General features: G+C 36.0%; 52 protein-coding genes, 1 other RNA gene, 1 pseudogene and 1 CRISPR repeat array (1 of these 55 running past the window's edge). Of the genes and pseudogenes, 23 read left to right on the top strand and 31 right to left on the bottom strand.

The window, feature by feature from the left end:
* Positions 1-143: 143 nt before the first annotated feature.
* Positions 144-2,213, bottom strand: a complete 2,070-nt coding sequence (locus tag H6F47_RS07215; RefSeq protein ID WP_137666946.1) for a WYL domain-containing protein — start codon at positions 2,211-2,213, stop codon at positions 144-146.
* Positions 2,214-2,555: 342 nt separating this feature from the next.
* On the opposite strand from H6F47_RS07215, the gene H6F47_RS07220 reads away from it, so the two are divergent.
* The 8 genes from H6F47_RS07220 to H6F47_RS07255 all read left to right on the top strand — a co-directional run bounded on the left by H6F47_RS07220 (position 2,556) and on the right by H6F47_RS07255 (position 10,944).
* Entirely contained in the window at positions 2,556-4,190 is a 1,635-nt protein-coding gene (locus H6F47_RS07220) for a type III-B CRISPR-associated protein Cas10/Cmr2 (protein ID WP_190648249.1), read from the top strand.
* A complete protein-coding gene (locus H6F47_RS07225; RefSeq protein WP_190648250.1) occupies positions 4,175-5,179 on the top strand; it encodes a CRISPR-associated protein in 1,005 nt (334 codons plus the stop codon). The genes H6F47_RS07220 and H6F47_RS07225 overlap by 16 nt, the downstream gene beginning before the upstream one ends.
* Before the next feature lies 1 nt (position 5,180).
* A complete protein-coding gene (cmr4, locus tag H6F47_RS07230; protein WP_190648252.1) occupies positions 5,181-6,020 on the top strand; it encodes a type III-B CRISPR module RAMP protein Cmr4 in 840 nt (279 codons plus the stop codon).
* 3 nt (positions 6,021-6,023) lie between these two features.
* Positions 6,024-6,440 carry a hypothetical protein gene (locus H6F47_RS07235; RefSeq protein ID WP_096569820.1) on the top strand — a complete coding sequence of 139 codons (417 nt, stop codon included), beginning with the start codon at positions 6,024-6,026 and terminating at the stop codon, positions 6,438-6,440.
* Positions 6,427-8,040 (top strand): hypothetical protein, encoded by a 1,614-nt coding sequence (locus H6F47_RS07240; RefSeq protein ID WP_190648254.1) that lies wholly within the window; start codon positions 6,427-6,429, stop codon positions 8,038-8,040. The genes H6F47_RS07235 and H6F47_RS07240 overlap by 14 nt, the downstream gene beginning before the upstream one ends.
* A gap of 105 nt (positions 8,041-8,145) precedes the next feature.
* The gene (locus tag H6F47_RS07245; RefSeq protein WP_190648256.1) at positions 8,146-9,576 is read left to right on the top strand and encodes a hypothetical protein; all 1,431 of its coding nucleotides are present in this window, start codon (positions 8,146-8,148) and stop codon (positions 9,574-9,576) included.
* A 313-nt stretch (positions 9,577-9,889) separates the two neighbouring features.
* Complete coding sequence (locus tag H6F47_RS07250) at positions 9,890-10,306, top strand: thermonuclease family protein (RefSeq protein WP_137666937.1); 417 nt, start codon at positions 9,890-9,892, stop codon at positions 10,304-10,306.
* Positions 10,307-10,512: 206 nt separating this feature from the next.
* Positions 10,513-10,944: a nucleoside deaminase gene (locus tag H6F47_RS07255; RefSeq protein ID WP_190346994.1), complete on the top strand. Its 432-nt coding sequence runs from the start codon at positions 10,513-10,515 to the stop codon at positions 10,942-10,944.
* A 204-nt stretch (positions 10,945-11,148) separates the two neighbouring features.
* On the opposite strand, the gene rbsK is transcribed toward H6F47_RS07255, so the two are convergent.
* From rbsK to H6F47_RS07270, 3 genes are all read right to left on the bottom strand, one after another.
* Positions 11,149-12,069: a ribokinase gene (rbsK, locus tag H6F47_RS07260; RefSeq protein ID WP_190648259.1), complete on the bottom strand. Its 921-nt coding sequence runs from the start codon at positions 12,067-12,069 to the stop codon at positions 11,149-11,151.
* Between the two features lie 122 nt (positions 12,070-12,191).
* The gene (locus H6F47_RS07265; protein ID WP_190648262.1) at positions 12,192-13,256 is read right to left on the bottom strand and encodes an aromatic ring-hydroxylating dioxygenase subunit alpha; all 1,065 of its coding nucleotides are present in this window, start codon (positions 13,254-13,256) and stop codon (positions 12,192-12,194) included.
* A 325-nt stretch (positions 13,257-13,581) separates the two neighbouring features.
* A complete protein-coding gene (locus H6F47_RS07270; RefSeq protein WP_190648266.1) occupies positions 13,582-14,493 on the bottom strand; it encodes a hypothetical protein in 912 nt (303 codons plus the stop codon).
* A gap of 1,950 nt (positions 14,494-16,443) precedes the next feature.
* On the opposite strand from H6F47_RS07270, the gene H6F47_RS07275 reads away from it, so the two are divergent.
* Positions 16,444-17,487, top strand: coding sequence for an agmatinase family protein (locus H6F47_RS07275; protein WP_190648270.1), 1,044 nt, complete (start codon positions 16,444-16,446; stop codon positions 17,485-17,487).
* Positions 17,488-17,596: 109 nt separating this feature from the next.
* On the opposite strand, the gene H6F47_RS07280 is transcribed toward H6F47_RS07275, so the two are convergent.
* From H6F47_RS07280 to H6F47_RS07290, 3 genes are all read right to left on the bottom strand, one after another.
* Positions 17,597-18,559, bottom strand: coding sequence for a hypothetical protein (locus H6F47_RS07280; RefSeq protein WP_190648273.1), 963 nt, complete (start codon positions 18,557-18,559; stop codon positions 17,597-17,599).
* Positions 18,559-19,632: an AAA family ATPase gene (locus H6F47_RS07285; RefSeq protein ID WP_190648275.1), complete on the bottom strand. Its 1,074-nt coding sequence runs from the start codon at positions 19,630-19,632 to the stop codon at positions 18,559-18,561. Before H6F47_RS07285 ends, H6F47_RS07280 begins: the two co-directional genes overlap by 1 nt.
* Before the next feature lie 99 nt (positions 19,633-19,731).
* Positions 19,732-20,274, bottom strand: a complete 543-nt coding sequence (locus H6F47_RS07290) for a hypothetical protein (RefSeq protein WP_190648277.1) — start codon at positions 20,272-20,274, stop codon at positions 19,732-19,734.
* A 230-nt stretch (positions 20,275-20,504) separates the two neighbouring features.
* Here H6F47_RS07290 and ilvA point away from each other — a divergent pair, with 230 nt between their 5' ends.
* The gene (gene ilvA, locus H6F47_RS07295) at positions 20,505-22,016 is read left to right on the top strand and encodes a threonine ammonia-lyase, biosynthetic (protein ID WP_190648280.1); all 1,512 of its coding nucleotides are present in this window, start codon (positions 20,505-20,507) and stop codon (positions 22,014-22,016) included.
* Between the two features lie 820 nt (positions 22,017-22,836).
* Here ilvA and murD read toward each other — a convergent pair.
* The 4 genes and pseudogenes from murD to H6F47_RS07315 all read right to left on the bottom strand — a co-directional run bounded on the left by murD (position 22,837) and on the right by H6F47_RS07315 (position 28,153).
* Positions 22,837-24,291 (bottom strand): UDP-N-acetylmuramoyl-L-alanine--D-glutamate ligase, encoded by a 1,455-nt coding sequence (gene murD / locus H6F47_RS07300; RefSeq protein ID WP_096569795.1) that lies wholly within the window; start codon positions 24,289-24,291, stop codon positions 22,837-22,839.
* An 83-nt stretch (positions 24,292-24,374) separates the two neighbouring features.
* Entirely contained in the window at positions 24,375-26,522 is a 2,148-nt protein-coding gene (gene glyS, locus H6F47_RS07305; RefSeq protein WP_190648283.1) for a glycine--tRNA ligase subunit beta, read from the bottom strand.
* A 216-nt stretch (positions 26,523-26,738) separates the two neighbouring features.
* On the bottom strand, positions 26,739-27,491 hold the full coding sequence (locus H6F47_RS07310; RefSeq protein WP_190648298.1) for a peptidoglycan-binding protein: 753 nt from the start codon (positions 27,489-27,491) through the stop codon (positions 26,739-26,741).
* A 122-nt stretch (positions 27,492-27,613) separates the two neighbouring features.
* A pseudogene (locus H6F47_RS07315) lies at positions 27,614-28,153 on the bottom strand (2'-5' RNA ligase family protein).
* Between the two features lie 135 nt (positions 28,154-28,288).
* Between H6F47_RS07315 and H6F47_RS07320 the strand changes: the two are divergent.
* From H6F47_RS07320 to queF, 5 genes are all read left to right on the top strand, one after another.
* Positions 28,289-28,555 carry a YciI family protein gene (locus tag H6F47_RS07320; RefSeq protein ID WP_096569787.1) on the top strand — a complete coding sequence of 89 codons (267 nt, stop codon included), beginning with the start codon at positions 28,289-28,291 and terminating at the stop codon, positions 28,553-28,555.
* Between the two features lie 37 nt (positions 28,556-28,592).
* Positions 28,593-28,689, top strand: an RNA gene (gene ffs, locus H6F47_RS07325) — signal recognition particle sRNA small type.
* Between the two features lie 25 nt (positions 28,690-28,714).
* Complete coding sequence (locus H6F47_RS07330; protein WP_137667370.1) at positions 28,715-29,098, top strand: phasin family protein; 384 nt, start codon at positions 28,715-28,717, stop codon at positions 29,096-29,098.
* 165 nt (positions 29,099-29,263) lie between these two features.
* Entirely contained in the window at positions 29,264-29,671 is a 408-nt protein-coding gene (locus H6F47_RS07335; protein WP_096569783.1) for a hypothetical protein, read from the top strand.
* Between the two features lie 86 nt (positions 29,672-29,757).
* Positions 29,758-30,174: a preQ(1) synthase gene (gene queF, locus H6F47_RS07340; protein ID WP_096569781.1), complete on the top strand. Its 417-nt coding sequence runs from the start codon at positions 29,758-29,760 to the stop codon at positions 30,172-30,174.
* A gap of 299 nt (positions 30,175-30,473) precedes the next feature.
* Here queF and H6F47_RS07345 read toward each other — a convergent pair whose 3' ends face one another.
* From H6F47_RS07345 to H6F47_RS07375, 7 genes are all read right to left on the bottom strand, one after another.
* A complete protein-coding gene (locus H6F47_RS07345) occupies positions 30,474-30,695 on the bottom strand; it encodes a type II toxin-antitoxin system HicB family antitoxin (RefSeq protein WP_096572740.1) in 222 nt (73 codons plus the stop codon).
* 124 nt (positions 30,696-30,819) lie between these two features.
* A complete protein-coding gene (locus tag H6F47_RS28795) occupies positions 30,820-30,918 on the bottom strand; it encodes a type II toxin-antitoxin system HicA family toxin (protein WP_137667369.1) in 99 nt (32 codons plus the stop codon).
* 11 nt (positions 30,919-30,929) lie between these two features.
* Entirely contained in the window at positions 30,930-31,631 is a 702-nt protein-coding gene (locus tag H6F47_RS07355; RefSeq protein WP_137667368.1) for a serine/threonine protein kinase, read from the bottom strand.
* Positions 31,632-31,711: 80 nt separating this feature from the next.
* A complete protein-coding gene (locus tag H6F47_RS07360; protein WP_096569775.1) occupies positions 31,712-33,085 on the bottom strand; it encodes a cytochrome c biogenesis protein in 1,374 nt (457 codons plus the stop codon).
* A 67-nt stretch (positions 33,086-33,152) separates the two neighbouring features.
* Positions 33,153-33,893, bottom strand: coding sequence for a cytochrome c biogenesis protein CcdA (locus H6F47_RS07365; protein ID WP_137667366.1), 741 nt, complete (start codon positions 33,891-33,893; stop codon positions 33,153-33,155).
* A 525-nt stretch (positions 33,894-34,418) separates the two neighbouring features.
* A complete protein-coding gene (locus H6F47_RS07370; protein ID WP_096569771.1) occupies positions 34,419-34,817 on the bottom strand; it encodes a type II toxin-antitoxin system VapC family toxin in 399 nt (132 codons plus the stop codon).
* 11 nt (positions 34,818-34,828) lie between these two features.
* Positions 34,829-35,125, bottom strand: coding sequence for a hypothetical protein (locus tag H6F47_RS07375; protein WP_096569769.1), 297 nt, complete (start codon positions 35,123-35,125; stop codon positions 34,829-34,831).
* Positions 35,126-35,642: 517 nt separating this feature from the next.
* Here H6F47_RS07375 and nifJ point away from each other — a divergent pair.
* Positions 35,643-39,209, top strand: coding sequence for a pyruvate:ferredoxin (flavodoxin) oxidoreductase (gene nifJ, locus H6F47_RS07380; RefSeq protein ID WP_190648301.1), 3,567 nt, complete (start codon positions 35,643-35,645; stop codon positions 39,207-39,209).
* A 67-nt stretch (positions 39,210-39,276) separates the two neighbouring features.
* Here nifJ and H6F47_RS07385 read toward each other — a convergent pair whose 3' ends face one another.
* The 9 genes from H6F47_RS07385 to H6F47_RS07420 all read right to left on the bottom strand — a co-directional run bounded on the left by H6F47_RS07385 (position 39,277) and on the right by H6F47_RS07420 (position 45,100).
* Positions 39,277-39,696, bottom strand: coding sequence for a PIN domain-containing protein (locus H6F47_RS07385; RefSeq protein ID WP_190648315.1), 420 nt, complete (start codon positions 39,694-39,696; stop codon positions 39,277-39,279).
* A 17-nt stretch (positions 39,697-39,713) separates the two neighbouring features.
* Positions 39,714-39,932, bottom strand: a complete 219-nt coding sequence (locus H6F47_RS07390) for a hypothetical protein (protein ID WP_190648318.1) — start codon at positions 39,930-39,932, stop codon at positions 39,714-39,716.
* Between the two features lie 93 nt (positions 39,933-40,025).
* Positions 40,026-40,154, bottom strand: a complete 129-nt coding sequence (locus H6F47_RS28800) for a hypothetical protein (protein ID WP_347239069.1) — start codon at positions 40,152-40,154, stop codon at positions 40,026-40,028.
* Positions 40,151-40,387, bottom strand: a complete 237-nt coding sequence (locus tag H6F47_RS07395) for a hypothetical protein (RefSeq protein ID WP_347239070.1) — start codon at positions 40,385-40,387, stop codon at positions 40,151-40,153. Before H6F47_RS07395 ends, H6F47_RS28800 begins: the two co-directional genes overlap by 4 nt.
* A gap of 332 nt (positions 40,388-40,719) precedes the next feature.
* A complete protein-coding gene (locus tag H6F47_RS07400) occupies positions 40,720-42,732 on the bottom strand; it encodes a hypothetical protein (protein ID WP_190648321.1) in 2,013 nt (670 codons plus the stop codon).
* A gap of 280 nt (positions 42,733-43,012) precedes the next feature.
* Positions 43,013-43,276, bottom strand: coding sequence for a hypothetical protein (locus H6F47_RS07405; protein WP_242027350.1), 264 nt, complete (start codon positions 43,274-43,276; stop codon positions 43,013-43,015).
* A 447-nt stretch (positions 43,277-43,723) separates the two neighbouring features.
* Positions 43,724-44,374, bottom strand: a complete 651-nt coding sequence (locus H6F47_RS07410) for a DUF1295 domain-containing protein (RefSeq protein ID WP_190648324.1) — start codon at positions 44,372-44,374, stop codon at positions 43,724-43,726.
* Between the two features lie 80 nt (positions 44,375-44,454).
* Positions 44,455-44,619 (bottom strand): YqaE/Pmp3 family membrane protein, encoded by a 165-nt coding sequence (locus H6F47_RS07415; protein ID WP_190347009.1) that lies wholly within the window; start codon positions 44,617-44,619, stop codon positions 44,455-44,457.
* 136 nt (positions 44,620-44,755) lie between these two features.
* Positions 44,756-45,100, bottom strand: coding sequence for a translation initiation factor (locus H6F47_RS07420; protein ID WP_187039285.1), 345 nt, complete (start codon positions 45,098-45,100; stop codon positions 44,756-44,758).
* A 618-nt stretch (positions 45,101-45,718) separates the two neighbouring features.
* On the opposite strand from H6F47_RS07420, the gene H6F47_RS27820 reads away from it, so the two are divergent.
* Both H6F47_RS27820 and H6F47_RS07430 read left to right on the top strand, forming a co-directional pair.
* Positions 45,719-45,913 (top strand): HupE/UreJ family protein, encoded by a 195-nt coding sequence (locus H6F47_RS27820; RefSeq protein ID WP_272111033.1) that lies wholly within the window; start codon positions 45,719-45,721, stop codon positions 45,911-45,913.
* Between the two features lie 32 nt (positions 45,914-45,945).
* Positions 45,946-46,260 carry a hypothetical protein gene (locus H6F47_RS07430; RefSeq protein WP_096572738.1) on the top strand — a complete coding sequence of 105 codons (315 nt, stop codon included), beginning with the start codon at positions 45,946-45,948 and terminating at the stop codon, positions 46,258-46,260.
* A gap of 45 nt (positions 46,261-46,305) precedes the next feature.
* Here H6F47_RS07430 and surE read toward each other — a convergent pair whose 3' ends face one another.
* Complete coding sequence (surE, locus tag H6F47_RS07435) at positions 46,306-46,986, bottom strand: 5'/3'-nucleotidase SurE (protein WP_096569753.1); 681 nt, start codon at positions 46,984-46,986, stop codon at positions 46,306-46,308.
* Between the two features lie 184 nt (positions 46,987-47,170).
* On the opposite strand from surE, the gene H6F47_RS07440 reads away from it, so the two are divergent.
* From H6F47_RS07440 to H6F47_RS28440, 3 genes are all read left to right on the top strand, one after another.
* Complete coding sequence (locus H6F47_RS07440; RefSeq protein ID WP_096569750.1) at positions 47,171-47,908, top strand: TPM domain-containing protein; 738 nt, start codon at positions 47,171-47,173, stop codon at positions 47,906-47,908.
* Between the two features lie 155 nt (positions 47,909-48,063).
* Entirely contained in the window at positions 48,064-49,308 is a 1,245-nt protein-coding gene (locus tag H6F47_RS07445) for a glycosyltransferase family 4 protein (RefSeq protein ID WP_242027351.1), read from the top strand.
* 24 nt (positions 49,309-49,332) lie between these two features.
* Positions 49,333-49,467: a hypothetical protein gene (locus tag H6F47_RS28440; protein WP_277877136.1), complete on the top strand. Its 135-nt coding sequence runs from the start codon at positions 49,333-49,335 to the stop codon at positions 49,465-49,467.
* Here H6F47_RS28440 and H6F47_RS07450 read toward each other — a convergent pair.
* From H6F47_RS07450 to cas1, 3 genes are all read right to left on the bottom strand, one after another.
* Complete coding sequence (locus tag H6F47_RS07450; protein ID WP_199291093.1) at positions 49,457-50,896, bottom strand: TIGR03985 family CRISPR-associated protein; 1,440 nt, start codon at positions 50,894-50,896, stop codon at positions 49,457-49,459. The two genes, H6F47_RS28440 and H6F47_RS07450, sit on opposite strands and share 11 nt — an antisense overlap.
* A gap of 566 nt (positions 50,897-51,462) precedes the next feature.
* Positions 51,463-52,547: direct repeats of the CRISPR family, unit length 37 nt; unit sequence GTTTCCATCCCCTTGCGGGGAATTGGTTATGAAAAAC.
* Between the two features lie 334 nt (positions 52,548-52,881).
* A complete protein-coding gene (cas2, locus tag H6F47_RS07455) occupies positions 52,882-53,166 on the bottom strand; it encodes a CRISPR-associated endonuclease Cas2 (protein ID WP_190648342.1) in 285 nt (94 codons plus the stop codon).
* On the bottom strand, positions 53,163-54,173 hold the full coding sequence (gene cas1, locus H6F47_RS07460; protein WP_190648345.1) for a CRISPR-associated endonuclease Cas1: 1,011 nt from the start codon (positions 54,171-54,173) through the stop codon (positions 53,163-53,165). The genes cas2 and cas1 overlap by 4 nt, the downstream gene beginning before the upstream one ends.
* 657 nt (positions 54,174-54,830) lie before the next feature.
* On the opposite strand from cas1, the gene crn3 reads away from it, so the two are divergent.
* Complete coding sequence (crn3, locus tag H6F47_RS07470) at positions 54,831-55,844, top strand: CRISPR-associated ring nuclease Crn3/Csx3 (protein WP_190347012.1); 1,014 nt, start codon at positions 54,831-54,833, stop codon at positions 55,842-55,844.
* A 441-nt stretch (positions 55,845-56,285) separates the two neighbouring features.
* On the top strand, positions 56,286-57,671 hold the 5' portion of the coding sequence (cas10, locus tag H6F47_RS07475) for a type III-B CRISPR-associated protein Cas10/Cmr2 (RefSeq protein WP_199291094.1). 963 nt of this gene lie beyond the right edge of the window; 1,386 of the gene's 2,349 nt are visible here — the first part of the coding sequence; the start codon lies at positions 56,286-56,288; the stop codon falls past the right edge of the window.

Raw genomic sequence — 57,671 nt, forward strand, 5'->3', positions numbered from 1 at the left:
TCCTGACTCCTGACTCCTGACTCCTGACTCCTGACTCCTGACTCCTGACTCCTGACTCCTGACTCCTGACTCCTGACTCCTGACTCCTTGATCTCCTGACTCCTGACTCCTATGCCCTCACGGAAAGACTTTCTCAGCAACTCCTATTTATAGATATTAACAATATCTTCGCCAATTTGTTTGATTTTATTGACTAATAATTCTGGTTTTACTACTTTTACCCCACCTTTAAAACCGAGAATCCAGCGTAGTAATTCTATATCATCTACACACCATTTAGGTAACATAACTTGAAAGCGATGGGGAAATTTAGGATCTCTTGTCTGTTTAAGACAAAAAATAGATTTCGGTAGATTCAATTTTTTAGCTGTAGTGGGTAATGACATTTTCATTTGTGAGGAAGGAAAACGTTTAGTTCCTTCAGCGACAAAGTTAAACATACTATCATTAAACCAAAGTTCAATGGTGATCAAAACCTGAGAACGTTCTTTTTTAGTTCCTTCTAAAAGTGTTTTTTGATCTTGATGATCATATCCTAAAAAAATGCTGGCACACATTTGAGAAAGTTTTTGTAATTTGTTTAATGCTGTTTTCTGTTCTGTTTGGGAACGGTTGATGATTTGATGTTTACCGATAAATAATCTATCTAGTCTTTCAAATCGTAATAAACCTTTTTTGTCTCCACTCATTAATTCATAACCTAAGTACCAAGCAGAATTAAAAAATACAATTTGTAAAGGAAATGCTAAAAAGAATCCTTCTTGATCATGGGCAAATTTACCACTTCCAGGAAAACGGTTTAATTCTAATAGTTTTCCTTGGGCGATCGCTTCTTCTAATTCTTGGATATTTCTGGCTAAAGATTCTTGGGGTAAATAATCTGCATCTATCATACTACGATTGGCGATCGCCCGCACGGGATAAACTTGATTTACACCTAATTTACTTTTTTCCATACGACTAGTAAACTTTTGGTAAATCTCTAAAGCAATAGGATCATTTAAACTTTTAGCTTGAGATTGTAACATATTAAAAATTTGTGTTAACTCTAAACTTGATAAAATTCCAGTTCCTGCAAAATAACCGTCACGCATAGAAAAATCCGGGAGAATTTTATAGGGTTTGAGGACTTTTTCAATATCTTTACGAACTGAATCTATACTATTACCAAAAATTCCTTCATATTTTGGCAATGCTAACAGCAAAGTTTTTAAACTACCTGATCCTGAAGAAAATAAAAATGGATGATGGAGAATTAACCGGATAATAGATAACAATCTTTGAAAAGCTGTTAAATCTGAATAAGGATGAGTTATTAAAACAGTGGCAGATTTAGGAACATAATCACCTACATCAATAGTACCGGGAAGAACTTGAGAAATACTATTGACACCAATAAAACTATTTTTCTGTAACCAAATTAAATCTTGAGCAATAGATTGTTTATCTGCATATACTTTACCATATAACCGACTTACAAAACCAGCTACTTCTGCCAAAGAATTAGCAAATTCAGGAAGATAACCAAAAACATTCAATAATAAATGAGGATGTGTAGATTGTAAATTACCAACTCCTGGATAATTAATAATTACAGAAATCAAATACATCAACCTTTCAAAATCTAAGAATCTACTATAAGCGTGAAAAGTTATGTGACTATTGCGATTACTACGATTAACAAGAGTTCTATCAAGTTGTTGAATCGTATTTACAACTTCTTGAAAATTGAACTTTGGGGAAATGACATCAACTTCCTTAATAATTACCAAACCTTCCCCAGAAACCGGGGGAAAATCTAACAAAGATTGATACATACTATCAATAACCATATCGGGAACTTGACGGTGACGCTGTTGATTCCATTGTTTACAAACTTCCAAAGGAGTTGTTAAATACCAACCGATCCACAACACGGGAAAATCAACCGCCACATTCAACTTTTCTAATAAATCTAATCTCCATATCCGCCTGGCGTTAGTAGCATCATAAATGACACCAACACCTTCAGTAATAGCATTAACTACAGCAGAAATCACCTTTGCTTCAATTTCCTCCCATACACCTTGAATAGAAGCATCACCATATAACTGATGACGAATAGCATCAGTAGAAACAACGCGATAATTACCCAACTTAGCGAGACTAGCAGCAAAGGTTGATTTTCCGCTACCAGGAACACCGATGAGGAAATGACAGATAGGAGTGGACATAATTATTCATATTCAAAACTTATCTTGCATTTTCCCCCCTACCTTGGGGTAAAAGTCTAGTGTTTTCAAGCGAATGAGGAATTTATTACCCTAGTTCCCCCAGTAAATTTCGTCATTCGCATGAGTAGCAGTTTACAACCAAAATTTTACCGCTAAGATAAAGCACAAGGGAGTCAATGTTCACAGATTGCAAAAAACAGCCAAATTTGTTGACACATCTTTACAGATATTGACAATACCTGTTTCATTTTCTTACCAATTATGAAAAACTCTTTTTTTTTCACACAGTATAACTTTTAGCGTGTATTGTGAAAACTAAGCAAACAAGGAGATACAGAACCCGTGACTAAATATACTGCTATCACCTTTGCACCCGTCCAAGGGTTCATAGAAAAATCCCGCAAACTGCGAGACTTATACGGTGGTTCATTAATTCTGTCCTACTTGAGTCAACAAATAGTTAACTCTGTTAATACGCACAATTTAACATTAATTTCTCCTGCACTTCCTACAGTTCAAAAAGGAATGCCAAACCGCATTTTAATTAAAGGAGAAATGACCAGAGAACAAGCAGAACAAGTCATCCTTTCCCGATGGAAAGAGATGTTAAAAGTTTGCCGAGAATGGATAGAAAAACAATTACCAGAATTTGATTATCAATGGGAAAGAGAATGGAGTTTATGGGGTTCTCACACTTGGGAGATATTTCAAGGATGTGGTAATAGTATCATTGAGGCAATGAATGATTTAGAAACTAAAAAATTATCCCGTGATTGGACAGCGGTAAACTGGATTGGTGAAAGTTCTAGTTTAACAGGTACTGATGGAATTGCGTTTCCTGGGATGGGTGGAAAATCTCGTAATCCTCAAACCATGAACTATAAATTAGAAGATGAGAAAATCAAGGATTTTTATAGTAAATTAGCAGAAATTACCGAAGACCAAAAAGAAGGAAATCCAGAAAATCCAGAAAATCCAGAAAATCCAGAAGGTAAATTTATTGCCATTAACGAAAAATTGAGTATTCCCGAATTAGTAAAACGTCTCGTTACATGGAAGAAAATTCAACAACAAATAGGTATAGATCCACTGGATAAAGGTTTTACAGAAATTCAACGTAAACCACAACCAGCACAACCAGAAAAAAATCAAGAAAGTGTTCCTGGACAATGGACAGGATGGTTTATGGGAGATGGTGACGAAGTTGGCAAACATTTACAAGAATTAGCGAAAAAAGAAAATGGTGATGAACAAATAAAAAACTTTAGTGATGCTATGCGAACTTGGGGTAAACAATTTGATGAAAGATTTAATTTAAAACAAAAAATAGGTAGAATTGTTTACGCTGGTGGTGATGATTTTTTAGGAATTATTTATAGTAATAATCCTCAAAAACCCATTTCCCCATTAACAGCCTATGAATGGTTATTAACGTTAAATGAGACATGGCAAAAACACCAACAGAAAATAACTGTCAGTGTCGGTTTTGTCTGGGTTGCAGGTAGCGTACCTCAGCGAGATGTTTTACAACATTGTCGGGAAGCGGAAAAAGTAGCCAAATCTCTAGGAAGAGATAGAGTAACTATTCGGGTGGTTTTTAATAGTGGTCAATATATCCAGTGGACTTGTCCCTGGTGTTATTTGGGGATTTTAAAGAAGTATCAAGATAGGGATAGTAAAACATTTGAACAATGGGAAGCTAAAGGAAGAAATAAGGAAGATTTTCCTAACTGGGGTCATGTTTATAGTGATTTAGCTACGTTAAAATCTCGTCATGCAATAAATTTGAAAGAGAAAAACAAGGAAAGTGTGAATGAAATAATAGCATTAGAACTGTTTAATATTTACTTTGACAAACAAAAAGAATATTTAGAAAATCATCAAGAAAAACTTGTTGGCAATTCAGATAATTTAGAACTAATGAAATGGATTGATAGTTTAATTAATGTAGGATGGTATTTATGTTCAACTATCTAATTTGTATCAGTCCGTTAGGATTTATGTATGGTAGTGCTGGTGCATTTTTATCACCAGAAAATTTAGTTGGTCGTTCTGGTGCTAAATTTCCTCCTGAAGCAGCAACATTATCAGGATTGTTTTTTAGTGTTAACCAAGTTCAGAAAATATGGAATCAAGAAAAATTAAGTCATGATTTATATATTGCCGGACCATTTTGGGGAAAAACAGATAATCCAGAATATTTTTATGTACCAATTCCCTGGACTAAAATTATAGCTGAAAACGAGTCTAGCGAATGGGAATTTAAAAATGATAAATGGCATTGTGACAACTCACAACTAACACCTGATTATCAATGGCAAAGAATCAATTCTTGGAACTATGCAGCAGAACACATCCGCGGTAATAGCTATGCTGAAAAAGTCCCGTGGAAGTTTGTTCCTGTCTTACATCCTCATTTAAAAAATGATGAAAGATGTACTTTCAAGATCGATGATAATACTAAAGGTGGATTATTTCTAGAACATTCTGTACATCTAGACTCAGAATATTGCTTAGTTTATTTATCTACTAAAGCTTTACCTGATGGTTGGTATAAATTTGGTGGTGAAAATCATGTTGTAGAAATCAATAGTTTTAAACTACCTAATGATAGTCCCATTTTAGAGCTTTTACGTCAACCAATAGAAGATAAATTTGCATTAATAACACCGGGAGTCTGGGGTTCTAACCGAATCTCTCACCGTCAACCCCAACCAGAGGATCATAGTTTTCCTGAAACTGTGCAGATGCTAACAGATAAACCTGTTCCCTATCGTTTCCGTTCCCAAGGAACATTAGGAAGAGGACGTTATGCTGTTCCTGCGGGTAGTGTTTACGTACTCAAAGAACCTATTAATAAACCTTGGTGGGAATGGAACGAGAAATGGTTTCCTAATGAAGGTTACAGTCTTAAAAAACTCGGTTGTGGTTTGTGTTTACCAGTAGAAATTGAAGGAGTTAACTAAAATGTATACCAAAACCTATGGAATTATCGAAACCTTAGCACCCCTCCATGTTGGTGCAACCGCAGGAGAAGAAAGCGGAAATTTAAACTTGATTTTCCGTGATCAATTTACCCAAACTGGTATCATTCCCGGTAGTTCTATTCGTGGTCGTTTACGTTCAGAAATGCGTAATGATCAAAGTGAAAATGAAGCCAATTATTGGTATGGTAACGGTGCAGACGATGACAAAAATAACGAATCTATCGTTAAATTTGAATATGCTTCTATAGTTTGGATTCCCGTTTTTTGTCCAGGTCAACCTATTGTATGGGTAACTTGTCAGCGATTATTAAAACGTTATCAAAGAATAGCAGGTGATAGCATTGTTAAGGTAAATGGACAAGATCAACACCTCAAAGACATCAAAATTCCTGATGCTTATACAGGTTCAACCAACTTAGTCGCAAAACAAGCAACAGGAGGTAAAAGAACGATTTTCTTTAATTTAGGTTTCTTAGAAATTAACAAAACACAAGACTTATCACCTTGGTTTCCTGACCAGCAACAACAACCATCAGTCGTAGTTGCTGATAGTGATATTGGTATGATTCATGATATGGCATTATATCGCCAAAGTCGTGTCCGTCTCAAACCAGATCAAAAAGTAGTCGAAGGTGGGGGGTTTTTCAACACCGAAGCATTGCCCGAAGGAACTATTTTAGTATTTCCTATTGCTATTAGAGATGATAAATCAGGTAAAAAATGGCAACCTTTCACTATTGGCAAAACCGCAGATATTTATTTAGGTGGTTTAGAATCAATTGGTTTAGGTCATTGTGAATTAACTATCAAAGGAGAATAAAAAATGACTTGGCAATCTTATAACTTAGACCAAAAAGCACAAAAATTAGTCCTCATCTACCGGGATAAAAAAGGTGTCATCGGTCAATCTCATAAAATGAGAAGTACCGTAGCTTATGGTTTAGAAAGATTTTGGGGTGAACATTTACGACTCTTACCTAAAGAACCAGACAAAGGTAAATATTGGCGTGACACTTGGACAACTTTTGTGGGAATTATGAAACAAGCAGGAATTAAATTACCTGAAGATCAAGTTGATGGTAGTAATACCCGACAAGTACAAGATTATGCTTCTAGATTATGGAGTTTAGATATTGAAGATCAACGCATTTGTTTAGCAGTATTGACTCAATTTTGTGACAGTTTAGTTTGGTGGACTCAACGTTATAAAAAACCAGGTGATAGTGATGCCGAACAGTAATGAAGTACCCTTAATGTTTCAAGCACAAATTAGCGGTAGGGGACAAATTCAATATATTCAACAACCTGAACAGTCTGAAAGATGGGTTGATGAATGGCTAGAAGCTACCGCTATCAAGCCTCCTAATTTTAGTCATCATGTCAGAACAAAGGAATATAAAATTAGTTGGCGGTTGCTTTCTAATAGTGGTCAAGATGATGATTTTATCCGTCCTGTAATTGCGGCTAATGGGTTTCCCTATTATCCTGGTGCGAGTATGAAAGGTGCATTTTTAAGACATTGTACCCCTGCACAAGCTATTAGATATTGTGGTTATCAAAATAGTAGTGAAACTAAACCGGGAATATTACGTTTTCATGGTGCATTTCCCCAAGATGCAACTTGGAAAGAAGAACCTTTAATTGATGTAGTTCACCCCCAAGAAAATTGGCAAGTAAAAAACAGTGATTCCCATGCTGCATTTTTGCAAATTTCCCTTTATGCACCAACCTTAGTTTTTGGTATTTCTAGCACTATTGAATTAGAGGATAGTGAATGGGAAACTATTTGGAGTATTTGGGATCAAGCCATAGAAAGGGGTATTGGTTCTAGGGTAAGTGCGGGTTATGGTCAACCTATTAATCACCCAGAAACTAAGTTATTTACTGTGAATTTAAAAGGACAAGGTTTAGCCTCACAATTAATAGATAAAACTGGTGAATTTCGCCCCAATATGTTTAAAGCTGCTTTACGGGGTCATACTTTACGGTTATTTAGTGGGGTGACAGATGAAAATACAGCACAAGAATTAACTAAGGAACTGTGGGGAGGTTTTGCAGGTGCTAAAGGTGCAGTAGTGGGAGATTTAGGTATTGCTTTTCATGCTGAAAGTTTAGTCATGGGTGAGTTTACCTATAATCACAATAGAATATCTATGCCTACCTATGATTTAAAAAAAGGTACTTTAACTATTCTCTGTATGAAAAATCATGCAGATGAATATAGAAAGCAATTGAGAATTTTAGCTAAAGCAATTTTGCGATTTTCTCTATTAATAGGTGGTTTTGGTAAATCATCCCGCAGGGTAGATCATAGAATCTTTTTCCCTAAATATTTCGACTATGAAGATAAACCTATGATTGGTTGTCAATGGGGATTTACTCAAGAATCAGAACCATATTATTTTCCTGTGAATAATATTAACCACATCAAAAATATTATTGAGAATGTTCGCAAAGCTGTCAATAATTGGTTGGTTTTTAAAGGTAAATCTCAAAATTATCAACGAAATGCTTGGCGGGAATGTTTTCATCCTGAAAATGTACAAATTTGGGGACGTTTAGCGGTAGATAAAGAAGATAGTTTAGCAGTGGGCTGGTTTCATGGAAATTATAGAGGTAGTCAATCAATTAAACGTTCTAAATTGACTGGGGAAATGGGAAAAATTGGCAGAATTTACCATCGAATGTATCCCCATTATAAAATCAGGGAAGATCAGATGGTTCGCCAACGAGGATATGTAGAGTTATTAACCATCTTTCCTGATAAAAGAGATGAAACTACTAAACAGTTTTTAGCTTTTTTACCAACAAGTGGGTTTGAAAAATTGTGGGGTGTGTAATCAAGATCCCGGACTTCTATGATTAATTCAAATAGAAGTCCGACATCTATCTGCAAATTTGATTAAGTAAAAATTTGATTAAATAAATTTTCAGGAGTTGAAAAAATGAGTATTTGGATTGTAACTACTGGCAATAGTGATGTCAAATTAAATCCTAATTATAATGCTAATAAATGGCAGAAATTTTATAGAATGGTTAGAAGTGAATTATCTAATCATTTGTTTGAACCATCTCGATTAAAAAACGCTCCTGCTAATGAACCTTATACCGTTCCTGCAAGGGTTATGGGTATGGTTTATAGTCCTCAATTAAATGACGAAAGTTTCAATATTTTTGATGATTTATACTTTCCATTGTTAGATACTTTCACTGATTTTTTGAATAAATTAGACAAAAAAGAAAAAACTAAGAAAGTAATAGTAATTACAACAAATCAGGAAAATGCTTTTGACGATCATGATAAGAAAAATAATAAATGTCCTTATTGGCAAGATACTTGTCAACTTATACCTATCTTGAAGAAGTATTTTCAGCAAAAATTTCCTCAGTTACAAACAGATAAAGATATTCACTTTTTAGAATTAAAAGCTAATTCTAAAACAGAAGGTCTTGATAATTGGGATCAGTGTTTAATTTTAGTTAACAAGTTATTTCAAGAAAATATTACTAACTTGGGAATCAAAGAATATACAAAAATTTTTGTTAGTCATCAAGCAGGTACTCCAGCTATTTCTTCCGCAGTTCAGTTTACAAGTTTAGCCAATTTTGAAAAGCAAGTACAATTTTTAGTTAGCAATGAATATGACCAAGGAAATGCAATTCCTATTCCTAGTTCTAGTTACTTGCAAGGTATGAAATTACAGGAGGCTAAGGAATTATTAGATAGATATGATTACTCAGGAGTTGATAAAATTTTTACAGAGATTTGGAAAAATAAGAAAGAATTTTTAACCGAAAAGGAAAAGAAAATTAAAGATTTACTAGCAATGGCTATCCAGTGGAATAATGCTAATTTTGATGATTTTGCAAAATCCAGAAGTACCATAAATGAAGATGCTAAAAAACGCACTCAACAAAGATGGTGGACTAGTTATGAAGCTGCTTATTTAGCAGTTATAAGGTTTATACAAGGTAACTATGTGGAAGCATTATTTCATAGTTTCCGTGCTGTTGAAGGTTTGCTTAGAGATAAGTATAACAATAAAGATGCACACAAAGGTATCCCTGATTTAGTTGAAATAGTTGTACAGAATTGGCAATTAAGTGATGATATCAAAGTGTTTAAAAACTACACATCCATAGAAAGAAACAATTTATTTCATAATTTGCGGGGATTAGAAAAAGAAGAAGTATTTAAAGCATGGAATACTAAAGATTATAATGGATGGCAAAAAAGAGTTTTGGGCTGTCTTAATTTTATATCTGGGCAAAACTTTACTAAATTAAAAGATGCCAGTCTTATGTCCTCTGTACATGAGGAACTAAAAACAGCAATCAATAATTATCAATTGCCAGCAATAGTAATTATCAGTTAGGTCAAACAATATAAATACTGTAAGGTAAATAGACATCTGGTGGTAATTAATTGTCTAACCTGAAACTATTGTATGAAACTATTGTCAGGACAATTTATGAATTGTCCCTAGATCATTTTCACCAGATATCTGTTATGTCAGTTTTCTCGGTTTTGTCATTAACATTCACAAAATACCTCTAGACACCACAGGGGAAAAGAGACTAAAATAGAGCGATCGCTTCCTCCATAGGGAATAAAAATAGAGTAGATTCCAGATCAATAAGATACAGAATCTAAATTGAAACCTCAACCGACTTAGGATTACCTTAGCAATGACAGACAGAGATCCATACATTTATAGAATCAAATCAGTTCAAAAAATCGTAGATGGCGACACTATTGATGCTGATATTGACCTTGGTTTTGATATCTCCCTGACTAAGCGCATTCGTCTTGATGGTATTGATACCCCAGAAACGAGAACAACGAATACTGATGAAAAAAAACTTGGTCTTGAAGCTAAAGAATGGCTAAAAAAACAACTAGACAGTAAACATCAAATTCTGGTTAAAACAAAACTTCCAGACAGCACAGAAAAATATGGGAGAATACTGGGCAGGTTATACGTTGACGATGTATGTCTTAATGATCTGATGATTGCCGAAGGATATGCTTGGAAATATGATGGTGGCACAAAAAACAAAGACTTTGAACAACTGAAAGAAATTCGTAGATTAAAAGGAAATTAACAAAGTAATCAATAACCCGATCCCCGACTTCTATTTTTAATTATCCCTTGCATGATAAAACTTATATCAGAAATCGGGGATATTTCTGCAATGATATCGCGGACTTTTACACCAGTTTCCGAAGATATCGAGTACCCATTTAGCAGGCAAGACTTGTACTGATCTTGTCGAAGTATGCCTGTTTTTTCATATCAGGAGTTTATCAAATGGATGAGTTTATGCAAGCTGCAATTAGCGAAGCCAAACAAGGCAGAAATGAGGGCGGAATCCCTATTGGGTCTGTTTTGGTCAAAGATGGGAAAATCCTTGGTAGAGGTCATAATAAACGGGTTCAAGATGGTGATCCTGTCACCCATGCGGAAATTGATTGTTTAAGAAATGCAGGGAGAATTGGTAATTATAAAGGTACAACTTTATATTCTACATTAATGCCATGTTATTTGTGTGCCGGTGCTGTGGTGCAGTTTGGGATTAAAAAAGTAATTGCAGGAGAGTCCAGAACTTTTCCTGGTGCAAAAGAATTTATGGTTTATCATGGTGTGGAAGTTATAGATTTAAACCTGGATGAATGTGAAAAAATGATGAGTCAATTTATAGCAGAAAAACCTGAATTATGGAATGAAGATATAGGAGTTTAAAGGAGTCAGGAGTCAGGAGTCAGGAGTCAGGAGTCAAAATTTAATTTTGGATTTCCCTCGTTTCCAGTCTCTGACTGGGAATGCTATCATAGAGTCTCTGACTCTAATTTAACTAAAGGTAAAGCCTTTAATAATTCATTCCCATACAGAGTATGGGAACGAGTAAAACGAGTAAATTACGAATTACAAATTACGAATTACAAATTACGAATTACAAATTACGAATTTCTCCAAAGTAATTCTATCAGGTAAAGAACTCTGCGCCCCTAATTTTGTAGTTGCTAAAGCCCCTGCTGCTGCACCCCAAACTACTGCTTCTTTTAAAGGCTTTTCCTGAAAAAGTGCTGCTGCTAAACCACCATTAAAAGCATCACCAGCAGCAACGGTATCTACTGCATTAACTGAAAATGCAGGAATATAAAAACTCTCTTCTTTAGTTGCACAATAAACACCTTTTGCACCTAGTTTAATAATTGCACATTTCACGCCTTTTTGTAATAAAGTATCTGCTGCTTTTGCTGCTGTTTCTTGTTCATTAACTGCAAAACCTACTAATTGACTAGCTTCGGTTTCGTTGGGTGTAATAATATCAATTAATGGGTAAATTTCATCTGGTAAATTATTTGGTGCTGGTGCAGGATCGAGAATAACTTTTATATTTGCTTCTTTGGCTTTTTGGGCTGCTAAAATTCCTATTTCTAAAGGAATTTCTAGTTGTAAAAGTAGGAATTTTGCATCTATGAATAAATTAGATAATCTATTGATATCATCTTGATTAACTTTACCATTTGCACCGGGAATAACTATGATATTATTTTCCCCTTGCTGATCTACAGTAATAACTGCAACCCCAGAACTGACGGTTTCATCAATTAAGATATTTTCAGTTTTAACACCACAATTTTGCAAATTTTTAATGAGTTCTGCACCAAAATTATCAGCACCTACACGCCCGATCATTTGCGTAGGTATTCTTAATTTTGCTAATGCAACTGCTTGGTTTGCACCTTTACCCCCAGGGGTGGTAAAAAAGCTTTCGCCTAGCAATGTTTCCCCAGGAATAGGTAAGCGGGGTGTGGTTGCTACTAGGTCTATATTTATGCTGCCAAAAACGATAATTTTCATATTCAGGAGTTATTAAATACAGCAAATTTAAGATTTTAAGGGCGGGCAGGATGCCCACCCCAAAAGATTTAAAATGTTTGAATGTGTAATCTTTTCATGTGTAATTAATGATGACTAAAATATTAAGCACGCCATCGCAATAATACACTTTTTACAGGATTGATAAATTCTCGTTTTTCAGATGTAGCACGGGCAAATTCACGTTTTAATTGATAATACCATTGTGCTTGCATATCTGAATCTTTAATCAGTCGCAATACAGGATTGTATTTGAGTCCAATTTGCTGTTTTTCTACTACTGTGCGGTCTTGATCTAAAAATTTTCTGGCTAAGATATGAATTAAAGGTGTGAATATTCTTAACCAACTTGGTATACCATAAAGGACAAAATTTACTTCTGTTGCGGTTTCAGAAATTGGTGTGACTGCGGTTAAATTACAAACTCGATGTTTGCCAAATGTAATTTCTTCTATTCTCACTCCTGGTAAACGAAAAGAAATTTCTACTTCGGGTATTCCTCCACCGACTAACCAATATAATCGGCTCATATTTTCCATATTATCTGACAATTGATGTCGTCTGACTGTAAACCCATAATGTGAAGGATCAAATTGTTTGACTTCTTCATGTATTTCTCCACTTCTCCACCACCAAACTCTATGTACATAGGGAGAATGTGCAGGGTCCATTAAACCTGTCACCGCATGATCTACAAAGCAAGGAAACCGCATTACTTCTACTAAATGAGGTTGTTGTTCAGGAAAACCAGGAACTATGGGAACATCTTTTTGATCAGCGTTGACTTGAGATTTTTCGCTATCGGCCATGTAGATCCAAATGTTGCCTTGAGTCTCATAAATAGGATATGATTGCACATCAAAACGATTCAAATCTATGTTTTGTTCTGGTAATAATGATGGAATTTCTACACATTTTCCCCCAGGGTTGAAGCGCCAACCATGATAACAACATTCTACTTCTTGACCATTGAATCTACCACAACTTAAAGGTACTGCACGATGAGGACAAATATCACGCACTGCAAAAACTTGACCTTCTTTATTTCTCATCAGCAGTACAGGTTCTCCCAAAAAAATCCGGGATACCATCTTACCTGGTTTGAGAAGATGACTAGGTAGTGCGTAGTACCAAAGATTACGTAATAAGATGTGATTGTTATCTATCATGTATGGCTAAGATATGACTAGGAAAAATATACAAAAATAATCATAGACAACAAGTGTCATTTTAAACAGCTTTATTTTTGTTGATTGCTATTAGTAGGTTGGGATTCGCGTTAGTGCTACAAAGCAAGGGAACTTAGATGCAAAGCAGCTTACCGCAGGGTCAACTAACATTAGACCTCTCCAGAAAAGAAATTATGGAACTTATTTATGGGGGCAGGGCGAAGCTTATGGGATATCTAGATATCTGATTTTTCCGTTAAATTATCGCCTAAATGCTTCGCCCCTACAACTTATGACAAATTAATACATTCTATTGTGGAGATGTCTATTCTACATTTACCCAAAAGTCTGCGGTTTTGATTTTACCATTGCGGTCAAATTGCATCCACATTTTATAAGTTCCTGACTGGGGAAATTTGGTATGAAATTTCACTTGTCCATCAGGAGTATTTTTCATTGCATGGGCGTGAAGATAGTCAGATTTTGAAAGAGTTGATGAACTTTTAATAATTACTAAATGTCCTTTTTCTCCTAAGTATGGTTTCAGGTCTTTTACTGGTTGATTGTTGTTATCTTTGATATCAAATGTTAAACTTACTTCTTCACCTACTTTGATTTTTTCTTGAGAAATATTCAGGTTTACTTTTGTATCGGATATAGTTTTAGTTTTTTCATATTTAGCTAAACTTTTGGGTAGGGGAACTGTACCGGGAATAGTGAGATTTGTGGATGATATATACTCTGCTTGTCCTGCTGGTTTATAATCACTAAAAAGTGTGTATTCTCCTGGGTTGGGAAAATTGACGCTGACTTGAAAACTACCATTTTCTTTATATTCAGGGTGCAAATGATCAAAATGTTCTAAGTCATTGCTGACAACTATTAAGTGCATAATTTTTTCTTGGAAAACATCAAATTTATTGACTGGTTTTCCTGTTTCATCCTGAATATCAATAGCTAGGTTAATCGGTTGGTTAGTTGTTAAATTTTTGGGTGTTGTTAATTTCGCTTGGGTTGTGATAGCTGTTTTGGGTTTTTCTTCATGCTGTGAGTGATCCATTTTTTGCTTTTCTGAATGTGCTTGATGTTCACTCATGGGTTTTGATTTTTGTTTTTCGGTTTGAGGAGTAGTTTCACTATTATAAATCTTTGCTTCACCAGATTTAATTATTGATGAACAACCAGACGATAATAATAATGTTGTAGCTACAAAAAAACCTACTAAAATACGTTGCATCTTGATATATTTCCTGAATGAGAATCTAGGGTTTAAATGAAAATCTACTTTTGACTTTTTCACCTTTAATATCAGAGAAGATAACTACCTGATATTTACCTGCGGCTGTTTGAAGTAACTTAGGCTAATCTAATTGACTTCTCCAGAAAAGAAATTATGGAACTTATTTATGCGGTCAGGTCGAAGCTTATGGGATATCTAGATGTCTGATTTTTCCGTCAAATTATCGCCCATAAGCTTCGCCCCTACAACTTAGACAAATTAATACATTCTATTTTGGAGAGGTCTAATTGACTTGATGAATTTAACTTCTTTACTCACTGTAACATCAACCATTAACTATTTTTACACACAAAAATGAAATCAGAATGAAATTAATAGAAAATAATAGAAAATAATAGAAAAATATTTTCTCTCAACAGAAAGTTATAAAGTTATAAGCTGTTGTGCATTTAATTTGTATAAGTGGAACAGGCATCTTGCCTGTTCTGCAAGAGTTGAGAATATTAGGATTATACAATTTAGCTGTGTAACAGCTTAATTAATACACTATTAGTCAGAAGTGAACGCCATTGTTATGCTAATTGATGTGTAACATTTTTGCCAATTTCTTTAGTAGAGACACCTTTTACCTAGCTTACCTAGCGTCTCCATGATCATCATTTTTTTAGTAATTAATCAGTGATGAAATTGTTGAAAAAGCTAAAAATTTTGATTTTAATCTATCTTTTGATAGTAGATTAATCAACTTTTTTAAACATTGTAATTCCATATCATATATCTAATTATTTGGACACATCCTATAGGAAGATGACTATAAATAGGAGTAGAATTAAATTAATCTTGGTGTGTCGAATAACTGCTTTCTATGGAGGTTTAGCCGAGCTAAACCTTTTTTTATGATGAAACAAATTAGCAAAGAATATTAATTTTCTCAAAAATCATCTTTCCTAGAGACTGATTAATTTACCCCATAAAGTATCTATAGAAATATAATCTACTTCTACCCAAGGCTTGTTCTGTGATCAAGCCTTTCTTTTTTAATCATCATTCTTGACATTGACACTTTCGATTATTCTCAATTATTGTCGGTTGAATAATGTCAACTCTAGGAAGAAAGAATAATTTTTTGACAGGTATATTAAATTCAGTTATTAACAGGTAAACTCATATTTGTACACATCCTCTAGGTAGATGATATAAAATCTAAGTAAGCTTAAATTAACTAGATATGGTAAACACTTGGTATATATCTGGGCTTGGCGAAAAACCAAGCCTTTTTTGTGGTAGATAAATAGCAACGCTTGGATTTTCCCACAACTATTCCCACAAGTAAATTATTACTCACACACAATATAAAAATCTATTTTAATTACTCTTTAGGTAGTAGAAATAGCGATTTACAGAGAGTATTATTTAGTGTATTAATGCCTGAAAAACGTGTATTAACCCTGGTCAATATTCCAGGGTCTTTTTTTATGCAAATTGATGTTTGATTTTCAGTGGTATCTATTAGCAGGTTTTATGAATTTTGTACTCACCTGATAGAGAGATGAATTAGCAGAAAACAGAGTTTAAATTAACTATATATGGTAAACACCTGGTATATACAAAGGCTTGGCTTGAGTCCAAGCCTTTTTCATACTTTAGATAGATACTTAAAGAATTTAATACTGCTAAATAGAACCATATTTAAAATTTTAACCAAGTAATGCTTTATCAGTTTTTGGAATATTTTGACACATCCTCTAGGAAGATGATCTGTAAGCAGACAAGAACTAAATTAATTTAGTACGTTGTTAAGCACAGCAATTTTTGAGGTTTGGTTCACAGCCAAACCTTTTTCTTTAAATGTTGTAATTTTATTTTTCTGTGATTTTCATGGTCTATTCTGCTACAATAACAATGTCCTCTCAACAGTGTTTTATCTGCATATCCAAAGAATAAACTATGAGTAATTACATCCCAGACTACGATCCTAGCGGTATAGCAGAAATTAATGGTAATCTCTTAGGCTTACCTTATGATTATAACACTGCTAATTTAATTATCTTTGCTGTTCCTTGGGAAGTTACTGTTTCTTATGGTGCGGGAACAGCGAATGCACCACAGCGAATTTTAGATGCTTCCTATCAAATAGATTTGTTTGATTTTGATCATCCTGATGGTTGGAAACAAGGAATTTATTTAGTTGAAATTTCTCAAGATATCTTAGATAAAAATAATTATTATCGTCAACAAGCTGCTAAAATAATTGCTAGACAAGCTGAAGGTAAAGCATTAACAAACACACCGGATTTAACACCTATCCTCACAGAAATTAATCAAGCGGGTGCACAGGTAAATCAATGGTTATTTAGCCAATGTCAGCAAGCAATGAATTTAGGTAAAAAAGTTGCTGTAATTGGTGGTGATCACAGTTCACCTTTGGGTTATTTCCAAGCTTTGGCAAATCAATATCCTGATTTTGGAATTTTACATATTGATGCACACGCAGATTTAAGAGATGCTTACGAAGGGTTTGAATTTTCCCATGCGTCAATTATGTTTAATGCGTTGAAAATTCCGCAAATTTCTAAATTAGTGCAGGTGGGTTTGCGGGATATTTGTATTGATGAAGTGGAAATAATTAATAATTCAAATAATCGGGTTGTTGCTTATTATGATTCAGCGATCAAACAACAACAATATGCTGGTAAAACTTGGATTGATTTATGTCAGGAAATAGTAGGGAATTTACCTGAGAATGTCCATATTAGTTTTGATGTTGATGGTTTAGATCCTAAACTTTGTCCTAATACGGGAACTCCCGTTCCTGGGGGTTTGGAATTAGAGCAAGTTTATTGTTTATTTAGGGAAGTTGTCAAGAGTGGAAGAAAGATTATTGGGTTTGATGTGAATGAAGTTGGTGATGCGGAATGGGATGGAAATGTAGGTGCGCGAATAGTTTATAAGTTGGCGAATTTGTTGGATTTGTCGCATAAAGGTGTCTAAATCAGGATTTAGAGGATTGATTTTTTGCCTGAATCAGGATGTCCAGGATTTTAGGATTTACAGGATGGTTTTTATTCAATAAACTAGCAATTAATATATCTCACTTTTATTATATTTCTGTGAGATTAGCAGCTTGTTCAAAATAAGATTGTAACATTAAACGTAACTCTTGAACAATCAGAGAATTTGTATTTTTCTCTGAAGCTTGTAAAACTGCTTGTTTAAAAATTTCTTCCTGTAAATTTTCTATGGCAAGAAATTTAATAGCTTCTTTGCGTAAATGCTCCAGTGCTTCCTTACCTCTAAAAAATATTTTAGCTTGTTGAACGTCCAACTGACTGGGATCATGAATACAGGATTGCCAGAAATTTTCTTGCACAATATCTTGAAACATAGATTTTAAACTAAATATATTGATTCTAGATTCTTTAGCTTTACTACCTATCTGATTTTTAAACCAAATTTCTATATCTACTAAAGATAATAACTTGCACTTGGGTTTATCTAAATTTAATCTTTGTAGATTTGCTGTTTCTCGAAAACGAAATTTTAAACATTCAAATAATTCTTCAAAAATTGATTTTTGAAAATATTGTATTAGCCATTCATCTAGTTGTATTTTAGTTAAACTATTTGTAGTGTTTCGTCTAAATGGCTTAGATATTAATGATTTACTAGGTATCTGATTTAATAGATTAGCTATTATTTCGGTTTCTTCCAGTAAAAAATTTTCCCATTCATGTCTTCCCCAACAAATTATTTTAGCAGATTCGTATTTTATCAACTGATGATCTTGTTTAGCAAGTCCTCGATCAATCCTATCTTGGGTTCTAAAATCTCTATCAGAAATCCCAATCACGGGTATACTTTGGTGTAACTTACTTTTTTGGTAGATTAATTTAGCTATAGAATTAAAATTGCCACTACCACCTATCTCAACTACTCTATAGTTTATATTAGATAACAATCCTTGATTTATTAGGTTGCCAATAACTCTATCAATAAATGCCACTTCAGGACTTTCTGGCTCACCTTCTATTAAAATATATAAAAAGTTATCGAGTATTTGCATTATTTGTCTCCCAAATCACCCAATTTAATAATTTCTGAATCATAAAACATTTCTGCTACAGTTGGGGAATGGGTTGTAAAAATATATTGATTATTTGCATCATCTTCCCGTAAAACTTGGATTAATCTTTTTTGCCAAGCTGGATGTAAATGTAGTTCTACTTCATCAATGAGAACAATAGAGTTTTTCGCGGTATCTGCGGCTAAACCAATTAAAATTCTTAAAATTTGATGTTCTCCTGAACTCATTTGTAATAAATCATATTCCATCCCCTTTCTTTTGAGAATTAGGGTATCAGAAGCGGGACCAGATTCTAAACCAATTAATTCTGAAGGATAACAAATTTTATTAAATAATCTTTGTACTCTCTTCCAATAGGATTCACCATATTTTTCTTCATTCCATGTTAAATCTTTACGGTAATATTCATTTAACCAGGATAAAACATCACTGTGTGCATTTCTATCTTCTATATTTTGTTGATTAAAACTTTTAAATAATCTAACCGTGCGTCTTTGATCTAAATAACAAACTCCACCTATTTTATCAAATATTTGTGATGTTTGACGATTTGAAGCTACGGCTTTGGCTGCTTTACCTCTAGCACCTAAAACTTTAATTGAATTTTTGGGTTCATAGTCATAGTAATATACACTGTCAATATTTGGTTGAATATTTGGAAAAGACCAAACTACTTTAGCCGGACTTTCTAAAGGTGGAACTGGGTTGGATAAATTAAAATGTTGTGGTAATACAAGGGAAGAATAAACATGATTAATAGCTTCAGCTTCATCTTTTTCAATGGAATACTCAAATATGATTTGAGCTATATTACCTCTACCTCTAACTACTTGTTGCACATTGTATTCTAATCCTTCTCTTAAAGATGGATTTTGGGGATTTTCAAATACTTTTACTACAACATGAATGGCATCTAATATGGAAGTTTTGCCGGAACTATTTGGACCAACAATTAAATTAATAGGTCGAGGACGACCAAGTAAGTCTGTAAAATCTAAGGATATTTCTTTAATGGCGCGAAAGTTTTTTATTTCTAAGGTGTGTAGTTTCATATAAATGTGTTGTTGATAATTAAGTATAGGATATTTGATAGTAATATGATTTAATTATTAATCCTAATTTATGATTAATTAGTGATTATAATTTGCAGCTTAATTGACTTGAATTGTAGACATTATTAAATCTACTAAAGATTTATGTCTATCATCTACTTCTGTTAATGGAGTACCATCATTATTGGAGTACATCGGAATTTCAATGACAACTAATTTATCTTTCTTAATAAAGATTATTCTTGCTTCTGGTGAACCTGGTGTATTATAAACATACATTTTAGCTGAAGTTCCTGGATAATAAGTTTCTATAGTCTCATCATCTTCAAAATTTAAGTTTTCAGTAATTTTATTTGCTTGATTAAATGGTAAAGTGTACACTAAAGCCATATATTCAATTTCTCCAGAAGGATATTTTGACTGAATTTGACACATATATACTTCATAACTCCAAGGACTATGAATCATTAAACCTCGTTGAGTAGATATAATTCTGAAGTTAGCGGGAATAGAAAAGCTGACTTTATTACCTTGATATTTTCTTATTTCTGAGGAAGGCTTATCAGTTTCAATTGATGAGCAAGGATTAGCTAATGCAGAATTTTCTAATAAAACAAAAGTGGATAAATATAGAAAACTCATGGTTAATAAGATTTTTTTACAAAGCAACTTGCTGTTAATTTTTTGATCGAATGAAATATAACTAATCATAGTTTTTTATATATAGATACTTAAAATCTTGATACCAAATACCATTGTAACAGGTAATTATTATAGCTTGCACCCATACAATAATAAATCTGACAACTTCCTCCCAACTACCCAACAAGCGGTAAAATTAACAATCCAACCCAACATTGCATCTATAGCCCATGTATTGCGACTACCTGGTACAAATCCTTACTGCCCGCGTTTACGATGTAGCCCAAGAAACACCACTGGAATATGCCCCCAACCTCTCCCACCGCATTAACAACAAACTGCTACTCAAGCGGGAAGATATGCAGTCAGTCTTCTCCTTTAAACTGCGGGGTGCCTATAACAAAATGGCTAACCTGCCCCCAGACTTACTGAAACAAGGTGTAATTGCTGCATCTGCGGGAAACCACGCCCAAGGTGTAGCCTTATCTGCTAGTCGCTTGGGAACAAAAGCTATTATTGTTATGCCCGTAACCACTCCCCAAGTAAAAATTAACGCCGTCAAAGCACGGGGGGGAGAGGTGGTTTTATATGGAAATACCTATGATGACGCTTACGCCTACGCCCGTCAATTAGAAGCGGAAAAAGGGTTAACCTTTATACATCCCTTTGATGATCCTGATGTCATCGCAGGACAGGGGACTATCGGTATGGAAATTTTACGCCAATATCAACAACCTATTCACGCCATTTTCGTGGCTATCGGTGGTGGTGGTTTAATTGCGGGTATTGCTGCTTACGTCAAACGCCTGCGCCCGGAAATCAAAATTATCGGTGTCGAACCGGTAGACGCTGATGCTATGTCTCAATCTCTCACAGCCGGTCATCGGGTACGCTTATCTCAGGTGGGTTTGTTTGCTGATGGGGTAGCAGTGCGGGAAGTGGGAGAGGAAACCTTCCGCTTGTGTCAGGAATATGTAGATGAAATTATTTTGGTGGATACCGATGCTACCTGTGCAGCGATAAAAGATGTTTTTGAAGATACCCGTTCTATTTTAGAACCTGCGGGAGCATTAGCTGTAGCTGCTGCTAAAGTCTATGCAGAACGAGAACAAATACAAGGAAAAAACTTAGTTGCCGTCGCTTGCGGTGCTAACATGAACTTTGACCGCTTGCGGTTTGTGGCAGAAAGGGCAGAATTTGGAGAACGTCGAGAAGCGATTTTTGCGGTGAATATTCCTGAAAAACCGGGAAGTCTGCGTCAGTTTTGTGAATGTTTAGGCGATCGCAATTTAACAGAATTTAATTATCGCATTGCCGATACCAAAGAAGCGCATATTTTTGTCGGTGTGCAAATTGAAAACCGCGCCGATGCTGCGAAAATTGTAGAAAAGTTTGAAAATAACGGTTTAAAAACAATTGATTTAACCGATGATGAATTAACAAAATTGCATTTACGGCACATGGTAGGGGGACATTCTCAACTTGCTGATCATGAATTATTATATCGGTTTGAATTTCCTGAACGTCCTGGGGCGTTAATGAAATTTGTGGGTTCTATGTCTCCTGATTGGAATATTAGCTTATTTCATTATCGCAATAATGGGGCAGATTATGGACGAATTGTGGTAGGAATGCAAGTTCCACCCCATGAAATGAATCAATGGCAGGAGTTTCTTGATTCTTTGGGTTATCGTTATTGGGATGAAAGTCAAAATCCTGCTTATCAGTTGTTTTTGGGTTAGTTTATTTTATATCTCACGCAAAGACGCAAAGGAAGAAAGGAAGTAATAAGAAAAGTCTTGTGGGGTGGGCATCTTGCCCGCCATTTTTTACTTTTTATTTACCTGAATTAACAATTTTAATTTTAACCATCCTACAGCAGTTTTCATGTCTTTAGACCACAGTAAGGGCGAAGCATTCGGATGATAGTCTTAGGTAAAAACCGATAATTAATTGTCCGAATGCTGATGCTTCCAGCACGCTTCGCGAACGCCCCTACATTGTTGACGCGAAACCTCAATCAAAATGTGGTTTATTTAGGGTTTGCTGAATAAACCTAAAACCTTGATATATCAAAGGTTAGAGGCTGATAAACACAGAAATTAGTGCAAGGGTTTTGAAGGGTATACCGGAAAAAGTGTGCATTTTTTGGGATTTCAAGAGATGGCAAAGAAATTTTCAAATCTCCTCCTGACTCCTGACTCCTGACTCCTGACTCCTATGCCCTCACGGAAAGACTTTCTCAGCAACCCCTATTTACCTGAAAATAGCTGTAAAACAATAAAAGTGAGTAAACGAATAGTTTTCAGATTTTGCACAAATACTTAAAATTTTAATGAAACAATTGTCAATTATCAATTATCAATTATCAATTGATAAAAAAGGCTTGGTTTTTCCTACCAAACCTTGTTTTACAGAAGTGAAAGACTCTATTGAATTTAATCATTTATGAACTTGATAATTTATCTATCTTCAGAGTTAACTTATTATTAACACAGATAAACACAGATATCTTAATTCATACCTCATCATCTGCGTCTATCTGCGTCTATCTGCGCTAAATTATCCCTGCATTTTATCCACCCAATTTAAACACAACTCCCGAAAATGTTCACCCCTAACTTCAAAATTAGGATATTGATCAAAACTGGCACAGGCTGGAGATAATAACACTACTGACGCTTGGTATTTTTTCGCTAATTCTGCGGATCTGGGAATAGCTTTATCCATTGTTTCCACAATTTCAAAGTTATTATATCCCACTTCTTGTAATCTTTGAGCAAAGGCATTTGCAGCACTACCAATGAGTAAAACAGCAGCAGCTTTATCTTGTATTTTCTTTAACCAAGCTGTATCATCTCCGTCTTTTGCTTCACCACCAGCTATTAAAATCACTGGACTTTTTACCGATGCTAAACCTACTTCTGCTGCATCATAATTTGTAGCTTTACTATCATTAATAAATTCAATTCCTGACCATGTACAAATATGTTCTAAACGATGGGGAACACCAGGAAATTCACTCACAGCGCGACAAATTGCTGCAATTTCTATTCCTGCTAATCTCGCTGCACCAACGGACATTAATAGATTTTGTTGGTTGTGTTCTCCTACCATTCGCAAAGCAGAAACTTCAACAATTTTCTGAGGTTCAGAAGTTGCAGATAATTTTTCTATTACCCAGCCATTTTCTATATAAAAACCTTTTTCACCTATTAAAAATTCTGCCCCTTTAACACTTGTCCAATAAGCATCAGACCACTGATTTAAACTTGCTTTGTTTAAATAAACATCGTCTCCGTTAAATATTTGTAACTGGGAATTATTTAACAGTTTGGCTTTAATATTGTAGTAATTTTCTAAGGTTTTATGACGGGCTAAATGATCCGGTGTGAAGGTTGTCCAAATACCAATTTTCGGTGCAAGCGTCACAGAAGATTCTATTTGATAACTACTTAATTCACCTATAATCCAATCTACAGAATTTTGGATTTTACTTTCTGTTCCCTGTTCCCTGCGATGCACTGAGCTTGTCGAAGTGTTCCCTGTTCCCTTTAAAGCTACTTCACAAGCAGCATAACCGATGTTACCACAAGCAGGGGCGTTAAAACCGGCAGCTTGAAAAATGGCAGCAGTTAACGCGGTGGTTGTGGTTTTCCCATTTGTACCAGTTATTGCTACCCAGGGAATATTTTGCAAATGTCTCCATGCGAGTTCCATTTCCCCAATGGTTTCTATTCCTAACTCTCGCGCTTTTAACAAGATCGGAATATCCCAAGGTACACCAGGACTCACTACTATTAATTTAGGCGATGTGTTGGCTAAATTTAAACTTTCAAAATCTGGGGTGTGTCCTAATTTGACGGTAATTTGTTCTTGAGCAAGTTGTTGTTGTTGTTCCAGGAGGTTTGGGGAGGTATTGCGATCGCAAAGTTCCACCTCCCATCCTTCCTGTTTCAACAATCTTGCCGCAGCAATACCGGACTTTCCCAATCCTATCACAATAGCTTCTGGCATAGACTGTTTAGCATCATCCCTGGTTAAGCTATCCTATACTAGCGTTAATTGGCAAAAATTACACCTCTTTTTGTTGATTTTTGCTACAAATTTTTCACAATCGCGCCAAAATCAGCTAATACACGGCTATGATTTCGCAATAAACCCAGCAAATTTAACCGATTTCTCTTAATATTTACATCTGGGTCCATGACTAACACGCTATCTTCACCATCAAAGAATTTACTCACGGCGGGAGCAATTTTTTCTAATGCTGCTATTAACAGTTGATAGTTGCGTGTTTGCTGTGCGGTTTGGGTTTGGGGTACTAATTCTACTAGGGCGTTGTAGAATGCTGATTCAGATGATTTTTGGAATAATTGGGGATTAATTAATGTTTTTGGTTCTAACTGCTGAAAATCTAAATCACCTTGTGCAGCGAGTCTAGTAGAACGGTTAATGGTTTCATAGATTTTTTCTAATGTACCATCTTTGCGGATTTGTTGTAAGTAAATTGCGCGATCGCGTACATCCAATAAATCTTGTAATGCGCGTTCTGTATATTCTTGATCATCTCCCAATACCGCATTTACTAAGTCATAATCTATCTGTTTTTCTTCTTGTAATAAAGTCCGAATCCTTTGTAGGAAAAATTCCCGTAATGTGGATATTAAAGATTTGGCATCTTTATTAAATGTAGATGCAAAATTTGTCGCTATCTGTTCTAATAGCTTCTCTAAATTTATCTGCAAATTAGAAAACCACGTAATATTAATGATCGCATTTGCAGCGCGACGTAATGCAAAGGGATCGGATGAACCTGAAGGAATTAAACCCAAACCAAAGATACTAATTAATGTATCTAGTCTATCAGCTATTCCTACTATTTGCCCGGTTAATGTTTCCGGTAGAATGTCATCAGCATTTCTGGGTAAATAATGTTCAAAAATTGCTTTTCCTACTTCTGCATCTTCACCACTAGCTAAGGCGTATTTTTCCCCCATAATACCTTGTAGTTCAGGAAATTCATACACCATTTGGGTGACTAAATCCGCTTTACATAATAAAGCTGCCCTTTGAATTTTATGACTTTGATTTTCTGCTAATTGCAATTGTTGAGAAATGAGATTTGCTATGTTTACAACTCTCTCAACTTTGCCCCTAACTGAACCTAAATCTTCTTGAAATGTAACTGTTTCTAATTGCGGTAAAAAGCTTTCTAAAGGTTTCGCTAAATCAGCTTCATAGAAAAATCTCCCATCTGCTAAACGCGCCCTAATTACTCTTTCATTACCAACAGCAATGATATCTGATTTTACAGGATCGCCGTTAGAAACGGTGACGAATTTAGGTAATAATTCCTGATTTTCCGCTGTCTTAAATACCGGAAAATAACGCTGGTGCGTTACCATCACTGTGGTAGAAACTTCTGTAGGTAATTTGAGAAATTCATCCTCAAATTTACCAACTACCGCACTCGGATATTCTACTAAATTCGTCGTTTCTTCTAATAAGTCTGGGTAAATTTCTGTAAAACCGCCTAATTTTTGCACTGCAGTTTTGACTTGTTCAACAATGATTTTTTCCCGTTCTTCTGGGGAAACAATCACATAACCAGAACGCAAGGTATTTACATATTCTGTTGCGTGGGAAATGCTGACAGGTTCGGGATGTAAAACGCGATGGGTTGGAGAAATGCGATCGCTTTTAACTATCTTCTCACCGTTCTGCAATTCTAAGGGTAAAATATCCCCATCTAATAAAGCAACTAACCAGCGAATAGGACGGGAAAACCTACCGTCACCGCTTCCCCACCGCATTAACCGCTTTCCTTCCAAATTCCAAACCCATTGGGGAACGAGTTCTGTTAATATTTCTGCTACTGGTCGTCCTGCTGTCTTTTTATTAACAAAGACAAAATCACCTTTATCCGTAGAACGCACTTCTAAAGCTGACAGTTCCACACCTTGTTTTTTAGCGAAACCTTCTGCTGCTTTTGTGGGTTGACCATCTTTAAATGCGGCTTGTGCAGGTGGTCCTTTAATTTCTTCTTCTTTGTCTGGTTGTTGGGATGGTAAACCGGTGATGAGAACTGCTAACCGTCGGGGAGTTCCAAAAACTTCCACCGTTTCCGCTTTGAGACTATTAGCTTCTAGAGTTTGAGGAATACGCGATCGCCATTGTGCGATCGCACCACTCAGAAAGCTTGCGGGTAGTTCTTCTGTACCAACTTCTAATAAAAACGCAGTCATAAGTTCACTAATGTTGATCAGTCAATTCCATCAGTTTACCCTGTGATCAGGCTGTGGTGAACAAGATGTGTAACTTCTCTGAGCAGATAATCAATGCAACCTCCTCTAAGATACAAGGTTGGGTTAAGGGATAGCGTAATCCAACAAAATTCCGTAAGTTTTGGTTTGTAAATGTTGGGTTTCGTTCCTCAATCCAACCTACATGATTTAATTTTTTTAACTTACTGGAGTCAAAAACAATTTAGCCTCTGCTAATCTCCTCCTTCTTAACCCTGCTTCCACTGAACTACCAGGGTTTCTATATTTAACAAAAGTCTCTTCAATTTCATTCCATTGTTGATTCTTTAAAACTCTGGTTATACTCTCAAAATTCTTTGCACCATAGAAATTAGCACCTAAATTATAACCAAAACTCAATAAAGCACCCTGTTGGTTAACATTCAACACATCCCATACAGGAATTTTCTCTAAAGTTGGCAGATAGCTATTTTCTAACTGCAACATTAACAACTCTTCCGCTTCTGCTTTAGTAATTGTTTCACCTAATTTCCACTCACCACCATTTTTCTTGCGAGTCGTTCCCCAACCAATAGTAATTGGTTTACCACCAGTTAAAGGATCAGGATAAGCCTTCAAATACAAACCTTCAAATTCTTTAATCAGCGCCACCCCTGGTAAAGGTAGTTTACCAGTTGCACCACCATAAAGAACTAAACTCGCCTTCTCTAAATCATTTAAAGCATTGTTTAAAACCGTCTGAGTGCCTATTCCCACCACCCCATCAGCTTCAAGTTTTTTTGCTGTTTGAAACTGTTTCACTGCTACTACAGTCTTATTCCCAAAATTACCATCTATAATGCCAGGATCAAAGTTGAGAATTTTTAATATTTGTTGCAACTGCTCAACTTTTGCCCCTTCAGATCCTAATTTAAGGATTTCATTAGAATTGAGAATTAATTTGGTTGTCATAACGTTATACTGATATACTGGTATACTGGGAGATAGTTGGAAAATCAACTTACTATTCCCTCATTATCCACCAAAGGATAGATTTTTATGGTTAAAAAAAGGTAAATCTTTTTAAAGATTCATTACTGAAAAGAAAACTCTGATTTTACGTTCCACTGTCTGCCGTCATGGAGTAGCAAGGTCAGATGAGATGCGGTAAATTCAAAATATACCTGACGTTCTTTAAAGTCATTCCAAGCAGCAGGAAAATGATGTTTTTTTAAATCTCTCCTGGCTACGGTAAGATGGGGTGTAAAAGAGTGATTTTTCCCATCTTTACCGATGATTCCCAAACTACTTTCTATATCATTCATTAAATCTAATTGTAACTTTAAAAGTGCTTGACTTTTTACTACATTCATGTATACAACACGAGGAGGAAAAGCCGCAAAACCATCAAGTGTAATGGGTAAGTAATTCTGCTTTTTGGCGAAAGTTTCCATAAAGGTTTATAAAATTGATATTTCCTTTTTTTCCCACATAAAAGGAGGCTGTAGAGTGATATGTGGAGGGGAATTTTGAGCGCCGCGACTACCATAATTATTAACAAAATGTTGTTTAATTTCGTTAGCGTAATCTTGAATATGTTGGGGTGGAAGTATAGCAATAAAAAAGCGATTCATAATTTTAGAAGTCAGGAGTCAGGAGGAAGTTAATAACCCAATTACCTATTACCCATTATCAATTATCAATTATCAATTATCAATTATCAATCACCAATATGATAATTTAAGAAAAATCTAAACTACCTAATTATTATGCCTTGGTTTGTCAAAATTGAAGCAGGTTTAGTGGATAAGCCCACCTTTGATCAATATGTACCAGCCCATACAGCTTACGTCAAAGCATTGATGGATAAAGGACATAAAGCTAAAACGGGATATTGGGCGCAAAGGGGAGGGGGGATGATGTTATTTGAGGCGGCTTCAATGGATGAAGCGCAGGCCATCGTGGCTGCTGATCCCTTAGTAGTCAACGGTTGTGTGAGTTATCAGCTTTACGAATGGAAAATTGTTGTGGAATGATGCACATTTTTAGAAATTTGATGTTATGATGATTTCAGACCTGGATCTATGCGATCTCAACGCCCAAACTTTGTCAGGACCGGAAGGTAGCAGCAATACGGGATGCTTGCGATAGGCGTAGTCTCCGGGTCGCCCTATTTTTAGGAGTGCTTTGCAGCAATGCCTGGTTTTGGAGATATTGTACAAAAAGCTTTTTACCTGGGTGTAGGCTTGGCTTCTTACGCAGGCGAAAAAGCAGGGGGGAAATTAGCGGAACTGCGATCGCAAGTCCAAAAACTGGCTGACGAGATGGTAGCCAAGGGTGAAATGAACACAGAAGAAGCTCGTCGTTTCGTAGAAGATATGATGAGACAAGCCCAACAACCCCAGACACCTGGTGAAACCACAGAAAAAACAGAAGCTTCTGAACCCCGTCGCATCGAAATAATAGGGGAAGATGAAGAACCGACTGTTAAACAAACTCCCAAAGAAAACGTGGATCACCTGCGTCAACAAGTGCTAGACCTGAAAAAACAATTAGAACAGCTTAAACTCGATCAGTAAAAACTAATTTTTCACCCTGAACATCAGTAAAAATGGTAATTTGGGAGATGGCGCTAAATCTAACACTGGTTTGATTTGCATTGATGGCTATATTCTAGTTATTATCGCACTTACAACCGAGAACCCGGAAGCGTCCTGTTTGTAGCCAGTAACACAGTTAAGCTTATGGAACCGTGGCAAAAAGACTTAGTTGATATCATCGAAACTGTGACTGATGAAGTCGAAAACTTCTTCCAAGGAATTAATGACATGGTAGATGCTTTTTTTGAGCTAACGGAAGAAATTACCTTCGAGGTGCAGAATAACATTGCTGCGGAAATTGACCAGTATTTACAGGAATTAGCAGAACCGCTGATGGAAGTATACTGGGAACTGGAAGACGTGGTAGCAGATGTAGATCCAGGTTTTCCATATCAAGTGGAAGCGACAGCGGAAAAAAATCCTGCTTGTATAGGTTGCAGCAATTATCATGGTCAAGCTTATGGTGGTAATTTGTTAGTTTGCGCTATGCACCCTCATGGTTGGGATGACGAAAATTGCCCAGACTGGGAAAAGAGCAGCAGTGAATTTTAAGCGTGAAACAGGTGTTGTCAATGTTAAATTATTATTAGTATTCATGAATCTCTGCATTTTTCTAGAATAATTTCCAGAATCATTTTATGAGTAATTCCTTGTCTGAGACTGTACCCCCAAGCAAACCAGAAATGAAATATGGTGAACGTGAGATTGAAGAAGGAAAACTAATTACCTTTCCCAATCCGCGTATAGGTAGAGAATATAATATTGATATTACTTTGCCTGAATTTACCTGTAAATGTCCCTTTTCCGGTTATCCTGACTTTGCGACTATTTACATTTCCTACGTACCGGATGAAAAGGTAGTAGAATTAAAAGCTTTAAAACTGTATATTAACAGTTACCGCGATCGCTATATTTCCCACGAAGAAACAGCAAATCAAATTTTAGATGATGTAGTTGCAGCTTGTGATCCTTTGAAAATGACAGTCAAAGCTGATTTTACTCCCCGTGGAAATGTGCATACAGTTGTGGAAGTAAAGCATAAAAAACGCAAATAATCAGGTATGTAATGAGGTATGTAGTGAGGACTTCAGTCCTCATTAGGGCTTGCTGAATAAACCCAAAATACTCGTAAATCAAAGGGTTGAGGCTGATCAGGAGGAAAGAAAGTGCAAGATTTTTGAAGGGTACACCTTAAAAACTGTGCATTTTGGGTCTGATAAATTAGAAAATCTGGGGATAACAGATAGCTCAAACTATTCCCTATTCCCTATTCCCTATTCCCTATTCCCTGCCTCAACGAAGGGACTTTTTCAGCAAACCCTCATTACATAATGTTTTGGAGATTTTTTTATCACTAACCAGCCATTTTATAAATATTAGGTTCAGGTAAAGATTCACCATCAGCTTCATAAGAAATTATTAAAGATTCTAGAGCTTCTTTACCATTAGCAACAGCTTCTTCATAAGTTTCTCCATGAGTGCGCCATTTTTGTCCAGGAAAATCAGGTAAACTAACTAAAAAACAATCATCTTCCTCTGACCATTGAATGATCATTTGATATCTTAATTTATCCATTGTCCCATTAATTTTGTTCATTTTCTTTGGCGTTAATAATTTCTATTGCTTCTAGAATTTCACTTTCTTGATATGGTTTAGCATCTTTACTATCCTTACCTGATATTGTAATTCTTCCAGGATATCATGGATGAGTCCAGTTAGTGTGACTTCCTTTACCTGGACGTTCTGTGAAACCTGCTTTTTTGAGCATTTTCTTTAATTCCCTAATTTTATTAGGCATAATTAACCTGATTAATTTTTGAGAGACTTCTTACCCATTAACTTATTAACAAATGCCAAAATATGACCAGAAATAGACCTAATAAAACGGTAAATTTTACGGACTTTATTTAACAAAGGATGAGGAACTCGTAACCGCAAAGGATAAAAAATAGGTAGATATATCAAATAATAAGCTCTTTTTAAATCATCCCATTTTGAGCATTTTTCCTGTTGCAGAAAATCAGAAATATCCACCACCAAACCCCTACCCTCAAACATCATCACATTTTTACCATGTACATCATGGGGGTAAAGTCCGCGAGTGCGAGCATAGTCCAAAGCATAATCAATATCTTTAATTACCTTGGGAGGAATACGCAAACCCCGGTGTAAACAGTCATAAAGAGTAACACCAAATAATCTTTTCAAAACCAACAAACCATCATGAGCATAAAAACACTCAGAAAAAGCAGGATGAGAACCAAGACGCTGGTAGACCTCCAATTCTTCCTCAAACCCAGGACGACCAGGTGCGTACATTTTCACCACCACATCAGGATATTCAGGATGAACAACCACCGCTGCATAGTTTCCTGTACCCAACAACTCCCAGGGAGAGGGGATAGCGCGTACTTCTATCGGGTTGTGGGGATGGACACTTTCAATCACGAAATTGGGAATAAGTTCTTGGTGGATAATAGCAATTAGTGACTGTATTTTTGATTTATCCATAGGATATACGCACCTTAATTAGCGGTATCATACCTATAAAATACACCACTTAATTGCTATTGTTGCCCAAATCAAAAAAATTATTTTGTAGCTGGTTGAGTCAGTTGCTCTAAAATTCCCAAAACCTCTCTTTCAAAGGTTACTTGAGCGCGGTTAGTTTTACCACCAATATACAAAACATCATCTTTTTGCAAAGCCCAAATTTGGGAATGGGAAAAATAACTCATTACCACACCCAACATCAACAAAGCAAAACCGCTATAAACAATCGGAATACCCGGATCATACTTAATTTGTAAACCCGTGCTACCTACCACATCAACAACTTTCAAATTTACCCCATTTACAGGAATAGACATTCCTGAACGCACAGTATTTACTAATTTTCCTTGACCATCATAGATTAAAACCATGCCTTGTAAATCTTTAGCTAACAGAGAAACACCTTCACTTAAATCTGGTTTTGTAGGTATCCAAGTACCCCACAGTCTACCTTTACCTTTAGTATCTAACAACGCCATTGGTAATTGGAAAATGGGACTATTATTGAGTTTAATTCTAACGCTAGAAATACCCCAATCTGTTTGATAAAAAACCACACCATGATAACGCAAAGGTTTATTCACATAAATTTTTTCATGATCTATTTCTTTACCTTCATTATCTAACACAGATAAATCAGAATAAAATTGATCAATACCTCCTTTGGGAGTATAATCAATCCAAAATCTATTAACTTTTACTGACCAATCTTTTAATACATCTTGAGCAGACCAAGCACCCGCATCAATGATATTTTTTACCTGGAAAGTATCACCAGAAGCAATCATTTCTTGAGCCATAAAACCCGTCATTGCTCCCCAAATACCACCCAGTAAAATCATCACAATACCGATATGTACAATAATCGGTCCAATGCGTCCGACTATACCTTTGCGAGCATAAAGAATATCATTTTTTTCTGATGATTGAAAGATTTTATAACGGTTTTTTGTTAAAATTGGAGTGATAGAATTTAGAACAACATCATTTAATTCTGCACTCAAAGCTAACTTTTTAAACTTCTTCGGATCATCATAATATTGCCATTTTTGGGCAGCTTTTAAAGCTGGTAATTGACGGGTAAAAGTACAAGCAGTTAAACTCGTACCAAATAACACTAATAAAGCCAAAAACCACCAAGTGCGATAAACATGATCCAAACCCACAACTTGAATCACTTTCCAAGTCAAAAAACCGAATAAAGCGGGATGTTCTGGATAATTAGCCTGGTAAAAAGCTGGTGTTTGTCCCTGTTCAATTACTGTACCACTGATACTAAAAAGAGCAATTATTAATAACAGAATAATTGCTAACCTTAAATCTGTCAGCACAGGTAAAACTTCCCGTTTCAAGAAACGAACCGGAACAGAAAACAAATTAACTTCTGGGGATGTTGAATTATCTACAGTCATGGTTTACAAAGGTAATAAATTCTTGCTCTCTTCTTTGTGTACTTTGCGTACTTTGCGGTTTATCACTTTAGAAACTACCAAGAGGAAGACGGGAAAGTAAAGAAAACACACCAAAACCTACTAACAAAGCACCGCTAACGGGGTTTATCCAACCAGACCAACGACGCAATTCTAGCAGTTTTTTAATTGTTGCAGTAAACGTACCTGCTAAAATTAAAGGTGTCACATATCCCGCAGTATAAGCAAGTAGTAAAACCGCACCTAAAAGCAAATCTTGAGTATTAGCAACCCAACCTAATAAACTGGCTAAAACTGGTGTGCTACAAGGAGAAGCAACTAAACCAAATGTTAAACCAATAGAGTATGAACGAATACCAGGAGGTAAATCATTAGATATCCAATTTGTTTCACCTAAAGATGGGAATTGTAAAGGTAAAGCTTCTAATAAATTCAACCCCATAATAATAGCAAGAATACTCACAATAATTGGTAGACCAATTCCTACTTGACCGTAGACTTTTCCTACCAAACCTGCTATAATTCCTAAACCTGCTAATGTAGTAGCTAATCCTAATGCAAACCAGGTTGATTGTGCAGCAGCTTGTAATCTACTTTTTGCTTCATAACCGCCAATATAACCAATAGTAATCGGCAGCATTGATAGCATACACGGTGTTAAACTGGTCAACAAACCAGCAGCGAAAATAATTGCGATACTGACAACGCTGAGGTGAGTGAGTTGGTTAGTAACCAGGGTGTTGGCGAATTGTTCGATTTGATAAATTTGGGTTTGCAGGTTCTCCAGCATGGGTATGTTTTAAATTACAAAGGCTGACTCTGTTTGTATTCTAGCTTATTCGGTTTTTTGTTTCTTGCTGATTTTGAATGTGGGAAAAAATAGCTTTAATTTAGTGTTTTGCTGAATGATAATTTTTTTTAATCTATTTTTTGGGAAAAAAGTTGATGATGTGACTTTTTCGCAATAGCTAGGGGTTTATTGAGAATACTATTGAGAATGGTGTCAATAACTCACGAATTTTATAGGGTTTGGGGATTGATTATTTTGTTGTTCTGTGTTTATAATAATTTTATGTATAATCCAAGGGTCTTTTATAAGTTGTTTTAGACGTAGAACCTCTGGGTTGACTTCCCCAGTCTGGAGTCTGGGAAAAAGTAAAAACGAGTAAAAATTTTTGTTTGAGAGAAAATAAACGAACCGCAGAGACGCGGAGAAGACAGAGTTAGAGTTTTTAAGTTGATAGGTTGTTTTTGAGGTAGAACCTCTGGTTTTGCATTCCCAGTCTGGAGACTGGGAACGATTAATTACTGATTTCTATAACCAATTTTCTAATTTTAATCCTGTGATTCTTGATAAATCGGAATCATGGGAAACTAAGGTTAAATCGTGAATTATTGCGGTAGCTGCTATAAATATATCTGCATCTTGTATTGGTAAACCTCTTTGTTTTAAATCAGCATAAATTTCTGATGCTTTTTTAAAAATCGCCATATCATCTAATAGCAATACTTGGTATTTTTTCACCCAGTTTTCAAAGTCTGATAATTTTCTCACGGCTTTAACAGCTAAAAGTCCTCGCTCAATTTCATAGTAAGTCATCGCACTAATAAAAACTTGCTCATTTTGGCGATTTAACATTTTTAACCGATTATTTGCTTTTGGATTTTCTTTGAGAATTGCTGAAACAATATTTGTATCTAGTAGATATCCCATGTTTTTGTTATTTATTTCCGTTTTACTGCTTCATCAAATATTGCCATTTCTTCTGGTGTTAAATCATTCAATAAACCACTTATTGCTTCTAAAGCTAAAATTTTACTAATTCTTGCTGTTAAGTCATCATCAGCTATGGTTTCTACATCGTCTCCTAAATTTGGTCGAGTAAACAGTTCATACATTTTTTCAATCATCTGTTCTCTTTCTAACCTTTCTTGATATACACTGTTATTAGCAATCAAATTTTCCACAATTGCAGAAATTCGTTTATAGGTTGTTTGTTCTTGAATAGATGTGTTGCTCATATTCTTTACCTCTTTTTTTAAGATAGATAATATTTTAGCATAGAAAATAAAATATATGTCGATATTCCTAATCAACATCTAGGGTTTAATTTCTGGATCTGGAAAATTCATAATTTACCTGGAATATGTAAAAACACAGAAAAATATAATTTAATTATACCCACAAAAACCCAACAGCGTCAAACTGATTTTCCCAAAAACCCGCACCCCCACCCCTTGAAAATCAGAAAACTTTAACAAATCAAAGCTTCCCCATCTTGAGTACATCATTAATATAGAAATAGATATCATCTTCACCATCTGCTAAAATAATTAATAATTTGTAATTACAAAAAATCCCATATATTTTTACTAAAACCCTCTTTACTCTCTCTGCGCCTCTGCGCCTCTGCGTGAGCTTTAAAAAAGTAGAAAACATTACAAAATTACTTCCTGAGTTTAGCAAGTTTCAAATCTTATATTTTAGGATGATCTGCGTAAATTTGAAATAACCACAAAAGACACAGGAAGAAAAATCATGGCTAAATTAGCTAAATCTTATGCCGCAATTGATGGTAATGAAGCGGTTGCGCGTGTTGCTTACAAATTAAATGAAGTAATTGCAATTTATCCGATCACACCATCATCAAATATGGGTGAATGGGCTGATGCGTGGATGGCAGAAAATAAACCTAATTTATGGGGTACAATTCCCAATGTCACCCAAATGCAAAGTGAAGGTGGTGCTGCTGCTGCGGTACATGGTGCATTACAAACAGGTGCTTTAAGTACAACTTTCACCGCTTCCCAAGGTTTGTTATTAATGATTCCCAATTTGTTTAAAATTGCGGGAGAATTAACCAGTTTTGTCCTTCATGTTTCGGCACGTTCTTTAGCTACCCACGCTTTATCTATTTTCGGTGATCACAGTGATGTGATGGCTGCTAGAAGTACAGGTTTTGCATTATTATGTTCTGCTTCTGTACAAGAAAGTCATGATTTTGCACTTATTTCTCAAGCTGCAACTTTAGAAACCAGAGTTCCTTTTTTACACTTTTTTGATGGGTTTAGAACTTCCCATGAAGTGCAAAAAATTGAGTTATTATCTGACGAAGTTTTACGGGAATTAGTACCTTTAGAATTAGTTTCTGCACATCGTCAACGCTGTTTAACTCCTGATAAACCAGTGTTAAGAGGAACAGCACAAAACCCCGATGTTTATTTTCAATCTCGTGAAGGTGCAAACCCTTATTATAATGCTTGTCCTGATATTGTTCAAAGGATTATGGACAAGTTTGGAGAACAAACAGGACGATATTATAAATTATATGAATATCATGGACATCCCAAAGCAGACCGGGTAATTATTCTCATGGGTTCTGGTTGTGAAACTGTCCATGAAACTGTAGATTATCTGAATAACCAAGGTGAAAAAGTGGGAGTGATCAAAGTTCGACTTTTTCAACCTTTTGATGTGGGAAGATTTATCGAAGCTTTACCTAATAGTGTCAAATCTATTGCGGTTTTGGATAGAACTAAAGAACCAGGAAGCGCAGGTGAACCTTTATATTTAGAAGTAGTTACAGCTATCCATGAAGGATGGAAAAAAACCACCTTCCCGAAAATTGTCGGGGGTAGATATGGGTTATCTTCTAAAGAGTTTACCCCTGCAATGGTAAAAGCGGTTTTTGATCATCTCCGTCAATCAAAACCCAAGAATCATTTTACTATTGGGATTAATGATGATGTCACTTTTACTTCTGTGAATTTTGATCCTGGGTTTTCTACTGAACCAGATAGCGTTGTGCGTGCAATGTTCTATGGTTTGGGTTCTGATGGTACGGTAGGTGCAAATAAGAACTCAATTAAAATTATTGGGGAAGGTACAGAAAATAATGCTCAAGGTTATTTTGTGTATGATTCTAAAAAGTCTGGTTCAATGACGGTTTCTCATTTGCGGTTTGGTGCTGAGAAAATTCGCTCAACGTATCTCATCAACCAAGCTAATTTTATCGGTTGTCATCATTGGGGTTTCATTGAAACAATTGATATCTTAAAAAATGCTGCCACCGGAGCGACATTTTTATTAAATAGTCCCTATCCTGCGAAGGAAGTTTGGAAAAATTTACCTGTAAAAGTGCAACAGCAAATTATTGATAAAAACCTGAAATTTTATGCTATTGATGCTAGTCAGGTGGCGAAAAATAGCGGGATGGGTAGAAGAATTAACACGATTATGCAGGTGTGTTTCTTTAAATTAGCGGGGGTATTGCCAGAAAAAGAAGCGATCGCTAAAATTAAACAAGCGATTGAAAAGACCTATGGTAAAAAAGGTGCAGATGTTGTCAACATGAATTTAAAAGCTGTTGATAACACTTTAGAAAATCTGCATCCTGTCAAGGTAGGAAAAATCCCTAAAAAATCTCTACAAGAGAAAACCACATCTTTACAGAACAACATACCCCAATTTGTTAATGATGTTCTGGGTAAAATTATGGTGTGGGAAGGTGACGACTTACCTGTAAGTGCTTTACCCGCAGATGGAACTTTTCCCACTGCAACCGCAAAATGGGAAAAACGCAACGTTGCAGAAGAAATACCGGTTTGGGATGAGGATGTCTGCGTTCAATGCGGTAAATGTGTGATGGTTTGTCCTCATGCTGCTATTCGTGCAAAAGCTTATGAAGCGGATAAGTTAGTCAATGCACCTGCAAGTTTTAAGTCAGCAAATGCAAAAGATAAAAGTTTTGCTGGTCAGAAATTTACTATCCAAGTTGCACCGGAAGACTGTACAGGTTGCAGTATTTGTGTGGATGTTTGTCCTGCGAAAAATAAAGCAGAACCCAGCAAAAAAGCTATCAACATGAGTCCGCAGTTACCCCTGAGAGAACAGGAAAGAGAAAATTGGGATTTCTTTTTAAGTTTACCAAATCCCGATCGCAGAAAGTTGAAATTAAATCAAATTCGTCAACAACAACTGCAAGAACCACTATTTGAGTTTTCTGGTGCTTGTGCAGGATGTGGAGAAACACCATATCTGAAATTATTAACACAATTATTTGGCGATCGCTCACTCATTGCTAATGCTACCGGTTGTTCTTCCATCTACGGTGGAAACCTCCCTACAACTCCCTGGACTCAAAACGCAGAAGGAAGAGGTCCAGCATGGTCCAATAGTTTATTTGAAGATAACGCCGAATTTGGTTTTGGTTATCGTTTATCTATTGATAAACAAGCGGAATTTGCAGCCGAATTATTGCAACAATTAAATAGTGAAGTTGGGGATAATTTGGTAAATGATATCCTCAAAAATGCCCAAAAAACAGAAGCAGATATTTGGGAACAACGGGAAAATGTTGGAGTTCTCAAACAAAAACTAGATGAAATTTCAGCATCTCAAAATGACCAAAATCTCAAATCCAAAATCCAAAATCTAAAATCCCTCGCTGATTATTTAGTCAAGAAAAGTGTGTGGATAGTAGGTGGTGATGGATGGGCTTATGACATTGACTTTCATGGCATTGATCACGTTTTAGCCAGTGGTAAAAATGTCAATATCTTGGTTATGGATACAGAAGTTTATTCTAACACAGGTGGTCAATCTTCTAAAGCAACTCCTACCGCAGCAGTCGCTAAATTTGCCGCCAGTGGTAAACCCGCAGCGAAGAAAGATTTAGGTTTAATGGCCATGACTTACGGTAATGTTTATGTGGCCAGCGTCGCTTTAGGTGCGAAGGATGAACACACATTAAAAGCATTCTTAGAAGCGGAAGCTTTTGATGGTCCATCCTTAATTATTGCCTATAGTCATTGTATTGCTCACGGCATTGATATGACCACCGGTTTACAACAACAAAAAGCCTTAGTTGACTCTGGTAGATGGTTGTTATATCGTTATAATCCTGCATTGCAAAATGAAGGTAAAAATCCCCTACAATTGGATATGAAAGCACCTTCTGAGTCAGTGGAAAAATCCATGTATCAGGAGAATCGGTTTAAGATGTTGATTAAGAGTAAACCGGAAATTGCTAAACAATTGTTAGCCCAAGCGCAAGCGGAAGTTGATGCACGTTGGGAGATGTATCAATATTTAGCTAATAGGTAATAGGTAATAGGTAATTGGTAATGGGTTTTTACCTGTTACCTATTATCGAATTATTAATTAGAATTGTTTATTTACGCCAATTATCTATTACTAAAGGATAACCTAATGCTTGAATTTTCAGATAATGCTTAGTGTTACCTGTAACTAAAATTAAATTGTTTTGGATAGCGATAGAAGCTATTAATACATCTGCTAATCCTATAGGTTGTCCACTGCTTTCTAAATCAGCATGAATCAATCCTGAAAGTTCTGCACTTTTTTGGTCTAAATGTAGGATTTCCATTTCAGGTAAATCCGCTAAAAATTCTTGAATGCGATCATTACGATTTAGTTTTCTCCAACCCTTGATAATTTCGGAAACAGTAATCACAGAAATTGTGTAATTTTTCCATATAGCTTTATAAGCAAGAGCATTGGCATTTATTTGAGGATTTCTACCTTTACGAATTTCTGATGTGATATCTGTATCAATTAGAGATTTTCTCACTGCTAAATTCTTGCTTTTTATGAATTTCTATGTTGTAAAATATCTTCAATCATTTGATCTACTAACTCAGCATCATTTGACCATTCACCAATAAATGAATTATTGATTATTTCCGGTTTAGTTAGTTGCTCAATCATGGCTTTGATTAAATCTGAAACTTGACAATGATGGGTTTGTGTCAATTTTTCTATTTTGTCGTAAGTTGCTTGATCGAGTTCAATTTCTATTTTTTTCATGGGTTGGTGATGTTGATTTTATATGGGTAGATTATAGCATATTCTTTAAATCAACTTCCAAATCACTTTCATCATAATGAATAGATTAAATATTTAATTGTCATGGTTTTGCATTTTCGCTTTTCTTTCTCTTCGCAGTTGGCGGAGTTTTTCTGATACTGGTGGAGGGTTGAGTCGCTGTTGTTCTCTCATTTTATGACCATGTTCGATCCAATTTTTCATGTAAGTGCTGACAGTTTCTTTGTTCTGTAAATAGTAAAGAATTGTCGCATATACTTTTCTAAGGAAATTGATTGATATATTTGGGCAATTTCTTCTGGAGAGCGTCCACAATCAAGATATTCATATAAAACTGTTTCAATTCCAATTGTGGAGTTTTTCAATCTAATATCTCCAGGAGAGAGAAAACTGAAATAGTTAGTAATATCTTTGGTAGGTATAGTTTGACTGTTCATAATTAATTTGGATAACTACTTTAGTAGAGACATTATAACATAATATATATCTTTCAAAATCAATCGTGCTGTATCTGGTTCACCATTCAGGAACAAATAAATAGTTTCATCCAGTAGAGCGATCACAAATTCAGAATAACTTTGTAATCTTGCATTAACAGTTTTTTTGCAGTCTCTAGTTATTCCAATAATACTACCTTTTCTCTCTTATATTTGTCAGTTTCTTGCTCTTTGTCAATTTGAATCATTGGCAACAAATAATCAAAATATATTAAAAAGTGGGCAAATACCCACATTAAATTATTTATTTGCTAATTTGCAAAAACTAGATGTTAAAGGTTGCTATATCTATATATTTCTCCTATTTCTCTCATAAGCCTATAAAAATATATGTTATCTTCCGGTAATGTTAGAGAACCAGATATTGCAGAGAAAGCAAGGCTTTCAGGTTCTGACCATCCATTTTTCCAAATTAGTTTTTTATTTGTTAAAATAATACCTTCCTTCCCATCATTCCAAAAACCAGTATTTTTCATTGCTAATATTTTTTCATCAGCTTCAAGTAGTGAATCTGCATAGCTAGATATAGCGTTAGATAGCTTATCTATAGAAATATTAGGAGCAATCAAAAATCCTTCTATATGAGAATATTGATTTAATTCCTCGTCAAGAAACTCTATAAAATCTTTTAGCTCAGGATCAGATGGAATTTCTGTTAAAGTGTACAATCTTGATTCTAATTGATGTAGTATATTTCCATCTCTATGTTTTTGTCCTTTCAAAAATGACCACACCACAAAACCAGCACCAAACCCTATTAAAGATGCTCCTCCAGTAATAACACTTATCCCTCCCAAAGCTGAAATAATAGTAGTAATAGCAGCTGCTCCTGATAACGTACCTGCTACCCCTAAAGCAGAAGCACCAGTCCAAGCAATGAAAACCGCACCCGCACCCACTAAAGTTCCTGTCACTGCGGCAATTCCTAAATTTTTATAGTCTTCTCCGTCCATCTGAGATACCAGCGCAATAGATACTAAACCAGCTGCACCTATTAAAGCTGCTCCCCCGGTAACTACTGCTAAACCTCCTAACATTCCCAACCCACCAGCAGCTACAGAACCACCACCTAAATAGGCTAAAGTTGCTGTCAAAGGCGCTCGACTTAATAACACGCCTGTCGCTGTTTCTGCTCCCAAAGTATGAAGTGTACCTGTTATTGTAGGTAAAATAGCTCCACCTTGATCACTGACTTGGAGAGCTACCTCAAAAATTTTTCCCCAATCTTCCTTATAGGATTTGGAAAGTTCCTTAGTCAAGTTATTTTTGGCTATGAGATCAACAAGTTTTGCATTTTCAAAGAACCGATGTTGTGCCATTAAATATACTAATTTACAACTGTTTAAAATATCGGAATTGAGAATAAATGAATCTAGAGATTTTAAAGTTTCTGGCTCAGATATCTTTTTACCATCTCGGATTTCTTGATAAGTTAGCAAATATTTTTCTTGTGTTTGCCCTTTTGATTTCTCTTTAATTAACCTAACAATGATTATATCTACAGTAAAAGCTCTAGATTTAGCACTTGCAAGGGAATAGGATCTTTTAATGGCAACAGGAATATCTGAACCTGTAATCATAGCTTCTAATTCCGTCAGATAACTAAAATCTGGAACTGGTTCTGAAGCTCTCACATATTGATATGTACCTCTAATTCTTTTCTTATCATCTTCAGAAAGTTCAGATTTAGCTAGTGCTGTTTCAATCGCTTTTTCAATGATATTTAATAGACAATTTTGATGAGCTATTTCATACCTTTGTCGAATTTGTTCATCTAAGTTAGATGAAGCTACCAAATATTGCAATAAATCCAGAGAAATAGTATCTTCTATATATTCACTATCTTCAACTAATTCATAAATTTGTTTTACTTGGGTTTTTGTGGTATATTTACGCAGAAAATCAGCTTGATCAATTTCTTGATAAATCTTGTCAGCTATTCTCAGATTGGGGTCATACAAAGTATGTAAAATAAACTTGACATCATTACCTTGTAACCCAATTTTAGGAATATAAATGGTATTATTTTCAATAATTCTTGCAGGAATTGTTAACTTATAAGAATCTCCAGACCTCAAAGTAACGTTTTGAATACCACCCCTTCTAGCAATATCATAAGGAACAAAAACATGATATTTTTCCTGAAAATTATCATTATTCGCACTCGCAATTTCTGGAAAAATTACATCTTTAGTTAAATAAACTCCAACACTAGAAACCAGCAGATTTAAAAACATCCGACGGTTAAGACTAAACAAGTCAGATGAATTATTGATCCTCTTCATACCTAAATACCTTCAAATTCAAAACGGTAGTATTTTTAAATGATTAAATTGTTTTCGTTGTCAACTTAACACAAAACCTATCATCTTGTCAAATTATTAACTTGTTTAGATATAACCCACATCAGTAATTATAATGATATGGGTTTAAAATGTATATACTCATTAATTAAGTATTTATGTATATTTAAATATAATTAATAACAGTGATTTTTATTAACACCAATAAAAACAGGTAATTAGTTCTCACCAATTACCCAATATCATCAAACCCAAACTTAATCTATGGAGAGATCGCATCATCATAGTTAATAGCCTGAAGTATGCGATTTAAAATCACCTTCCCACCAGGATTAACCACCTCTAACCGAATAAAATTAGGATCACTAGGTCGCCAAGTTACTCGATATTTCATCCCATTATTATTCCAAGTATAAACTTGCCGATCATTAGTACCTGAAGTTACAGCACCAGATAGATTAATGTTGGAATTACGATTACGGCGATTTTCTCCATAATAGTAATAGACATTATTATCAAAAGACAAACTTACTTCCCAGTCTTTATCACCAAAATGTCCCTTGGGATAATTAGGGTTTGCTGAATAAACCTAAAACCTTGATATATCAAAGGTTAGAGGCTGATAAACACAGAAATTAGTGCAAGGGTTTTGAAGGGTATACCGGAAAAAGTGTGCATTTTTTGGGATTTCAAGAGATAGCAAAGAAATTTTCAAATCTCCTCCTGACTCCTGACTCCTGACTCCTGACTCCTATGCCCTCACGGAAAGACTTTCTCAGCAACCCCTAATTAAATTTTTGTGCCAGCGCAGGTTGAGGCATTGCTACATCTATAATTGCAGGTGTAGAAATCCCCAAAATTGCCGCTAATGTTATTGCTTTATAATTCATAAAACTCTCCCCCTGGGAAACCAGGTAAAAAGTCTATATTTGTCTATATTTATGGATTCACTCTATAGCAAATCAATTTCGCTTTAAGCTGTTGTTTCTTCTTTATTGAGATTCCTGGAAATAAATAGTTTAGGAAACAGCAACCCAGAACTTTCTTTATATTCTTCAAACTCAGGATATCGAGACAAAGATTGATCTTTTTTCCGCATATTGGGAACAAATATCATGGCTATAAATAAACCAAGAATTAAAAAAGGTAGCCAATGCTGTGCTAACATGGCAAATGCTAGATAAATCAAAACTTCTCCCAAGTAATTAGTATTACGACATCTAGCAAAGAAACCTTCTGTAATTAGTCCAGTTTTGTATTTGAGTGTATAGTATTTTTGAGCATCACTAGCAAAGTGTAAAAACACCCCCACAATATTTAAAGAAATAGCCGCAGTTACTAACGGTAAAGGTGGAACAGTACCACTGCTAATAAGAATAAATGGTGCTACCCAATATAAACCTAAGATGATAAAGGTAATAATTCCCATCAAACTGGGCATTTCTTGTTCCCATTGTTTATCTGGGAAAATACGATCTTTTAGTAACCAAAGAAAACCATAAGTACCATGAAGGGCAAGATAAACCCAAGCTCCAATAGTAAAGTTATGGTAGAAAAACATTAGTCCTAACACTATAAAAAAAGTTAGACCTTTGTGAAAATTAATAGGATATTTTACCTTCATATTCTGGCTTTTTGTGAGAATTTTTCAAGTGTTTAAATAAATAGAGAGATAGGAAAATATCGCCTATCCCTCTGCCATAATTACTTCTTCGCAATTACCCAAACTGCGTGAATAATACCCAAAATGTAAAAACCAAAAATTGTTAACAGTAAATTAATCCAAAAATCTTTGCCAAAACCAACTTGTAAAAATACTCCCAAAGGTGGTAAAAAGATGGCTGCTACGATTCTAATTAAGTCATTCATAATACTCTCCTGTTCATTGTCCACATCTCTATTATTAACATCACTTTCTCTAACTCGCATTCCTGAAAAGATACAGTAACCCGAACTAACACCCAGAATTAACACCCAGAAGTAACACCCAGAAGTAACACCTACATTAACCACCGCTGATTTTAGCTTTGTAACCTAACTTAACTAAAATCTCTAAAATCTTCTGTTTATGATCTCCTTGAATTTCAATTTCGTTCTCTTTCACAGTTCCCCCTGTACCGCATTGGGTTTTTAACTGTTTCAATAAAGCGGTTAAGGTTTCTGCTTTGGTTTGAAACCCGGTAATAACCGTGACTGTTTTTCCTTTCCTCCCTGCGCGGGTTGCTTGTACCCTTACATTTTGTTGGTTTGGGGGTAGTTCTTGTACTGGACGTTCTAAAGCAGGTGAGTTATCATTACCAAATTCTTGGTAAATTATACGTTTGTCAGATTTTGATTTAGAGGAAGACATACAATTTAATTCTTAATTCAATCCAGCAATAATCTCAAGTAGACTCAAATTTTTTCCTACTGCTATTTTAACCAATTACTGTTCACTAATTACTGACTAATATAGGACTTAGGCAATATTGGACTAAAAACCTGGTTCTGATGTAGGGGTAATTCATGAATTACCCCTACTTTCGTTCTGTTTTGCGTAAGTCCTGTAGTATTTAGAAGATTCTCATACAGCATTCTCTAAGTAAAATATTCTCACTCCTAACTCCTGACTCCTGACTCTTGTACGGGTGTTCGCGAAGCGTGCTGGAAGCATCAGCTTTCTGGCGACTAATGATAAATTTTTATCCAAGGTTATTTCTGGAATACTCCTAAATTATGATATTTTTTGTCAAGATTGGGGTAATATAAACAACCAATAAGAATAATCTGATCTATCATCACTATGTTCAAAACTAGATTATCTGTATCTGATGGTACTAATTAAGTACCTACTTCTAAACCGTATCGTCTCATGGGAGCGATCGCTGCTTTAATTCTTATCAGTCTGATCACTTCATTCGGAGGATCACTTATGAAGCACACTATTTCTAACTGTTGAGAAGGTTTTATTTGGGGTATCGCTGATCTAGTGATTGAGTTGGATCAATTAGCTAGTATTGTTGCTGTTGGTTTACTTTCTGCTAGGTTTGTAGGTGGTGCTTGGATCGGTTTAGCTTTTGTATTTGCTGCTTTATTTGAACAAATAATACATTTAGCTTCATTAAATCTACCAAGTATAGCCCCAGGTATAGAAATAGCGATCGCCTTGTTCTCTATTATCTGATAATGATTTTTCAAAATTGGGGTGCTCTAGAAATGATATACGCAGAAATAGAAACTAAAACAAACCGCTTAGAATCTTTAGAATCTATTGTTGAGCAAATCGGTGAAGCTGTGCTTTCTACTACCAATACTATTGAGCGTTTAGCTCAAAGAGTAGATGCTTTGATCGTACAAGTAGAATCACAGGGAAAACAATTACAGCAGCAAGGATATCAAATTTTTGCCTTGTGTGATGCTGTACAAAGTCTCGCTGAAACACAAAAAGATTCATTACAAGAAATCAATCAACTGACAAAATCTGTAGATAACATTGTGTTTTTGCTGCAAAGTGTAGATGAAGAAATATGAACTACCCCAGCTTATTCCCAAATCCAAAATCCAAAATTGGCATGATCAAACCTTTAATTGAGTAATTGCAATATTGCCAGCAAAACATACATCTACATCACTACCAGGAGTGCGATCGCGTTTACCATATTCACCAACATAATAAAAATTATCACCCTCTACTCGATAATTTACAGGTAAAGGTTTGGTACAGGGTAGACAAAAAACAACTTGAGGATCACCATCTCCCGGTAGTAGATGGGGTAAATTCACATTCCAAAAGCTACCAGGTGCTAAAGGCTTTTTCAGTAAATCTGCTAATATTACTGATGTCCATTTAGCAGCTAAATCCCAATTATAATTGAGTTTAGCTTTGCGATAATGAGAAATCGCCACACCAGGAATACCGTGCATTGCAGCTTCTCTCACCGCAGCAACAGTTCCAGAAATGTACGCATCTACTCCCAAATTACCACCAGCATTAATTCCTGAAAGCACAAACTTGACATCTTGACGAATTTGTGTTATGGCAATTCTCACACAATCAGCAGGAGTACCAGCAATAGCATATTCAAAATCAGAACGACGTTCTAATTTAATCGGTTCAGTTGTCGTCACCTGATGTCCACAACCAGACTGATGTGTTGCTGGTGCAGCGATAATTACATCTTTGTCATTTACCGCTTTCAGCAAAGCTTGAATACCTGGTGCGTCGATACCGTCGTCGTTAGTTAAGATGATTGTCATGAGATTTTAGAGTTTAGATTTTAGAGTTTAGATTGATTCGACCAATAAATCCTCAAATAAATCCTGAAATAAATCCTGAAATAAATCCTGGTAATTTTACCATCCAGGAATTATCCTCAAATCAGATGCTTTTGACCTAGATTATGTAGTATTTTGATTGCAAGAGTATTTTAGGATTCATTTCATGAAACAGCTACTCAAGCAATTATTTAGTGGTCATTCATACCTTACCCGTCTCATTGTACCTGTATTGGTGATGATGATGGCTATTTCTGTTTTTGTGACACCTGCTTTTGCTACTGGAGTATATCAAATACCCAACCTGACAGCAGATACCTGGATTGTAGATGAAGGTGATGTTCTTAGCCGTTTTAATGAAGGTCAAATCAGCGGTGCTTTTAAAGACTTGGCCAAAGCAACAGGTAATGAGGTGAGAATTGTTACCATTCACCGTTTCGACTATGGGGAAACACCGGAAAGTTTTGCGAAAGGACTATTTACAAAATGGTTTCCTACACCAGAAGCACAAGCTAACCAAGCGATTGTGATCGTTGATACTCTAACCAATGGTGCAACTATTGTCAGCGGGGATCAAGTGAAAACTCTCTTGACTGATGAGATCGCTAATAGTGTCACAGAAGAAACACTAGGGTCAGCATTACGGGATGGTAATAAATATAATCAAGGATTTTTGGATGTGCGCGATCGCCTAGTAGCAGTCCTTTCTGGTAAACCTGATCCCGGTCCACCAGCAGAAAAAGAAACTGTACAGGTAGAAAGCACATTTAGCAATGCGGAAGAAACCGACAAAAACAAAGGTAATGCTACTGCTTGGGTAGTAGGTTTGTTAATTGCAGCTACTGTCATTCCCATGGCAACTTATTATTTATACCAAATCAATCAGCCTTCCAATCAGGGGTAAGTAATGAGGGAATAGGTAGAATTTTTGTAAGGAGTCAGGAGATCAAGGAGTCAGGAGTCAGGAGTCAGGAGTCAGAATATTTGTTTGTAGCAACTGTATTCTGTATCCTGAATCCTTACGAATTTTTTACTTTACGGTTTTGTACACGATTGACTATGATGAAAAATACTTCTCAACATCCCAAACGGATTTTATTTTTACATCCCAACTTTCCCGCCCAATTTCGTCATCTGGCCACAACTTTAGCCAAAGATGATAAATATCAAGTAGTATTTGGTACAAATCGTCAGGAAGGATCAATACCAGGAGTATTGAAAGTTATTTATGAACCTTCCCGCACAGCAGCACCCCAAACTCATCATTATATCCGCAATTTAGAAAATGCAATTCTCACCGGACAAGCTGTATATCGCATAGCAGAACAATTAAAAACACAGGGTTTTATTCCCGATATAATTTACGGTCATTCTGGCTGGGGTCCGACATTATTTATGAAAGAAATTTTCCCGAAAGCAGAATTATTATGTTTCTTTGAATGGTTTTATCATGCTCGCGGTTCTGATGCCGATTTTGATCCCAGTGATCCATTAAATGCCGATGATTTGTGTCGTATTAAAGTCAAAAATTCACCGATTTTACTAGATTTATACCATTGCGATCGCGGACTTTCTCCTACTAATTGGCAACGTCAACAATTTCCCCTAGAATATCATCAAAAAATCACTGTTTGTCACGATGGAATTGATACTAATTTCTTTCAACCCCAGCCAGATGCTAAATTAGTTTTACCCCGAATTAATCTTGATCTTTCCCATGTTTCAGAATTAATTACTTATGTAGCGAGAGGAATGGAACCTTATCGCGGTTTTCCTCAGTTTATGGAAGCAGTAGCATTAATTCAACAACAACGCCCAAACTGTCATATTGTAGTTGTGGGAGAAGATAGAGTAGCCTATGGAAAAAATCTTCCTGATGGGAAAACTTATAAACAATTAATGTTAGAAAAATTAGATTTAGATTTAACCAGATTACACTTTACTGGTTTACTTCCTTATACTGAATATTTGCAAGTTTTACAAGCATCCTCAGCCCATATTTATTTAACTTTTCCTTTTGTTTTATCCTGGTCAATGTTAGAAGCAATGTCCGCAGGATGTTTGTTAATAGCTTCTGATACTCCACCAGTTAAGGAAGTAATTAAAGATGGTAAAAATGGACTGTTGGTAAATTTCTTTTCTCCCCAACAAATTGCCGAAAAGGTGAATACAGCTTTAGATAATTCTCCAGATATGATTTCTATTCGTACCGCTGCACGCAAGACAATAGTTAATAACTATGATCTACAAACATTATTACCACAACATTTAGATTGGATGTTAGGCAGAAAAATTGACAATTGACAATTGACAATTGACAATTGATAGTTGATAGTTGTTTCATTGAAGTTTAAAACCTCTTTTTTAAGGGAAAAAGTTAATAACCCAATTACCAATTCCCAATCACCAATCACCAATTCCCAATCACCAATCACCAATCACCAATCACCAATTAATAATTAGCTAATTCTTTACTCGCTTCTTCTTTGAGTCGTTGACGAATAGACAAAGGTGCTATTACTTCTCCATTTGGCCGCCAGTCTCGTAACCGCATCAAAACATTAATATCCCCAGTACGTATCCAAGCTTGATAATAAATATCTTGTTTATTTCTGTGTTTGATAATATCTAATATTTGCTGCTGCTGGGTTTTGGGAATGTCTGCTGTAATTAAATTTGCTAATTTTTCATAGGCAATACGCTGGAAAGAATGATGGCGAAATGTGTTATCTACATACCATTGGGCAAATGCTGGGGGAAAACGAATGATCAATAATTCCCGTTGTAGGTAAAAGTTGAAACCCCAAGCTTTTTCTAATTCTGTCTCTACATATTCTGGGGTGGGTAAGTTGCCACTGTGCCACATTTCTTTTAATTCTTTGGGTATACCCGGATCTCCCCAGGGAAGAATTTGCAATTTTTCTGAGGCGATGCGGTCCAGTCGGTAGTTGTGCCATGTTATATTTCCTTGGGGATCTATACCATAGGCGCTGAGATATTTGGCACGTCGGAGGTAATGCAAACACACTGGATAAACGGTTATTTGTACTTTGCTTGCTGTAGCTGCGATCCAATATTCAAACTGCACTACTCCAGCGGCTGGTATACGCCATAGTTGTTCTAACTGTTCTTGATAGTTATCTACCTGGTCCTGCATTTCTGAAGAAAGTATATAGTCTAAATGCAGAAATATCCGTTGTTGTGGTTCTTGGATGGTGGGAGATGTATGGGTATGATCTACTATTTGTTCCCACAAATTATGAATGATGATATCTAGGTTTGGCTGCACAAAGGATATGGACTCTAAAACGTGCAGTAGTTCCCAGGTTTGGGGTAGGGACAGTTGGGTAAAGGTTGCTTGTGCTGTTGCAGAAATTGTTGGTGCTGGTAGTTCGGTTTTAGAAAGAGTTTGATATTCTCCTTTGACTACTGTTTGCAGCCATCCTAAACGAGTTAGCTGTTTGAGATCATCTCTGAGGGAACGATGAACTGTGGCAAAGGGGGGTTGTTGTAGTTGTTGGTGCAGTTGTTGGGAACTGATGCCGGTGAGTTGTTGTATTTCTTGTTGCCATTGGGTTTGGCAAATGTGGCTATTGGCAGTTTGAATAATTTGCCATCCGCTTTGATGACAGATGCAGGTGGGGTCCTGACATTTGGTGGTTATTTGTTCGGCGTTGAGTTTTTCGCTTTTGGGGTGATAGTAGGAAAATAGGCGATCGCGCAGTTGTGCGTAGGTAAATTTTTTTGCTAAGTCCGTTGTCCAGTTTTCTTCCCCATACAGTTTATTTAATATTACCCATAGTCTAATTGAACGCTGCAAACGGTTGGCTAGTTGTCCTGCTGCTAACCAATGTAATATTTGCGGTGTGGGTGGATAGGGGAAGCTGTTCAAATTGATAATTGATAATTGATAATTGACAATTGTTTAAGAGGGTGTTTAAAATCTCTTGTTTCCAGGAGACAAAAAAACCAATTGCAGTAAGTATAATTTTCAATTGTACATTGTTTATTAGACATCTCCACAATAGAATGTATTAATCTGTCATAAGTTGTGGGGGCGAAGTAGGGGCGAAGCATTCGAGCGATTAATGATCGGTATTCACCAAAGGATATTTTCCAAATGCTTCGCCCTTACAGGGCGATAATTTATCGAAAAAATCAGACATCTAGATATCCCATAAGCTTCGCCTTGCCCCCATAAATAAGTTCCAGAATTTCTTTTCTGGAGATGTCTATTGTTTATTGTCTATTTTGGCAAGTTCAATTTTTTGTATTGGCACTGCAAAAGCTGATTAAATTACGCAGGACTTACGCAACAGGGAACGAAAGTAGGGGTAATTCATGAATTACCCTTACGCAAGAATAAGGTTTTCAGTCACATCTTGCGTAAGTCCTAATTTATTACAACCAAGCGATCGCATTTTTTAGTAATTCTATCTTTTTTTATCCCCAAGTTTTGTTTCCATCCCCTTGCGGGGAATTGGTTATGAAAAACGCAAGAGGCGCACTACCACTGAATTTGATTAACGCTTCTAGTCGTTTCCATCCCCTTGCGGGGAATTGGTTATGAAAAACTGGACGTGGAAGAGATAGAAAAAAGAGAGCTAAACGTTTCCATCCCCTTGCGGGGAATTGGTTATGAAAAACCTTTGTTGGGTATCACCAGCTTCGGGTTACAGCCTAGTTTCCATCCCCTTGCGGGGAATTGGTTATGAAAAACGGCAAGGTTCTGGGAGTCTTCTATACTGGTCAGATGGGTTTCCATCCCCTTGCGGGGAATTGGTTATGAAAAACTTAAATAAAACCTTTAATTCTGATTCCTACCTTCTTGAGTTTCCATCCCCTTGCGGGGAATTGGTTATGAAAAACGCCACTATCACGGATTGCTATAATGCTGTGATGGAGTACAGTTTCCATCCCCTTGCGGGGAATTGGTTATGAAAAACAACCAATAAAACACACTGTTGAATTGTGGAAACCTGCGTTTCCATCCCCTTGCGGGGAATTGGTTATGAAAAACAATGTAACTGTATTACCATCACAAGCTTATAACAAGATTACGTTTCCATCCCCTTGCGGGGAATTGGTTATGAAAAACAACAACAGTTCATCACTCAAAAGAGCTAGACATCCAGTTTCCATCCCCTTGCGGGGAATTGGTTATGAAAAACAGTGCTTTTGGTGATGAGCTAGACCTCTTAGGTGAGGGTAGTTTCCATCCCCTTGCGGGGAATTGGTTATGAAAAACCCTGTCTATGGTGTAGAGTTGTTTGAGTCTTCTACTGTTGTTTCCATCCCCTTGCGGGGAATTGGTTATGAAAAACGTAAAGACGAATGGGACTTCAACTCCCACCTAATGTTTCCATCCCCTTGCGGGGAATTGGTTATGAAAAACATTGACTGTCCTTCTGCCCGTAAAGCTCGTATCAGAGGTTTCCATCCCCTTGCGGGGAATTGGTTATGAAAAACCTGGTTACAAAGTAGTAGCTTGCTACTGCGATCAACGGTTTCCATCCCCTTGCGGGGAATTGGTTATGAAAAACCCTACACTCATGGAGACCTTGTTACAAATAGCTTTCAAGGGGCGTTTGCGCCAAGCTACGGAAACAATGATGTAACAAGCGAAGTCAGTATTTAATTTTCTAGGTTCAGATTGCCGTTTCCAGCCAATAAAAATAATTTAACCGAAAAACTCCAAGATGTCAACCTAAAAAACCAACATTTTCTCAAAATTACCAAAGATTACTAAATGTAAATCTTTATAGCTTCCTGCGCCAAAACCAATACATTCCTTTACATTTCGTTACAAATGCCCAAAAGCTGATGCTGGGGATATTTCGACCACCTCCATACCCGCATAACCAGGAATATCAAACTTTACAAAATTAAATAATCAGGTGGTTCATAAGGAGGTTCACTTCCGTAAACCCGCGTCTTTTGTTTAGCAGTTTCATCCAGAGGATAAACCCGCAAATTATCCTCACTCAACTTCAGCACCTTTAACCACCGCTTTTCTAACTGGTGATTCAATTCCTCATTATCTAGCGGACATTCAAACACCGAATATTGCACCCGTTGACAACGCTGTTCCAACAACTTGGCCAACTTTGTCCGACGTTTATCATCGGGTACGTCATAACAAACCAACCATAATTTTGTCATTTCATCACAAACGCCTCATAATCTAATTCAGAACGCATCAAACACCGTCCCAACCACCGCGCTTGTTCCAAAAGAATTTGATTCAATGTCAAACGCCGATTTTGGGGAGGATATAAAAAAGGAGTTCGCAGTCGTCGTTCTAACTCTCCCAAAAACAACTTTTTCGCCAAAGGTCCCAACCATATCCCCACCCCATCGGGAGAATCTTGAAAATCCTCTGTTCCCAAAATGTTAGATTCAACAATGGAAATTACCGCTTGGTCCACCACCACAGGACGAAATTCCTCCATTAAATCTAAAACCAAATTCGGCCGATAGGGTTCTGTTGCATGGAAAAAACCCAAATAAGGATCAAGTCCCGCTTGGACGGTAGCAGAAAATACTCTCGCTAATAAAACTCCATAACCCCAACTCAAAAGCGCATTAATCGGATCAAGTGGTGGTCGGCGGTTGCGGCCATTAAACTTCCACTCTGGGGGAAAATAATGACGTAATGCTTGGTAATAGGTGCGAGCGCAAATTCCTTCAATTCCCATTAACTCATCACGGTTAAAGGGGGTGGCGACATGAACAAGACGAGCAGAATAGGAATTGATTAAATCTATTGCCTCTGCTAATTCAGTAATTTTACTTGCAGTTGCCCGGTTACGCTTTTGTAATAATACTCTTTGATTACGGACTTTACCCAAAATCAATTTTTGAGCTAAGGCCATGCCAAAGGTAGTTTCTACTGTGCGATATTGAGCTATTCTAATAGTAGTATTACTAATAAAATACCCTTGCAGCCTACCGCGAAATTGCCCATCTTGTGTCAGGAATATGGTTTCTATGCCACGATCTAGTAATTGGGCAATTACCACATCTGTTAATTGGATACCTGGTAAAACGACTACTAGGGTAACTTCTGCTAAACGACAGGTTTGAGTTTGATCTTGTTTAATAATGATCAGTGATTCGTTGCGATAGCGCAGGGTTGTTCCTGGTTCGGTTAAATAGAGTGTAGTCATAGGAAACAGGAAATTAAGAAAGTAGGGGTTTAGCAGTGCTAAACCCTTACAACACTTTGGAGGTATAAACGAAGTATTAATGTTTCCTCCTGTATCAGTAATCATTTTGCCTTGAGGTTAGAAGACCCCTTTTCTATCAGGGTGAAATAATACACCTATTGAATTGACAATTGATAATTGACAATTGATAATTTATGAAAGAGACAATTGATAATTGACAAGTTATGAAAGAAAACATTATTAAGGAGAAAAGCTTTGATTTTGCAGTCCGTGTTGTCAACTTATATCAATATTTAAATAACGAAAAAAAAGAATTTGTTTTATCAAATTAATTACTGCGTTCTGGTACTGCAATTGGAGCATTAGTCAGAGAAGCAGAACAGGCAGAAAGTAAAGCAGATTTCATTCATAAATTAGCAATTGCCCTTAAAGAAGCAAATGAATCAGATTATTGGATAGAACTAATGTATAAAACAGATTACCTCACAGAAAAACAATACAAAAGCATCAAAAATGATATCACGGAGTTAATCAAACTTTTAACTTCAATCATAAAAACCAGCAAGAAAATTGTTAATTGTTAATTTTCCATTGTCAATTGTCAATTGTCAATTGTCAATTGTTCATATTTACAAATACAGGAACGGAGAAAAGCTGATGACTGAACCTGCTTTACGCTTGCTATTAAGTGAAACCCTGATGGTAGAGGCTTTACATTATCAGGTTTTATTGATTGAATTAACTAGGAGCGATCGCATTATCGAACCCCAAGACTTAACAGGTTTAGAACTTCCAGCAGGAATTGATACAACCGGTGGTGTGGTAATTTCGGGACGCGCACCGATTTGGTTATATGGTTATCTGATCCATGAATTACATCCTACCGCTTGGGTTGCTTGTTATGATCCCCGCATCGGTGCGATAATCGTAGCTACTCACACTCGCTTAGTACAAATTGGACAAGTATTCAAAATCATTCCCCCCAACGGAAGAACCCAGGAAGGAGATACTACACCAGAACAACAATGGTCTAATTATTTTCGTCAACTGGGAGAATTGAGAGCAAATAATAGCGCAAATTCTCCCTTGACAAAACCAGAAAAATTGTGTCCAGCGTTGATGGTAGTTGGTCCCCCCGACAGTGGTAAAAGTGTATTTTCCCATGGGTTATTTCAAGCATTGCTCAAAGAAAATCCTGATATTTATTTACAACGCGCACATTGGGACGGTGAAGGAAATTATGTGTTAGAAATGGGTGCAGAAGCTACCGATGAAGAAATCGAAGCCTTTAAAGCACGTAATCGCGGATCTTTAACAGAGAGGTTTTTTCCCTACCAAGCGCAAGCTATTCTTCAGTTACGCAGACAAAAATCTTTAGTAATAGTAGATGTGGGTGGGATGGTGCAACCAGAAAAATTACCACTGTTGGAAGTTTGTACACATTATTTAATAATTAGTTCTCGACTAGAAGCGGTGGAAGGATGGCATAATTTTTGTGGTATTCGTGCTAATTTAATACCAGTTGGTGTCATTTTCAGCACTCTCACAGAAACGGAGATAGTTCATCAATTAGAACCTTATGTAGAAATGACTTGTGGTGCTTGGGTTAGAGGTAAAGCGCGTCCTATTCCTGATATTTTACTGGAACGGGTACAAGATATGATCAATTGATAATTGATAATTGATAATTGATAATGGTTTCATTCAAGGCTTCCGCCGTGAGCGTCAGCCGAACGGTTTGAATCTTTTGCTTTCTAGGAGAAAAAAAGAAAAAATTTCCTATTTCCCCATCCTCTCACGAATGAGAGACAGGTAATTGTCAATTACCATTAGACATCTCCAAAATAGAATGTATTAATTTGTCATAAGTTGTAGGGGCGAAGTAGGGGCGAAGCATTCGAGCGATTAATGATCGGTATTCACCAAAGGATATTTTCCGAATGCTTCGCCCTTACAGGGCGATAATTTAACGGAAAAATCAGACATCTAGATATCCCATCAGCTTCGACCTGTCTCCATAAATAAGTTCCATAATTTCTTTTCTGGAGATGTCTATTGTTGAAGAAGTGCCAAGAAGGAATAAAATAGTAGTCAAGCAAGGGAAAAATGGTGATGAAAGGTAAAAGTTCGGTAGCAATAGGAATTAGTTGGTGTTTAGCTTGGGGTAATGGAAGAAAACCGCAATTTGATATTTCTGTTTTGCGGGAAATGTGCGAAGCTTTGAGAACTGGGGGAGAAGTTCCAGTAGAGGTAAGAACTATTATTCAACAAGTGGAAGATTTGCAAAAAATTAACGAAGATGATTTTCCTGAGACTGTGGAACAGCTAAAAAATAATTATCTTGATTTATGGAATCAAACAACTAATATCGGTTTAGTTTATGGAGGTGTGACTAAGGTTAAGCAGTATGTATTTGAATCAGCTAAAATTCAAGAAGTGCGTGGTGCTTCAGCTTTGTTAGATAGAATCAATTTAATTGATTTACCTGCTTTTTTCAACAAAATTTATCAGCCTTCATTATATACAGATGACAACGATAGCAAACAAGAAGAAAACAATAGGAAAAAACCTGAAAATTTATATACGATTCAATGTAATGATGTAAAGAAATGGTTAGATGAAAACTTCTATCAAGATTACAAATTATCAGAAGTTCTCATTCCCGAATTAATCATCTATTCTACAGGGGGAAATATTCTGGCTTTTTGTCCTGCTGCTTATGTAAATGACTTAGCAGATGCTATTGAAAAACGCTATGCCCATGAAACATTAACAGCAAATTCCTGTGCAGTTGGTGAGACATTTAAACCATTAGAAATTAGATTTGGTTTACTCAAAGAAAAAATTGAAGATACACCTTGGTTAGATTGGTATAATCAGAATTATCAAAAACCGATAGTTCAAGCTTATTTTGGGTTTCCTAAAGATGAAAAAGAACGGTTAGAAGCATTCAGAAACCGCAAAAGTTTTAACGAAATTACCACCAAATTAGCGATTTTATTTAATCAAAGACGTAGCGGTAATGATATTCTTGGACGTAAAAACAACCGTCGTTATCCAGTAATGTTTGAAACCCATCCTTATTTAATGAGAGATGGGAGTGATAGACGTTCTGCTATCATGAAAGTAGATAAAAATGGTAGAGAAGTAAACTTTTCTGAAGCATCAGCCAGAAAATTCATAGTTGGTGATAGAACAAAAGATGGTGAAACACAAGCACCAGCATGGTATCGTAATACTGGTTTAAAATGGGATAGAGGAATATTTGAAAGTTGGGTAAAAAGATTCCATAACTTTTTAGAAAAACACCACGACTTAAAAGCTAAATATTATGGTAATTTAAACCATGAAGATGTCAAAATTGCCGAATTATTAACTCATGTATCTAATGCTAGTAAAAACTTTATTAGCTACATTTACGCTGATGGTAATAACATGGGAGGATATATTCAACAAATTCGCACACCAGAAAAATACAAAAAATTCAGTGAAGATGTA

It is taken from the genome of Sphaerospermopsis sp. FACHB-1094, from assembly GCF_014696195.1.
Taxonomy (GTDB): Bacteria; Cyanobacteriota; Cyanobacteriia; order Cyanobacteriales; family Nostocaceae; genus Sphaerospermopsis; species Sphaerospermopsis kisseleviana.

Coding starts and splice junctions, on each gene's coding strand:
- H6F47_RS07215 (WP_137666946.1), bottom strand. CDS start 2,213: ATGTCCACTCCTATCTGTCATTTCCTCATCGGTGTTCCTGGTAGCGGA.
- H6F47_RS07225 (WP_190648250.1), top strand. CDS start 4,175: ATGTTCAACTATCTAATTTGTATCAGTCCGTTAGGATTTATGTATGGT.
- cmr4 (WP_190648252.1), top strand. CDS start 5,181: ATGTATACCAAAACCTATGGAATTATCGAAACCTTAGCACCCCTCCAT.
- H6F47_RS07235 (WP_096569820.1), top strand. CDS start 6,024: ATGACTTGGCAATCTTATAACTTAGACCAAAAAGCACAAAAATTAGTC.
- H6F47_RS07240 (WP_190648254.1), top strand. CDS start 6,427: ATGCCGAACAGTAATGAAGTACCCTTAATGTTTCAAGCACAAATTAGC.
- H6F47_RS07245 (WP_190648256.1), top strand. CDS start 8,146: ATGAGTATTTGGATTGTAACTACTGGCAATAGTGATGTCAAATTAAAT.
- H6F47_RS07250 (WP_137666937.1), top strand. CDS start 9,890: ATGACAGACAGAGATCCATACATTTATAGAATCAAATCAGTTCAAAAA.
- H6F47_RS07255 (WP_190346994.1), top strand. CDS start 10,513: ATGGATGAGTTTATGCAAGCTGCAATTAGCGAAGCCAAACAAGGCAGA.
- rbsK (WP_190648259.1), bottom strand. CDS start 12,069: ATGAAAATTATCGTTTTTGGCAGCATAAATATAGACCTAGTAGCAACC.
- H6F47_RS07265 (WP_190648262.1), bottom strand. CDS start 13,256: ATGATAGATAACAATCACATCTTATTACGTAATCTTTGGTACTACGCA.
- H6F47_RS07270 (WP_190648266.1), bottom strand. CDS start 14,493: ATGCAACGTATTTTAGTAGGTTTTTTTGTAGCTACAACATTATTATTA.
- H6F47_RS07275 (WP_190648270.1), top strand. CDS start 16,444: ATGAGTAATTACATCCCAGACTACGATCCTAGCGGTATAGCAGAAATT.
- H6F47_RS07280 (WP_190648273.1), bottom strand. CDS start 18,559: ATGCAAATACTCGATAACTTTTTATATATTTTAATAGAAGGTGAGCCA.
- H6F47_RS07285 (WP_190648275.1), bottom strand. CDS start 19,632: ATGAAACTACACACCTTAGAAATAAAAAACTTTCGCGCCATTAAAGAA.
- H6F47_RS07290 (WP_190648277.1), bottom strand. CDS start 20,274: ATGAGTTTTCTATATTTATCCACTTTTGTTTTATTAGAAAATTCTGCA.
- ilvA (WP_190648280.1), top strand. CDS start 20,505: ATGTATTGCGACTACCTGGTACAAATCCTTACTGCCCGCGTTTACGAT.
- murD (WP_096569795.1), bottom strand. CDS start 24,291: ATGCCAGAAGCTATTGTGATAGGATTGGGAAAGTCCGGTATTGCTGCG.
- glyS (WP_190648283.1), bottom strand. CDS start 26,522: ATGACTGCGTTTTTATTAGAAGTTGGTACAGAAGAACTACCCGCAAGC.
- H6F47_RS07310 (WP_190648298.1), bottom strand. CDS start 27,491: ATGACAACCAAATTAATTCTCAATTCTAATGAAATCCTTAAATTAGGA.
- H6F47_RS07320 (WP_096569787.1), top strand. CDS start 28,289: ATGCCTTGGTTTGTCAAAATTGAAGCAGGTTTAGTGGATAAGCCCACC.
- H6F47_RS07330 (WP_137667370.1), top strand. CDS start 28,715: ATGCCTGGTTTTGGAGATATTGTACAAAAAGCTTTTTACCTGGGTGTA.
- H6F47_RS07335 (WP_096569783.1), top strand. CDS start 29,264: ATGGAACCGTGGCAAAAAGACTTAGTTGATATCATCGAAACTGTGACT.
- queF (WP_096569781.1), top strand. CDS start 29,758: ATGAGTAATTCCTTGTCTGAGACTGTACCCCCAAGCAAACCAGAAATG.
- H6F47_RS07345 (WP_096572740.1), bottom strand. CDS start 30,695: ATGGATAAATTAAGATATCAAATGATCATTCAATGGTCAGAGGAAGAT.
- H6F47_RS28795 (WP_137667369.1), bottom strand. CDS start 30,918: ATGCCTAATAAAATTAGGGAATTAAAGAAAATGCTCAAAAAAGCAGGT.
- H6F47_RS07355 (WP_137667368.1), bottom strand. CDS start 31,631: ATGGATAAATCAAAAATACAGTCACTAATTGCTATTATCCACCAAGAA.
- H6F47_RS07360 (WP_096569775.1), bottom strand. CDS start 33,085: ATGACTGTAGATAATTCAACATCCCCAGAAGTTAATTTGTTTTCTGTT.
- H6F47_RS07365 (WP_137667366.1), bottom strand. CDS start 33,893: ATGCTGGAGAACCTGCAAACCCAAATTTATCAAATCGAACAATTCGCC.
- H6F47_RS07370 (WP_096569771.1), bottom strand. CDS start 34,817: ATGGGATATCTACTAGATACAAATATTGTTTCAGCAATTCTCAAAGAA.
- H6F47_RS07375 (WP_096569769.1), bottom strand. CDS start 35,125: ATGAGCAACACATCTATTCAAGAACAAACAACCTATAAACGAATTTCT.
- nifJ (WP_190648301.1), top strand. CDS start 35,643: ATGGCTAAATTAGCTAAATCTTATGCCGCAATTGATGGTAATGAAGCG.
- H6F47_RS07390 (WP_190648318.1), bottom strand. CDS start 39,932: ATGAAAAAAATAGAAATTGAACTCGATCAAGCAACTTACGACAAAATA.
- H6F47_RS28800 (WP_347239069.1), bottom strand. CDS start 40,154: ATGAAAAATTGGATCGAACATGGTCATAAAATGAGAGAACAACAGCGA.
- H6F47_RS07395 (WP_347239070.1), bottom strand. CDS start 40,387: ATGAACAGTCAAACTATACCTACCAAAGATATTACTAACTATTTCAGT.
- H6F47_RS07400 (WP_190648321.1), bottom strand. CDS start 42,732: ATGAAGAGGATCAATAATTCATCTGACTTGTTTAGTCTTAACCGTCGG.
- H6F47_RS07410 (WP_190648324.1), bottom strand. CDS start 44,374: ATGAAGGTAAAATATCCTATTAATTTTCACAAAGGTCTAACTTTTTTT.
- H6F47_RS07415 (WP_190347009.1), bottom strand. CDS start 44,619: ATGAATGACTTAATTAGAATCGTAGCAGCCATCTTTTTACCACCTTTG.
- H6F47_RS07420 (WP_187039285.1), bottom strand. CDS start 45,100: ATGTCTTCCTCTAAATCAAAATCTGACAAACGTATAATTTACCAAGAA.
- H6F47_RS07430 (WP_096572738.1), top strand. CDS start 45,946: ATGATATACGCAGAAATAGAAACTAAAACAAACCGCTTAGAATCTTTA.
- surE (WP_096569753.1), bottom strand. CDS start 46,986: ATGACAATCATCTTAACTAACGACGACGGTATCGACGCACCAGGTATT.
- H6F47_RS07440 (WP_096569750.1), top strand. CDS start 47,171: ATGAAACAGCTACTCAAGCAATTATTTAGTGGTCATTCATACCTTACC.
- H6F47_RS07445 (WP_242027351.1), top strand. CDS start 48,064: ATGATGAAAAATACTTCTCAACATCCCAAACGGATTTTATTTTTACAT.
- cas2 (WP_190648342.1), bottom strand. CDS start 53,166: ATGACAAAATTATGGTTGGTTTGTTATGACGTACCCGATGATAAACGT.
- cas1 (WP_190648345.1), bottom strand. CDS start 54,173: ATGACTACACTCTATTTAACCGAACCAGGAACAACCCTGCGCTATCGC.
- crn3 (WP_190347012.1), top strand. CDS start 54,831: ATGACTGAACCTGCTTTACGCTTGCTATTAAGTGAAACCCTGATGGTA.